Raw genomic sequence first — 45,806 nt, 5'->3', positions numbered from 1 at the left:
AGCGCTCCGAGAAACTCGGAGCGCTTTGCTCTTGGCGCCCTTCGCAGCCGTTTTGACACGGACTGTCAGGGCGCCTTTTCTTGTTTCTGGGTGGCCACCGCCAGCAGTTGCTCGATCACCCGGGCCGCCTCATGCCGCGCTGCCTCCGTCCCCTGCTCGGCGCTCCAGCGCGCCAGCTGATTCATCGCGCCATTGAGCGCCGCCGCCAGCGCGTCGGACTGCAGCAGGCCGGTCGCCGTATGCGCCTGACGCATCTCGCGCAGCCCCTGCTGCAGCGCCGCATAGCCATGGCGCGCATCCAGCGCTTCCCACTGCGCCTCGCCCAGCACCGCCGGCGCATCGATCAGCAGCACCCGGCAGCGCCCCGGTTCGCCAACGGCGGCCATCCAAGCCAGTGAGCCCAGGCGCAGGCTGTCGTCGGTCACATCGGCCGTTGCCGCCTCGATGGCCTGGGCCAGTTCGCCATGCATCTGCTCACAGACCGCCTGAAACAAATCCTTCTTGTCGCGGAAGTGGTGATAGAGCGCGCCGCGCGTCAGCCCGGTGGCGGCCAGCAGGGTCTCGGTCGAGGTCGCGGAATAGCCCTGGGTCTGGAACAGCGCACGCGCCTGCGCAATCAGGCGCGCGCGCGAATCGGCCGCCTGCTGGGCCTTTTTGCCCAAGGGAGCGGCTGGCGCGGCTGGCTCCGGGGTCGGAGCGGAGGTGGTGTTTTTCTTTGGCATCACCGTTGACATACAGACTGTCTGTATTTTAAAGTCAATTTACATACAGACAGTATGCATTTGAAAACAGGTGAAAGTCATGCAGATTCTGGATCACTACCCCCTCGTCACGACCAGCCAGCCGCAGGCCTGCGCCGAGTTCTATCAGCGCTACTTCGGCTTCGAGACGGTGTTCTCGTCGAGCTGGTTCGTGATGGTGCAGCGCCCCGCTGAAACGGGCCACGCCATCACGCTGGCCTTCATGAGCGCCGACCATCCGTCGATGCCGCCCGGGCCGGAACTGTTCAGCGGTCGGGGCCTGCTGTTGACGCTGCAGGTGGCCGATGCCATGGCGGCCCAGGCCGAGTTGCGCGCGGCCGGCGTCACGATCAGCTACGAGGCACGGCGCGAACCCTGGGGCCAGATCCGTTTCCAATGCCTGGACCCTGCCGGCCTGGCGCTGGACATCTGCGAGCAGGTCGAGCCTGCCGCCGGTTTCTGGGACCCGTTCATGCAATGAGACGCCGGCTGAAGCCCATATCCGGCCCTGCTGACCGAGAGCCCGGCGGCCTTGCGTTAAATTCGGGGCATGGGTTTCAGATCATTTGCCGTCGCTCGCCTGCCCGCTGCCCTCACCGGCTTGTCAGGCCTACGCCCCGCCCCCGAGCCGACCGAGGCCGAGGCGGCGTCGTTCGACGCGCTGGTGCATCGCCTCGCCTACTTGCCGAAATCGGACATCAAGCGCATCCGCGAGGCCTATAAGTTCGCCGACGAGGCCCATCTGGGCCAGTTCCGGGCCAGCGGCGAGCCCTACATCACCCATCCGATCGCGGTGGCCGGCATCTGCGCCGAATGGCGGCTCGATGCCCAGGCCATCATGGCCGCGCTGATGCACGACGCGATGGAGGATTGCGGCATCACCAAGACCGAGCTGATCGAGCGCTTCGAGGCACCGACCGCCGAGCTGGTCGATGGCTTGACCAAGCTGGACAAGCTGCAGTTCTCGACCAAGGAAGAGTCGCAGGCCGAGAGCTTTCGCAAGATGCTGCTGGCGATGGCGCGCGATGTGCGGGTCATCCTGATCAAGCTGGCCGATCGTCTGCACAATATGCGCACGATGCAGGCGATGGCGCCCGACAAGCGCCGCCGCATCGCCCGCGAGACGCTGGACATCTATGCCCCGATCGCCCATCGCCTGGGTCTGAACCAGATCTACCGCGAGCTGCAGGAGCTGTCCTTCAGCTTCATCAACCCCTGGCGCCATGCCGCACTGTCCAAGGCCATCGGCAAGGCGCGCGGCAATCGACGCGATCTGGTCTCGCGCATCGAGCGCGATGTCGTCAAGTCCTTCGCCGAGGCCGGCATCAAGGTCGAAATCCAAGGCCGCGAGAAGACCCTGTTCTCGATCTACAAGAAGATGAAGGACAAGCACCTCAGCTTTGCTCAGGTCAGCGACATCTTCGGTTTCCGCATCGTCGTCGACGAGCTGCCGACCTGCTACCTCAGCCTGGGCGTGCTGCACCAGCTCTACAAGCCGCAGCCCGGCCGCTTCAAGGACTACATCGCGATCCCCAAACCCAATGGCTACCAGTCGCTGCACACCACGCTGGTGAGCCCGCTGGGTACGCCGGTGGAGTTCCAGGTGCGCACCGAGGCCATGCATCTGGTCGCCGAGAAGGGCGTGGCCGCGCACTGGATGTACAAGAGCCGCAGCGATGCCCAGGCCGCCCAGCAACTGGGCGCGCACTGGCTGCAGTCGCTGATCGACATCCAGGACGAGACGCGCGACGCCAACGAGTTTCTCGAACACGTCAAGATCGACCTGTTCCCCGACGCCGTCTACGTCTTCACGCCCAAGTCCAAGATCATGGCCCTGCCCAAGGGCGCGACGCCGGTGGACTTCGCCTACGCGATCCACTCCGATGTCGGCGACCACTGCGTGGCCGCCCAGATCAACGGCGAGCCGGTGCCGCTGCGCACCGAGCTGCGCAGCGGCGATGTGATCGAGATCGTCACCGCCGCCGGTGCTCGCCCCAACCCGGCCTGGCTCAGCTTTGTGCGCACCGGCCGGGCGCGCTCGAAGATCCGCCATTTCCTGAAGAATCTGGAGCAGGACGAGTCCCGCGAGCTGGGCGAGAAGATGCTGGCTCAGGCTCTGCGCGCCGAGGGCCTGGCGCTGCCCAGCCTGGACGACGACGACAACGAGGCCGCCCAGCTCTGGCAGCAACTGGCCCGCTGGGCCGGCAACCGCCATGTCGACGAGCTGCTGGTCGAGGTCGGCCTGGGCCGCAAGATCGCCACCATCGTGGCCAAGAAGCTGGCCCGAATGCTGGCCGAACAGGGCCAGCGCCCCGATGCGGTGATGCTATCGATGGGCCGCTTTGCCAACGATGATGCGCCGGCCCAGGGTCAGGTCACGCTGGACGGCAGCGAAGGCGCCTCGGTGCGCCTGGCCCCCTGCTGTCGCCCGATCCCGGGTGACGAAATCAAGGGCTATCTGGGCCGTGGCGAGGGCCTGATGGTGCACACGGCCGAATGCCAGGTCGGTCGCCGTCTGTTCCAGCGCGATGCCGAACACTGGATCGCGGTCAACTGGGCCGACGAGCTGACCCGCTCCTTCGAGGCCGGTGTGGCCGTGCTGCTGAACAATGGCAAGGGCGTGCTGGCCCAGGTGGCCCAGGCCGTCAGCAGCGCCGAGGCCGACATCACCCACATCTCGATGAGCGACGAGTCACAGGCGCGCGAGACTGCCGAGATGAGCTTGCTGCTGAGCGTGCGTGACCGCCTGCATCTGGCCGATGTGCTGCGCACCCTGAAGCGCTCGCCCTCGGTGCTGCGGGCCTGGCGAATCAAGCCCTGATCAGCTTGCCGGCGCGGGGTAGCTGACCTCCAGCACCTCCAGCCGCTCGACACCGCCGGGTGTCATCAGCTGCACCTCGTCGCCCTCGCGGGCCTTCAGCAGCGCGCGCGCGATCGGCGAGATCCACGACACCTCGCCGGCCAGGCTGTCGCTCTCGTCGATGCCCTTGATCGTGATCGTGCGCTCCTCGCCTTTGGCATTGGCATAGGTCACGGTGGCGCCGAAGAAGATCTGGTCGCTGCCATGGTGGGCGCTGGGATCGGCCACCTCGGCAATGTCCAGGCGCTTGGTCAGAAAGCGCAGGCGCCGGTCGATCTCGCGCAGCCGCTTCTTACCGTAGAGGTAGTCGCCGTTCTCGGAGCGGTCGCCATTCTTGGCCGCCCAGGAGACGATCTCGACGATCTTGGGCCGCTCCACGTCCAGCAACGCCATGAACTCGGCGCGCAGCCGCGCATAGCCGGCCGGCGTCATGTAGTTGCGCGTGCCCTGCGGCAGCGACGGCAGGGCCAACTCCTCGTCGTCCTCGTCCTGCGTGCTTTCCTTGGTGAATGCCTTGCTCATGGCGTGTATTGTGTCGCCAGTGCAAAAGAACATCAGGAGACAGCATGAGCCAGGGGCCACTGAGCGGCTTGCGTGTGATCGAGTTCGCCGGCATCGGCCCCGGCCCCTTTGCCGGCATGCTGCTGGCCGATATGGGCGCCGAGGTGATTGTTATCGAGCGGCCGGTGGCGCTGCGCACCCTGGGCGCCGGCGAGGCGATGAACCGCGGCAAGCGTTCGATCTGTCTCGACCTGAAGAATCCGCTGGGGCTGCAGGCGGTGCAGGCCCTGGTCAACAGCGCCGATGCGCTGATCGAGGGCTATCGGCCCGGCGTGATGGAGCGCCTGGGCCTGGGCCCGGCGACTTTCGAGCACAGCAACCCGCGCCTGGTCTATGGCCGTGTCACCGGCTGGGGCCAGACCGGTCCGCTGGCCCAGTCCGCCGGGCATGACATCAACTATGTGGCGCTGACCGGTGCGCTGTCGGTCGCGACGCGCGCCGGCGTGCCACCCAGCCTGCCCGCCACCTTGCTGGGCGATATGGCAGGCGGGGCGATGTTCCTGGCCTTCGGCCTGGTCTGCGCGCTGCTGGAGGCCAGGGCCTCGGGGCGCGGCCAGGTGGTCGATGCCGCGATGGTCGATGGCGTCGGCACCTTGACCGCGCTGATTCATTCGCTGCGCGGCAGCGGCCTGTGGAGCGAGCGGCCGGCCGAGAATTTCTTCCTGCACAGCTCGCCCTTCTACGACAGCTTCGAATGCGCCGATGGGCAATACCTGACCCTGGGCGCAATCGAGCCGCCGTTCTATCGCGAGCTGCTGCAACGCCTGGACTTGGCCGATGTCGACCCCGCGCAGCAGTACGACATACGCCAATGGCCGGCGCTGCGCGAGCGTGTCGCCGAGCGTATCAGGAGCAAGACAAGGGACCAATGGGCGACGCTGCTGGAAGGCAGCGATGCCTGCGCGGCACCGGTGCTGAGCCTGGCCGAGGCCGCCGAGCATCCGCACAACCGGGCTCGCGGCAACTTTGCCGAGATCAACGGGCAGCTGCAACCGGCCGCATCGCCGCGCTTCTCGCGCACGCCGGGCCGCACGCCGCAGGCCGGCCCCACACCCGGCGCGCATACGCGCGAGCTGCTGCTGGAACTGGGGCTGACGCCCGAACAGATCGAGTTGCTGACACGCTAGCTGGCGAGCTCGGACGTGTCGGTACGCGAATCGATATCAATCGATGTCGATCTATGCCCTTCTTGATCGTCGTACCGATGCAAGCACCTCGACTTCATCACGGACAGGATTCCCGATCCCGGAGATCTCCGGTCACACCAATGAAGCAGGCCTCATTCGTCACCATGGTTGAAGGAAACCTCCTCATGCGCCTTTCTTTGAAGACCCCTGCCGGCCTTGTCTGGCTGCTCGTCTGCATCGCCTGCATTGCCGCAGCGGCATTCGCGCCCATCCACGCCCAAGCGACGCCGGTCGCGCACGCCAGCAAGCGCCAGATCGCCAACAGCGGTCACCTCGCGGTCAACGGTCTCAACTACTACTACGAAATACACGGCAAGGGCGAGCCCCTGCTGCTGTTGCACGGCGGCCTGGGTTCGATCGAGATGTTCGGGCCGGTGCTGCCGATGCTGGCCAAGTCGCGGCGCGTCATCGCGGTGGACTTGCACGGCCACGGCCGTACCGCCCTGGGCGAACGAAAGATCGACCTGCCCGATATGGGCAACGACATGGCGGGCCTGATCAGCGCGCTGGGGCACAAGCAGGTGGATGTGCTCGGCTATTCGCTCGGCGCCGGCGTGGCCTTGCGGCTGGGAGCCCAGCACCCGACGATGGTGCGCCGCCTCGTCCTGGTCTCGGGCGGCTATGCGCAGGACGGCTTCTATCCCGAGATGCTGCCTATGCAGGCGCAGGTGGGTGCCGCGATGGCCGAGGCGATGAAGGGGACGCCGATGTACCAGTCCTATGCCAAGCTTGCGCCGCGGCCCGAGGACTTTCCGAAACTGCTCGACCAGATGGGCGAGTGGATGCGCAAGCCTTACGACTGGTCCGATGATGTGAAGAAGCTGGCCATGCCGGTGATGCTGGTCTACGGCGACAGCGATATGTTCCGCCCCGAGCACATCGTTCGCTTCTACCAGTTGCTCGGTGGCGGGCTCAAGGACGCCGGCTGGGGGCGCGAGCATATGTCACGCAACCGGCTGGCGATTCTGCCGGACCTGACGCATTACGAGATCTTCTTCGCGCCGGAGATGGCCCGCACCGTGCTGCCCTTCCTCGAAGGCAAGAGCGGATCGAAGTCGTGGTCGCAGCAGGTCCAGAAAGCCCGCTGAGCCTGCACAAGCGATAGCCGCCTCCCGGCGGCTGTATTCCCAGCAAAGAAAAACGGCCTAGAGGTTTGAGCCTCTAGGCCGTCGATTTGCTTCTTGTTTTTTTGGTGCGGCTGGCAGGATTCGAACCCACGACCCCTTGGTTCGTAGCCAAGTACTCTATCCAACTGAGCTACAGCCGCACGACGTTCTTTCTTCTTCTGACTCGACCCTACCCGTCGTGGGATGGCAGGATCCGATGTTTTTTGGTGCGGCTGGCAGGATTCGAACCCACGACCCCTTGGTTCGTAGCCAAGTACTCTATCCAACTGAGCTACAGCCGCACGACGTTCTTTCTTCTTCTGACTCGACCCTACCCGTCGTGGGATGGCAGGATCCGATGTTTTTTGGTGCGGCTGGCAGGATTCGAACCCACGACCCCTTGGTTCGTAGCCAAGTACTCTATCCAACTGAGCTACAGCCGCACGACGTTCTTTCTTCTTCTGACTCGACCCTACCCGTCGTGGGATGGCAGGATCCGATGTTTTTTGGTGCGGCTGGCAGGATTCGAACCCACGACCCCTTGGTTCGTAGCCAAGTACTCTATCCAACTGAGCTACAGCCGCTCCAAGCCCGCTACTATAGCACGGTATTTATAGCGTGGGCAAATGTTTGCCACTTGGCTGTCATCTTTCTCATTGAGCGGTGGCGGCCGCTTCGAAGCAGCGGGCGCGGCGCTCCATATCGCCGTCGTGGGTCGCCAGCGCCGCCAGGGTCAGCCAGCTGCGGCGGCGTGCGGCCACCGGCAGGCTGCGGTCTTCGGCGGCCTGCTCCAGCATCAAGCGGGCCTTGCCCCAGAGCTGGCGCTCGGCCAGCGCATGGCCCAGCGCATAGGCCAGATGCCTGTCGCGCGGGAAGCGCTGCACCGCCGACTCCAGCCGCTGCAACCACTCCGGACCCAGGCCCGGCACCGCCAGCACCAGGGCCTCGGACAGCACGACGCGCTCGTCATTGCCCAACTCGTCGAGCTGCTCCCAGAACGGCCGCAGCCAGCCACGCCCGTCCTCCGGCGCACCAAGCCCGGCCGCGCATTGGGCGGCACGCGCGGCGACGAACACATCGCGGCGATCGGTGCCGTCGAGCTGCAGCCAGACCTGACGCAGCTGATCGACGTCTCGTGCGGCCTCCAGCGCCTCGAAGGCCAGCGAGCGCAGCAGCCCCTGGGCGGCGACCTTGGAAAAGCCTTGATGCTTGGCCAGCAGTCGGGCGGTGCGCAGCGCCTCCAGTGGCTGCTTGGCCAGACGCGAGGCCTGCAGCTTCAGCCGCAGGGCCTGGGTGCGGCGTGCCACACCAGGCCCCAGCTCGGCCAGCAGATCCAGCGCCCGGCTCGCGTCGCGATCATCAAGCGCCCATTCGGCCGCCAGCAGCCGCGCGCCCTCTTCCGAGGCCTTGGCCTGCGGCACGCGCTGGGCCAGATCCAGCGCCTGCTGCAACTGCTCATCGCGGCGACGCCGGTCCTGCAGCCGATGCGCGCTGTGCGCGGCCAGCAGATGGCTCAGGGCCATGAAAGCACCGTCCTGAGGCAGTTCGGCCGTTTGCGCCTGTATCGTCAGCGCGCGTTGCGCCGCCTTCTGGGCACGGCCATAGCGGCCACCGAAGAACTCGGACAGCGCCTCGCGCAGCGCCAGCTGCGCGGTACGCTCGCGCTGCGCCAGCCGCCACTCGCGGGCGCGCTGGGGCAGGCTGGTCAAGGCATTCAGCGTATGGATCAGCGTGACCAGCGCGAAGCAGCTGCCCACCAGCACCAGCAGGAACAGGTTCAGCGAGACATCGAGCCGCCAGCCATTCCAGTAGAAACTCACCAGGCCGTCATTGCTGCCCAAGGTCAGCGCGGCCACCACCGCCACCGCGAACAGCAGCACCAACCAGATCATCGTGCGCATAGGAAAGCGTCGCCTTTCGCGTCAACGGCCACCGGCGGCCAGCAGGGCCGCCAGCGTGTCGTCGGGACGCGGCACATTGACCTGGCGCGCCTGGCCGGCCACCTGGCGCAGCAGCTCGGAGGCGGACACCACCTTGCGCGAGCGAGCGTCGAAATAGCGGTCCAGCAGCGACTGGGTATCGCGCAGGTCGGCCTGGGCGGTGTCGAACTGCCGGCTCAGCAGCGCCAGACGCGCGTTCAACAGTCGCAGCTTCAGGTTCTCGCGCAGGAAAAAGGCTTGTTCAGGGGCCAGCAACATGGCCTCGGGGTGATCGATACGGGTCACCCGGAGCAAGGACTTGGCCTCCAGCCAGACATGGCCGGCCAGGTCGCGCCAGCGCTCCTCGGCGACTCGCATCCAATGCGAGAGCAGGCCATCGTCGGCCGGTGCCGAGGCCGCAGAAGCCGTCTTGGCAGGCTTGGCTGCGGCCCGCTCGACGCGAGCCTGGCGAACCGCCATCGCTTCGCTGGTCTTGTCCGCAGCCGACAACATCGGCAGCTCGTCGAGCAGGCGCACCACCTCGTCCAGCTTGATCGCCAAGGTCGAGACATCGACCACGCTGACCGCCTTGACGCGATCCAGATCACGCGCCACCGCGCGCCGCACGCCTTCCAGGCGCGGCTGCTTGTGACGGGCCAGGCGCTCATCGGCCTGGCGCAGCGCCGCCACCAGCGGCTCGGCACTGCCGGTGATGCCGGCCTGCTGCAAGGCGACGCGCAAGGCGGACTCGATATCGACGATGACGTTCTCGTCGCGCGAGCGCGACATCGACTGGATCAGCTCCTCCAACTGGCCGCGCTGCAGCGCCACCTCGGCCAGCCGCGCCTCCAGCAATGCCACCTTGGCGGCGGTATCGCGGGTCAGGTCTTGCGACTGGCGTGCCAGCGTGCGGGCCTCACTGGCCTCGCCCTGGCTCAAGCCCTGGCGCCGCACCAGCTCCTGCTCCAGCTCCTTGAGCCGTGTCTGACCCTGCCAGGCCAGGCCCAGCGCAGCCACCGACAGCACGGTCAGGCCGGCAGCCAGCGCCGGCACCCAAGGAGGCGCCTTCGCACCGGCCGCTGCTGCGGGCGCTGTGGCGGGAATGGGAGGCGCCGCCGCAGGGGCAGTCGCCTCGGGCATAGAGGAGGGGGAGGAGATGTTGTCGCTCACGGTCAAAACGATTGTAGGGGGCGCTCTTGCAGGGCCAGCAAGGCCCGGGCCACCGCCGCCGCATCGGGTCGCGCCAAAACCACATGGACCAGGCCCAGACGACGCGCGCGCTCGGCGATGCGCTGGTGGGTGGCGATGGCGCTTGCCCGCGACCAGTCGATGCCGGCGCCGGCCAGGGTTTGCAGATGGTCAAGCGCTTCGGCGCTGCTGAACAGCCAGACATGCTGCTCAGGGGCCGCCAGTGCGGCATCCAGCGTGGTTCGCTCGGCCTCATCAAGGGTGGGGCAGCGGCGCCTGTAGACCCCGTACTCGGCCACCCGCGCACCCCGTTCGCGCAAGCGCTGGGCCAGCCAGTCGCGTCCGCCGTCGCCGCGCAGCATCAGGGCCAAGCGCCCATGCCAGTCCTGCTCGGCCAGCAGCGGCCACAGATGTTCCGAGTCCAGGCTGGCGGCATCGGCCGGCGGCTGGACGATGTGCGTCTCGGGCACACCGGCCTCCCGCAGGGCCTGAGCACTGCCCGGCCCCACGGTGGCCGCCAGGGCGCCCTCGGGCCAGACCTGGCCGGCCGGCCGCGCCGCGAAGAAATGTGTCACCGCATTCGGGCTGACGAACATCGCCAGCCGCGCCTGCGGCAGCTCACGCCAGGCCTGCTCGGCGGGCCTACGGTCGGCAGCGGCGGCAATCTCGATCAGCGGCAGCGTCCGCACCGTCACGCCGAGGGCGGCCAGGCGCGCTTGCCAGGCACCGGCCTGCTCGCGCGGCCGGGTCAGCAGCAGCGTCAGTGGCTCGGGCACGGCGCCGGCAGGTAGTCGCGCGCGCCGCGCTCGCGCAGCAGCTGGGCGGCCTGCTCGCCGAGTTGGCGGGCTTCGGCCTCGGTTTGCGGCGAGCCCGTCAGCTCGACCTTCAGCAGCGGCAACTCATGCTGCTCGGCATGGCCCAGCGCGGCGGTCAGCGTCAGCCTATCGCCCTGCCATTGCGCGTGAGCCGCCAGCGGCATACTGCAGCTGCCGCCCAGCGCCCGCGACACCGCTCGCTCGGCCTGTGTGGCCAGCCAGGTCGGCATGTGCGAGAGCGCGTTCAGACTGTTCTTCAGCGCCGCCGCGTCGGCGCGCACCTCCAGGCCCAGCGCGCCCTGGCCGGCGCAGGGGATCATCTGCTCGACGCTGAAGACGCTGCGGATGCGCGCGGCCAGGCCCAGGCGCTTGAGTCCGGCGGCCGCCAGCACGATGGCGTCGAAGCCGCCTTCGTCGAGCTTGCGCAGCCGGGTGTCAAGATTGCCACGCAGCGGCTCGATGCGCAGATCGGGGCGCTGCGCCTTCAGCTGCACGACCCGGCGCAGGCTGGAGGTGCCGACCACACCGCCCTGCGGCAGCTCGGCCAGGCTGTCGTAGCGGTTCGACACCCAGGCATCGCGCGGATCCTCGCGCTCCATGATGGCCACCAGATCGAAGCCCGCCGGCAGGTCCATCGGCACATCCTTCAGCGAATGCACGGCCAGATGGGCCCGGCCCTCTTCCAGCGCGGTCTCCAGCTCCTTGACGAAGAGGCCCTTGCCGCCGATCTTGGACAGCGCGCGGTCCAGGATCTGGTCGCCCTTGGTCGTCATGCCCAGCAGCTCGACGGCCAGGCCCAGATCCTGCTCCAGCCGCGCCTTGACATGCTCGGCCTGCCACAGGGCGAGGCGGCTTTCCCGGGTCGCGATGATCACCGGCTTGACTATGTTTGATGCGCTCATGGCCGGCATGCTAGCGCAGCAGGAAAACGATGAAGAAACTGTTAAAGTCAGATTGAAGTAACTCGGTTACATCACCCCACCCGCTTTTTCGCATCAACCCACGACGAGCCCTGCCATGCCCGCAAGACCCGCCTCCCGCCCCGCGAAGACCCTCAAGCCCTCCCCCGCTGCCGACAAGAACCAACCGCTGATGGAGGACATCCGGCTGCTGGGCCGCATCCTCGGCGAGGTGATACGCGAGCAGGAGGGCCGCGAGGCCTATGAGCTGGTCGAGCGGGTGCGCAAGCTCTCGGTGGCCTTCCGCCTGAAGCGCGACGCCCAGGCCGGCAAGATCTTTGACAAGCTGCTGAAAAGCCTGTCGGGCGACCAGACCGTCAGCGTGATCCGCGCCTTCAGCTACTTCTCGCATCTCGCCAATATCGCCGAGGACCGCCACCATGTGCGCCGCCGCGAGATCCACGACCGCGCCGGCAGCCTGGCCGAGGGCTCGCTGGCCTTTGCGCTGGAGCGCCTGCACCAGGCCGGTGTGCGCCCGAGCGAGATCGCCAAGACCTTGCAGCACGGCTTCATCTCGCCGGTGCTGACCGCCCACCCCACCGAGGTGCAGCGCAAGAGCATTCTGGATGCCGAGCGCGCGGTGGCCGAGTTGGTCGGCGCCCGCGACGGCCTGCACACCGAGCGCGAGAAGCGCGACAACGAGGTCTTGATACGCGCCCGCGTGACCCAGCTCTGGCAGACCCGCATGCTGCGCTACTCCAAGCTGACGGTGGCGGACGAGATCGAGAACGCGCTGTCCTATTACCACTCGACCTTTCTGCGCCAGATCCCCAAGCTCTATGCCGAGCTGGAAGAGGCCCTGCCCGGCCACCAGTTCAACAGCTTTCTGCGCATGGGCCACTGGATAGGCGGCGACCGCGATGGCAACCCCAATGTCACCGCCACCACCTTGCGCCACGCCTTGAAGCGCCAGAGCGAGGTGGCGCTGCGCCACTACCTGACCGAGATCCACGAGCTCGGCGCCGAGCTGTCGATCTCGGCGATGCTGGCCACCATCAGCCCGCAGATGCAGGCCCTGGCCGAGCGCAGCCCGGACCGCAACGAACATCGTCTGGACGAGCCCTACCGCCGCGCGCTGACCGGCATGTACGCCCGCACGGCCGCCACCCTGCACGAGCTGACCGGCACCGAGGCGCTGCGCCACGCGGTCGCGCCGCAGGACCCTTACCGCTCGCCCGACGAGCTGCTGGCCGATCTGCGCGTGATCGAGCACTCGCTGCGCAGCCACCATGCCGAAGCCCTGATCGCGCCGCGCCTGCAGCCGCTGATACGCGCGGTCCAGGTCTTCGGCTTCCATCTGGCCACGCTGGACCTGCGCCAGAGCTCGGACCAGCACGAGGCGGTGATCGCCGAGCTGCTGGCCACCGCCCGCATCGCGCCCGACTACAGCGCGCTCGACGAGGCCCAGCGCCGCACGCTGCTGCTTCAGCTGCTCGGCGACGCCCGGCCGCTGCGCGTGATCGGCGCGGCCTACAGCGACAAGACCGTCGGCGAGCTGGCCATCTTCGAGGCCGCCCGCGAGGCCTTGCAGCGCTATGGCCGCGAGTCGCTGCGCCACTACATCATCTCGCACACCGAGTCGGTCAGCGACCTGCTGGAGGTGCTGCTGCTCTTGAAGGAAGTCGGCCTGGTGCGCGGCACGCTGGATGGCGAAGCCATCAGCGACCTGATCGTCTCGCCGCTGTTCGAGACCATCGGCGATCTGCGCGAGGCGCCCGGCATCATGGCCGAGTTCTATGCGCTGCCGGGCATCGCCGCGCTGATCCAGCGCAGCGGCGCCGAGCAGGACATCATGCTGGGCTACTCCGACTCCAACAAGGACGGCGGCATGTTCACCAGCTCCTGGGAGCTGTACCGCGCCGAGATCGCGCTGGTCGAGCTGTTCGACGAGCTGCGCAAGAAGAACCCGCTGACCCTGCGCCTGTTCCACGGCCGCGGCGGCACCGTCGGCCGCGGCGGCGGCCCCAGCTACCAAGCCATCCTGGCCCAGCCCCCGGGCACGGTCAACGGCCAGATCCGGCTGACCGAGCAGGGCGAGGTGATCGCCTCCAAGTACGCCAACCCCGAGATCGGGCGGCGCAATCTGGAGACCCTGGTGGCCGCCACGTTGGAAGCCACCCTGCTGCACCCGACCAAGAGCGCGCCCAAGAGCTTTCTGGACGCCGCCCAGGCCCTGTCCGATGCCAGCTTCAAGGCCTATCGCGGCCTGGTCTACGACACGCCGGGCTTTGCCGAGTACTTCTTCGCGGCCACGCCGATCCGCGAGATCGCCGAGCTGAATATCGGCTCGCGCCCGGCCTCGCGCAAGGCCACCCGCGCGATCGAAGACCTGCGCGCCATCCCCTGGGGCTTCAGCTGGGGCCAGTCGCGCGTCGCGCTGCCGGGCTGGTGCGGCTTCGGCTCCGGTGTACTGGCCTTCCTCGGCGACGGGGAAGCGCGCACGCAAAACCTGACCCTGCTGCGCCGCATGGTCAAGCAGTGGCCCTTCTTCCGCACCCTGCTGTCCAATTTGGACATGGTGCTGGCCAAGACCGATCTGGACATCGCCGCGCGCTATCTGGAGCTGGTCGAGGACCGGCGCCTGGGCAAGAAGATCTTCGCGGCCATTCAGGCCGAGTTCGCCCGCACCCAGGAGGCCCTGACCCTGATCACCGGCGAGAAGCAGCGCCTGGCCGCCAATCCGGCGCTGGCCCGCTCGATCGAGCACCGCTTCCCCTATATCGACCCGCTGAACCATCTGCAAGTCGAGCTGATGCGGCGTTACCGCGCGGTCGCGCCCGACAAGCGCGCCGAGGACCCGACGATGGAGCGGGTGCAGCGCGGCATCCATCTGTCGATTAACGGCATTGCGGCGGGGCTGCGCAACACCGGTTGAGGCCTCGTATAGTGGGTCGATCGAGAGACTTGGGGAGTTCGCGTTGACGCGCCATCTGTTGATCATCGACCCGCAGAACGATTTCTGCGACATCCATGGCGCCAGCCTGCCGGTGGCCGGTGCCGATGCCGATCTGCACCGGGTCGCCGCGCTGATACGCGCCGAATCGGCCGGCCTGGACGCCATCACCGTCACGCTGGACACGCATCGCCGGCTCGACATCGCCCATCCGGGCTTCTGGTTCAGGGCCGATGGCGCGGCGGTGCCGCCCTTCACCCAGATCACCGCGGCCCAGCTGCGCGCCGGCGAATTCAGGCCGCGCGATGCCTCGGCCCTGCCCCGCGCCCAGGCTTATCTGGACGCGCTGGAGGCGCGCGGCCGCTACACCTTGATGGTCTGGCCCGTGCATTGCGAGCTGGGCAGTTGGGGCCACAACATCCATGCCGAAGTCCAGGCCGCCGTCGTGGCTTGGCAGTTGCAGCGCCAGCGCCATGTCCAGTTCGTGCTCAAGGGCATGAACCCCTGGACCGAGCATTACAGCGCGCTGCAGGCCGAGGTGCCCGACCCGACCGATCCCGGCACCCAGCTCAACCAGGGCCTGGTCGAGCGCCTGGATGCCTGCGATGAGCTGTGGATCGCCGGCGAGGCCAGCAGCCACTGCGTCAAGGCCACGGTGGAGGATCTGGTGTCTCATCTGCCCAGCGGCCACATGAACAAGCTGGTGCTGATCGAGGACGGCATGAGCCCGGTGGGCGGCTTCGAGGCCCAGGCGGCCGAGTTCCTCGCGCGGATGCGCGGCCAAGGCCTGCGCATCGCCCGCAGCAGCGAGCTGAGCACATGAGCGGCGAGCGCAGACCCGTCATCTCCAGCCTGCTGGAGACCGACCTCTACAAGTTCACGATGTGGCAGGCCATGCTGCATAGGCACCCGCAGACCCAGGCCGAGTACAGCTTTGTCTGCCGCAACGCGCCGGCCTACCCGCTGGCCGAGCTGCTGGACGATGTCAATCGCGAGCTCGATCACTTGTGCGCGCTGAGCTTCGCGGCCGACGAGCTGGCCTATCTGGGCGGGCTGCGCTTCATCAAGTCCGACTTCGTCGACTTCCTGCGCATCTTCCGCTTCCAGCGCGACTTCATCCGGGCCCGCGCCGACGGCCCGCATCTGGAAATCATCGCGCGCGGCCCGCAGGTCCATGTGATGGGCTTCGAGATCTATGTGCTGGCCATCGTCAACCAGCTCTACTTCCGCCGCTTTGACCGCACCGAGGCGCTGCGGACCGGCCGCGAGCGGCTGCAGGCCAAGCTGGCCCAGCTGCGCGACTTTGCCGCCGAGCCGGCGCGCGGCCACCCTTTCGAGTTCTTCGACTTCGGCCTGCGCCGGCGCTTCTCGGGCGACTGGCATCGCGAGGTGATCGCGACGCTGGCCGCCGAGCTGCCGCAGTATTTCAAGGGCACCTCGAACGTGCTGCTGGCCCGCGACCTGGGCCTGGTGCCGATAGGCACGATGGCACACGAGTATCTGCAGACCTTCCAGGCCCTGGATGTGCGCCTGCGCGACCACCAGAAGGCGGCGTTGGAGGCCTGGGTGCAGGAGTACCGCGGCGATCTCGGCGTGGCGCTGACCGATGTGGTGGGCATGGATGCCTTCCTGGCCGATTTCGATCTCTATTTCGCCAAGCTCTTCGACGGCCTGCGGCATGACTCGGGCGATCCGGTCTGGTGGGGCGAGAAGGCGCTGGCCCATTACGCCAAGCTGCGCATCGATGCACACACCAAACGCCTGGTGTTCTCCGACAGCCTCAACATCACCAAGGCGCTGGAGCTGTACCGGCATTTCGCCGACCGCACCCAGCTGGGCTTCGGCATTGGCACCTCGCTGTCCAACGATATGGGCCTGCGCACCCTGCACATCGTGATGAAGCTGACCCAGGCCAATGGCCAGCCGGTGGCCAAGCTGTCCGACAGCCCCGGCAAGACCATGTGTGACGACCAGACCTTTCTGGCCTATCTGCGCCAGGTCTTCGGCATTCCCGCCCCTCAAGTTGCCGGGCCAGCGGCCGATAAACAGGGCTCGGAGGCGCCATGGACATCAACACCACATCCCTGATCAACAATCTGCATAGCTCGCAGGCCGGCTCGGTGCAAGCCAGCGCCCAGCTGCTGGTGCTGAAGCAGGCGATGAACCTGCAAGGCCAGGGCGCGATGGCGCTGCTGGCCTCGGTGCAGCCGCCGCTGGCCACCAGCGGCAATCTGGGCACCCAGCTGAACGTCTACGCCTGAGTGGGCCGCGGGCGCCGGGCTCAGTCCCTGTGCCCCGCCAGCGCCTCGCGCACCGCCGCCACCTGGCGCCGCGAGACGGCCAGCCACTCGTTGACATGGGCGATGCGCACCGCCCAGCCCTCGGCCCCTTCGCCGCCATCCGCCGAGCCGCCATCGAGCTCGCCGAAATCGGTCGCCGCATGGCGCTCCAGTTCACGCACCGCCGCCTTGGCCACCAGCGCATTGCGATGCACGCGCAAAAAGCGCTCACCCAGGCGCTGCTCCAGCTCCGAGAGACTGCCGTCCATCACCAGGCTCTGACTGGCGGTGCGCAGGGTCAGATACTTCATCTCGGCCTTCAGGTACAGCACCTCGGACAGCGGGATGCGCAGCAGGCGGCCGCGGTCATTGATCGAGATCACCTCGGCCTCAGCCGCCTTTTCGCCGGGCTCGCGGCGCGCCGCCGCCCGCTCGGCCAGGCGCTGCGCCACCCGTGCCAGCGCGGCCTGCAGGCGGTCGCGCCGCACCGGCTTGGTCAGGTAGTCGATCGCATCGAGCTCGAAGGCCCGCAGGGCATGCTCGGCATAGGCGGTGACGAACACCACCGCCGGCCGCAGCGGCAGCTCGCGCAAGGCCTCGGCCAGCTGCAGGCCGTCCGGGCCGGGCATTTGCACATCAAGAAGCACCAGATCGCAGCCATGGTCTTTCAACCAGGCCTGGGCTTGGGAGGCGGTGCCGGCCTCGGCCACCACCTCGGCGCGCGGCTCGTCGCAGGCCTCCAGCAGGCCGCGCAGGCGCATCCGCGCCAGCGGCTCGTCATCAACCAACAGGACTTTCAAAGCGGGCTGTGTATGCATGGCAATGGGCTCAGCGCGGCAGCAGGATGCGCACCGTGAAACGCTGGGCCTCCTGGCTCACCTCAAATCGGGCGGCCACATCATGCATCAGACGCAGACGCTGGCGCACATTGCGCAGCGCCAGGCCGTGGCCGGCCTGCTTGGCCTTGGCGCCGACCGTGTTGACCACCAGGATCTCGACCTCGGCGCCGCGCGCGCGCGTGCTCACCTGCACATCGCCGCCGCCGTCATTGGGTTCGACCCCATGGCGCACCGCGTTCTCGACCAACGGCTGCAGCAGCAGCGGCGGCACCCGGGCGCCGGCGGCCGCCGGGTCGAGCTGCCACTGCACCCGCAGGCGCTCGCCGTAACGGATCTGCTCGATGTCCAGATAGCGCCGCGCGAGCTCGACCTCGGCCTCCAGGCTGACCACGGTATCGGCCTCGGCCAGCGCCACGCGAAACAGCTCGCTGAGGTCCTCCAGCACCCCCTCGGCGCGCTGCGGGTCGACACGCACCAAGGCCATCGCGGTGTTCAGCGTGTTGAACAGGAAGTGCGGCCGGATGCGCGACTGCAGCTCGACCAGACGGGCCAGCGCATCGGCCGGGCGCTGCGTGCGCTCGCGCAGCTTCAGCCAGTACAGCAGCATCGCGGCGGTGGCGCCTCCGGCCAGCGCCACGCTGAGCAGGCGAAACCAGCCACTGGCCTCGTCGCTGGCCAGGTTCAGCAGCTGCCAGCCCCCCAGCGCGCACAGCGCCCCCAGGCTCAGCACCACCAGCCACTGCCAGGGCTCGCGCCAGCGCGCCAGCAGGCGCCGCAGGCCACAGACCAGCAGCAGCCACAGCAGCACGCCGCTGAGCGTCACCACGGTGCCGCTGCTCATCCACAGCGCCCATTGGGAAAAATCGCGGGCCCCCAGCGCCAGCCCCAGCGCCAGCAGCAGCTGCACGCCCAGCACGGCACGCAGCACCAGGCCGACATGGCAGACATCGAAGACCCGCTGGGCGTCGAACAACGGTGAGAACCGCTGGGCCTCGGTCGGCTGCGGCGCCAGGCCCAGCACGCTGGTCAGGTTGCGACTGTCGGACCAGTCATGCTCATGTCGTCCCGCCATCGTCTGCCAGCCCCTCGATAGAATCGCGTTTTCCCTATTTTGCTCCAGGCCGATCTCGCGTCGATGCGGGCCGGCCCTGCCGCCATCCCACCATGTCCCAGCCCGCAGACAACCAACTCGCCAACAAAGCCCAAGCCTGGTCCGCCCTGTTCTCCGAGCCGATGAGCGAGCTGGTCAAGCGCTACACCGCCAGCGTGTTCTTTGACAAGCGCCTGTGGGCTGCCGACATCCAGGGCAGCCTGGCCCACGCCGAGATGCTGAAAGCCCAGGGCATCTTGTCGGCCGAGGACCACGGCGCGATCGAGCGGGGCATGGCCCAGATCCGCGGTGAGATCGAGGCCGGCAGCTTCGAGTGGAAACTGGACCTCGAGGATGTGCATCTGAATATCGAGGCCCGCCTGACCGAGCTGGTGGGCATTCCGGCCAAGCGCCTGCACACCGGGCGCAGCCGCAATGACCAGGTCGCCACCGATGTGCGGCTGTGGCTGCGCGGCGAGATCGATGAGCTGAACGCGCTGCTGAGCGCGCTGCAGCTGGCCCTGGTCGAGGTGGCCGAGAAGAATGCAGAGGTCATCCTGCCCGGCTTCACCCATCTGCAGGTGGCCCAGCCGGTGGCCTTCGGCCATCATCTGCTGGCCTACGTCGAGATGTTCGCCCGCGATGCCGAGCGCCTGGCCGACACGCGCCGCCGCGTCAACCGCCTGCCGCTGGGCGCGGCCGCGCTGGCCGGCACCAGCTACCCGCTGGATCGCCAGCGCGTGGCCAAGACCCTGGGCATGGAAGAGGTCTGCCAAAACAGCCTGGACGCCGTATCGGATCGCGACTTCGCGATCGAGTTCACGGCCGCCGCCTCCTTGATCATGGTGCACATCTCGCGCCTGTCGGAGGAGCTGATCCTGTGGATGAGTCAGAGCTTCGGTTTCATCGACCTGGCCGACCGCTTCTGCACCGGCTCGTCCATCATGCCGCAGAAGAAGAACCCCGATGTGCCAGAACTGGCGCGCGGCAAGACCGGCCGCGTGGTCGGTCATCTGATGGGCCTGATCACCTTGATGAAGGGCCAGCCCCTGGCCTACAACAAGGACAATCAGGAGGACAAGGAGCCGCTGTTCGACACCGTCGACACGCTCAAGGACACCTTGCGCATCTTTGCCGAGATGGCCGGCGGCATCACGGTCAAGCCCGAGGCGATGGAGCGCGCCGCGCTGAAGGGCTATGCCACCGCGACCGATCTGGCCGACTACCTGGTCAAGAAGGGCCTGGCCTTCCGCGACGCGCACGAGATCGTCGCCCATGCGGTCAAGACGGCCATCGGCATGGGGGTCGATCTGTCGGCGCTGCCGCTGGCCGAGCTGCAGAAGTTCGATGCCCGCATAGCCTCCGATGTGTTCGAGGTGCTGTCGCTGCGCGGCTCGCTGAACGCCCGCAACATCCTCGGCGGCACCGCGCCGGCCCAGGTGCGCGCCCAGGTGGCGCGGCATCGCGCCCGGCTCGGCGCCTGATCTTGAGCCAGCGCAAGCCCGACCCGACAGGGTCGGGCTAGGCTGGCGGCCATGAACAGTCTGACTTGGAGCGACGACCTCGCTCTCGACCACCCCCAGCTGGATCGAACCCATGAGGAGTTCGTCGAACTGCTGAACGCGCTGGCCGCCCTGCTTGCCCAGGGGGCTGCCGATCCCCTGCCCCTGTATGCCCAGCTGCTGGCCCATACCGAGGCCCACTTCGCGATGGAAGAGGGCTGGATGGCAGCCACCGGCTTCGCGCCCGACAACTGCCATGCCCGCCAGCACGCGATGGTGCTGGACCTGATGCGCCAGGTGCAGATCCATGCCCATGCGCAGCAAGACCTGGAACCGCTGCGTCGGCTGCTGCCGGAGCTGATCGGCTGGTTTCCCGCCCATGCCGAGATGATGGATGCGGCCCTGGTCTATCACATGGGCCAGCTGGGCTTCGACACCGGCACCGGCCGGATGAGTCGACCGCCGCTCCAGTCCACCCCGGCCATCAGCTCTTGCGGCAACAACAGCTGCGCGTAGACGCTTGGCAAGCCGGGCCTGGCTTCGTATACTGTATGCATCAACAGTATTCGAGGGGTCCATCATGCGTTCCTGCTATCGCCAGACCTACAGCCCGGCTCCCGTGCTGCGTGTTCCTCGCTGGCTGCGCAGCCTCTGGGTCTGGTTGTGAGCCGCGCCTGCTGCTGACTTCGCGTTGTCAGCAGGGCCGCCTGACAATCGCCGCATGGCCCGCCCACCGGATTCCGCTGCCCTCCCCGACCGCCTGATCGCGCATCTGGACATGGATGCCTTCTACGCGTCGGTGGAGCTGCTGCGCTATCCCGAGCTGAAGGGCCAGGCCGTCGTGATCGGAGGCCGCCGTGCCCATGAGCCCAAGACCTTGGCCGACGGCACCCGCCGCTACGCCCGGCTGCGCGACTACACCGGTCGCGGCGTCGTCACCACCTCGACCTATGCGGCGCGCGATCTGGGTGTGTTCTCCGCGATGGGCCTGATGAAGGCGGCGTTGCGCGCGCCCGATGCCATCCTGCTGCCCACCGACTTCGACGCCTATCGCAAATACTCCCGGCTGTTCAAGGCGGCCGTGGCCGAGATCGCGCCGGTGATCGAGGATCGCGGCATCGACGAGATCTATATCGACCTCAGCGAGGTCGCCGGCATCCGCGAGCCGGTCGGGCACGACCCGCTGGGCGGCGTGCGCGCGGTGGCGCGCGATATCAAGAACTCGGTGCAGCGAGCCACCGGCCTGAGCTGCTCGATCGGCATCACCCCCAACAAGCTGCTGTCCAAGATCGCCTCGGAGCTGGACAAGCCCGACGGGCTGACGATACTGCTGGCCAGCGAGATCCCGACCCGCATCTGGCCGCTGGCGGCGCGCAAGATCAATGGCATCGGCCCGAAGGCCGCCGCCAAGCTCGCCACCCTGGGCCTGGAGACCGTCGGCCAGATCGCCGCCGCCGATCCGGCGATGCTGATCAGCCAGTTCGGCACAAGCTACGGCAGCTGGCTGCACGAGGCCGCCCATGGCCGCGACCAGCGGCCGGTGGTGACTTATAGCGAACCGGTCTCGATCAGCCGCGAAACCACCTTCGAGCGCGATCTGCATGCGGTGCATGACCGCGCCGAGCTCTCCGCCATCTTCAGCCGGCTGTGCGAACAGCTGGCCGGCGATCTGGAACGCAAGGGCTACCAGGGCCGGACGGTAGGCATCAAGCTGCGCTTCGAGGGTTTTGTCACCGTGACCCGCGACCTGACCCTGGATGCGCCGATCGCCGACTTCGCAGCGCTTCGTCATGCGGCCGGCAGCTGTCTGAAACGGGTCGATCTGAGCCGGCGGCTGCGGCTGCTGGGCGTTCGGATCGGCGGCTTGTCGCGGCCGGGCGACGCCCAGTCGGTACCCAGGCCGCTTCGAAAGGCCGCCGCGCCCCGGCTGGAAAGCCAGGACTTGTTCTAAGGCCGGCGTCGCAACAGCAGCTCGTACAAGGCCCGGGCCGCCGTGCTCAACTCCCGGTCACGCCGCCGCACCAGAAACAGCTGCCGGTCCGCCAGCCCTCGCCAGCGCAGCTCACGGGTGGCCAGCTCCGGCTGCCTGAAATGAAACAGGCTGAAGGCCGGCACCACCGACAGGCCCAGCCCGGCGCGCACCATGCCCATCACGGTGGCCAGTTGCTCGACCTCCATCAGGGTCTGCAGCCGCAAGGGATGGACGGCCGCGTCCAGCAGCTGGCGCACGCTGCTGTGGCGGGCCAGGTGGATGAAGGGAAAGGGCAGCAGATCGCGCGGCTTCAGGCTGGGCCGCGACAGCAGCTCATGGCCCTGCGGACAGACCAGGTGGAAGCGGTCGCTGGCAAATGGCTCGGCGCGCAGCTCGGGCGTATCGGCCCGCACCGCGGCAATCGCGAAATCGGCCTGGCCCTCGCGCACCCGCTGCAGACAGGGCTCGCTGAGCACATCGGCCACCTGCAGCGCGATGCCCGGATGAGCGCTGCGGAACTCGCTGAGCAGGCCCGGCAACCAGCCCGCCGCCAGCGAGGGCAGCAAGGCCAGCGAGACCTGGCCGCGACGCAGCTGGGCATGGTCGCGCACCTCGGCCAGGGCCTGGCCCAGCTGGGCCAACAGCGGCGCGGCGCTGCGCTCGAACACCTGGCCCTCCACCGTCAACGCGACATGGCGGGTACTGCGCTCGAACAGGCGTGCGCCGACCGCCGTCTCGAGGCCCTGGATCAGCGCGCTGAAGGCAGGCTGCGACAGATGGCAGTGCACGGCGGCCTGGGTGAAGCTGCGCAGCCGCGCCAGCGCAACAAAAGCCTGCAGCTGGCGGCTGGAGATGCTGGCCGAGGAAGCGGGATCGTCATTCATCTGAATTTCAGAATAACCGATCTGAACAATCGAATTCACAGCTCAGACATCCGAGCCTAGAGTCGCTGCCATGGATGCGATAAGACCTGCTGTGTTGCGTGTCGCCTCGGCCGCCGGCTTTTCCGGCGACCGCAGCGATGCCGCCTTGCCTCTGGTGTGCGAGCTGCAAGCCTGCGGCGGGCCGGGCGTGCTGATCTTCGAGACCCTGGCCGAGCGCACGCTGGCGCTGGCCCAGCTGGCGCGCCGCGCCGACCCCGAGGGCGGTTATGAGCCGATGCTCGACGAGCTGCTGCGCCCGGTGCTGGCCGACTGCCTGGCCAGCGGCATCGCCATCGTCAGCAATTTCGGCGCCGCCAATCCGCGCGGCGCGGCACGGCGCATCCGCGCGCTGGCCGCCGAGCTGGGCCTGGCGCCGCCGCGCATCGCCATCGTGCTCGGTGATGACCTGAGCGGCCCGGCCCAGCGCCCCCTGCTTGAGAAAGCGCTGGGCGTGGCCGACAGCTCGGCCTGGGTCTCGGCCAACGCCTACCAGGGCGCGGCACCGATCGCCGAGGCGCTGCGCTCCGGCGCGCAGATCGTCGTCTGCGGCCGGGTCGCCGACCCGGCGCTGGTGCTGGGCCCGGCGATGGCCCACTTCGGCTGGGCAGCGGACGACTGGGACCGGCTGGCGCGCGGCACGATGGCCGGCCATCTGCTGGAATGCGGCGCCCAGGTCAGCGGCGGCTACTACGCCGACCCGGGCTACAAGGAGGTGCCAGGTCTTGCCCAGCTGGGCTACCCGATTGCCGAGATCGATGCCGACGGCGGCTGCCTCATCACCAAGCCGCCCGGCAGCGGCGGCCGCATCGACCGCCATACCGTCACCGAGCAGCTGCTCTACGAGCTGCACGACCCGGCCGCCTATCTGACCCCCGATGTGATCGCCGATGTCAGCGCGGCCGAGCTGCACGAGGAAGGGCCGGACCGCGTGCGACTGACGGGCGTGCGTGGCCATCCGCGGCCGGACACTCTCAAGGTCAATGTCTGCCAGCCCAGCGGCTGGCTGGCCGAGGGCGAGATCTCCTACGCTGGCCCGCGCGCCGAGGGCCGCGCACGGCTGGCGGCCCAGGTGCTGCGCGAGCGCCTGCCCGAGCTGGCCCTGCGGGTCGATCTGATCGGCGTGGCCAGCCTGCTGGGCGATGACGCCGGCCTGTGGCTGGACGCACAGCCGACGGGTGCGGCGCGCGATGTGCGCCTGCGCATCGCGGCCCAGCATGCCGACAAGGCCACGGCCGAGCGCCTGTGCCGCGAGCTCAATGCCCTCTACACCTGCGGCCCGGCGGGCGGCGGCGGCGTGCGCACCGCGCTGCGTCAACGCCTCGCGCTTGCCTCTTGCCTGCTGCCGCGCGAGGCCGCGCCGGCCTGGTTTGAGTTCCTGGAATGAGGGAGGTGAAGCGATGAGCCATGAACTGAAAGTCCCGCTCTACCGCCTGGCCCACAGCCGCAGCGGCGACAAGGGCAACCGCAGCAATATCAGCGTGACCGCCTGGCATGCCGCGCTGTGGCCGCTGCTGGTCGAGCAGCTGACGCCCGAGGCGGTGGCCGCGCATTTCGCGCACCGCCACCCGCAGGGCGTTCAGCGCTATTTGCTGCCCCGGCTCTGGGCCATGAATCTGGTGCTGGACGAGGTGCTGGACGGCGGCGTCAACGGCGCGCTCAACCTCGATGCCCATGGCAAGGCGCTGAGCTACTGGTTGCTGGACATGGAGCTGGCCGTGCCGCCGGCCCTGCAGCCGCTGCTGCTGCCCGAGCCGATGTGAAGAATTTCAACAAGGAGACAAACGAGATGACGATCAAGACTTTCAAGCACCTGGCCCTGATGCTGGCCGCCCTGTCGCTAAGCTCGGTGGCGCTGGCCCAGCCCTACCCGGCCAAGCCACTGACCTTTGTCGTGCCCTTTGCGGCCGGCAGCGCCACCGACCAGTTGGCCCGTGCGCTGGGCCAGAGCCTGGGCGAGCAGAGCAAGCAGACCGTGGTGGTCGACAACAAGGCCGGTGCCAGCGGCATGCTGGCGGCGCAGGCGGTGGCGCGCGCGCCGGCCGACGGCTACACGGTATTGATTACCACCAACACCACCCACGCGGCCAACGAGCATCTGTACAAGAAACTGGGCTACGACCCGGTCAAGGATTTCGCGCCGATCACTGCGCTGGGCAAGGGCGGCCAGGTGCTGGTCGTCAACCTCGCCTCGCCCTACAAGAGCGTGTCCGAGCTGCTGGCCCAGGCCCGCAAGACACCGGGCAAGCTCAGCTTCGGCAGCGGCAGTTCGTCGAGCCGGGTGGCCGGCGAGATGCTGCAGCAGTTGGCCGGCGTGCAGCTGCTGCATGTGCCCTACAAGAGCAATCCGCAGGCCGTTACCGACCTGCTGGGCGGCCAGATCGATCTGATGATCACCGACACCGCCACCGGCCTGCCCCAGATCCGCGGCGGCAAGCTGCGCGGCCTGGCGGTCTCGATCAACAAGCGCATGGCCCTGCTGCCCGAGCTGCCCACCATCGCCGAAGCCGGCGTGCCCGGCTATGACATGGGCTACTGGTTCGCCGCCTATACGCCCGCCGGCACGCCGCCGGCCGTGGTGCAGCGCCTGCAGGAACTGCTGGCCAAGGCGGTGCAGAGTCCGGCCGCCAAGAGCTTCTTTGAGAGCAGCGGCGCCGAGCCCTACACCACCACGCCCGAGGGCCTGGCCCAGTTCCAACGCGAGGAAGCCCTCAAATGGGGCCGCATCATCAAGGCGGCGGGGATAGCGGCCGAGTAGGCAGGGACCACATCCAGGCCGCCACTGCCGCGCAGCAGGCCCCGGGCAACCAGCACCAGGCCAGTGGCAGGGCATAGGCTGCCCACAGCGAGCTCAGCGCCATCATCGCGGTGGCGAACTGCTTGGCCCGCAGTGGGATGGCGCGGGTGGCCCGCCAGTCGCGCACGACAGGGCCCAGGCGCGGATGGTTCAGCAGCCAGTCCTCGCAGCGCCGGCTGCCGCGCGAGAAGCAGAAGGCCGCCAGCAGCACGAAGGGCGTGGTCGGCAGCAGCGGCAGGAAAATGCCGACGATGCCCAGCAGCAAGCACACGCCGCCGGCCAGCAGCCACAGGGCGCGCAGCCAGGTGGGGCGTCGGGACAGGGCCAGCTCGGTCGAGGTCATCGGCCAAATCTTCGCACAGGGCTACAGTGCAGCCATGAATGAGCCCGCCGACCTGCGCTACCCCTCCATCGACGCCCTGCGCGCCTTCGAGGCTGCGGCCCGGCTAGGCAGTCTGGAGCGGGCCGCCGAGGCCTTGTGTATCAGCGCCAGCGCGGTGTCCAAGCGCCTGACGGCGCTGGAAGAGCTGCTGGGCACGGCGCTGCTGATGCGCGCCGGCAAGCAGCTCAGCCCCAGCCCCGCCGGCAAGGAGTATCTGCAGCAGGTGCGAGGCGTGCTGGCCGCGTTGGCCGCCATGCCCTTGCACCAGCGCGCCGCGCAGCGCCAGCAGCGCCTGCGCATCACCGTGCCGCCGACCTTCGCGCGCCAGATCCTGGTGCCCGCCCTGCCCGGCTTCAGCGCCGCCCATCCCGAGCTGGAGCTCGAACTGGTACTGAGCATCCCGTTCCTGGAGGAGACGGCGCCCGAGGCCGATGTCGAGATCCGCAATGCCGAGCTGAGCGAGGGTCAGGTCTTGCTGATGGATCGCGTCACGCCGATGGCCGCCCCCGCCTTGCTGGCGCGCCTGCCGACACTGGCCCAGCCGGCCGACCTCGCGGCCGCGCCGCTGCTGCGCACGCCCTTGCAGCCCTGGGCGCCCTGGCTGCGTGCGGCCGGTCTGGACTGGCCCGAGCCCAGCCAGGGCACACGCTTTGTCGACCTGGGCCTGACCCTGGAAGCCGCCGTCTGCGGCCAGGGCGTGGCACTGGCCCGGCCCAGCCTGGCCCTGCCTTATCTGCGCAGCGGCGCGCTGGTGCGACCGTTCCCGCTGAGCGTGCCGGCCGACAAGCCCTACGGCCTGCTGCAGCACAGCGACAGCGCGGCCGCCGAGGCCTTTGCCGCCTGGCTGCACGCGCACTGCCGACGGCTGGCGGAAGAAATTTCCGCGCTGACCTGAACAAGATTCCGCGGCCGCCAGGGTCGGCTGGTCTAGCATGCGGCAAGCAAACAAGGAGACGCTGCCCATGCCCGTGATCACCTGCATCGAAGACCTGCGCGTGCTGGCCCAGAAACGGGTGCCGCGCATGTTCTACGACTATGCCGATTCGGGCAGCTGGACCGAGAGCACCTACCGCGCCAACAGCGCCGACTTCCAGGCCATCAAGCTGCGCCAGCGCGTGGCGGTGAACATGGAGAACCGCAGCTGCGCCACCACCATGGTGGGCCAGGCCGTCAAGATGCCGGTGGCCATCGCGCCGGTGGGCCTGACCGGCATGCAGCATGCCGATGGCGAGATCCTGGCGGCGCGGGCGGCCGAGAAGTTCGGCGTTCCCTTTACCTTGTCGACGATGAGCATCTGCTCGATCGAGGACATCGCCGAGCACACCAGCGCGCCCTTCTGGTTCCAGCTCTATATGATGCGCGACCGCGAGGCGATGGCCCGCATGATCGAGCGCGCGCGCGCCGCGCGCTGCAGCGCCCTGGTGCTGACGCTGGACCTGCAGGTGATAGGCCAGCGCCACAAGGACCTGAAGAACGGCCTGACCGCACCGCCCAAGCCCACCTTGCGCAATCTGATCAATCTAGCGAGCAAGCCGCGCTGGTGCCTGGGCATGGCCGGCACACGCCGCCACACCTTCCGCAATCTGGTCGGCCATGTGAAGGGCGTCAGCGATATGCGTTCGCTGGCGGCCTGGACCAATGAGCAATTCGACCCGCGCTTGTCCTGGGCCGATGTGGCCTGGGTCAAGGAGCGCTGGGGCGGCAAGCTGATCCTGAAGGGCATCATGGATGTTGAGGACGCCGAGCTGGCTGTGGCCAGCGGCGCCGACGCCATCGTCGTCAGCAACCATGGTGGCCGCCAGCTCGACGGCGCGCCCTCCAGCATCCAGGCGCTGCCAGCCATCGTCGCGGCCGTGGGCTCGCGCATCGAGGTCTGGATGGACGGCGGCATACGCGGCGGCCAGGACGTGCTGAAGGCCTGGGCCCTGGGTGCGCGCGGCACGATGATTGGCCGCGCGATGGTCTACGGCCTGGGTGCGATGGGCGAGGCCGGCGTCACCCGCGCGCTAGAGATCCTGTACAAGGAGCTGGATGTCACGATGGCTTTTTGCGGCCACACGCAGCTCAGCCAGGTTGGCCGCGACATCCTGCTGCCCGGCACTTTTCCCCGAGCCTAGAATCGCCGGATGTCTGAATTCCATCCGCAGACCGCCATCGTCCTGGCGGTCTTTTTCATTGTCTATCTGGGCATGATCCTGGGCGGCCTGCCCCGGCTGCATCTGGACCGCACCGGTGTGGCCCTGCTGGGCGCCATCGCCATCGTCGGCTTCGAGGTGATGACGCCCGAGCAGGCGGCCCAGTCCATCCACCTGCCCACCATCTTGCTGCTGTTCTCCTTCATGGTGATCTCGGCGCAGATGCGGCTGGGCGGCTTCTATGACGCGGTGACGCGCCGCATCGCCGCGCTGCCGCTGGGCTCGATGGGGCTGATGGGCGTGATCATCGCGGTCTCGGCCCTGCTGTCGGCGGTGTTCTCCAACGACATCGTCTGCCTGGCGATGGCGCCGGTGCTGGCCGAGGTCTGCCTGCGCCGCCGGGTCGACCCCATCCCCTTTCTGCTGGGCCTGGCCTGCGCCAGCAATATCGGCTCGGCCGCCACCTTGATAGGCAACCCGCAGAACATGCTGATCGGCGAGGTGCTGCGCCTGCCCTTCGCGGCCTATCTATGGCAGGCCCTGCCGCCGGTGGCGGCCGGCCTGCTGGCGCTGTGGGCGCTGCTGGCCTGGCCGCTGCGTCGCCCGGCCGCGCTGCTCCAAGCCAGCCCGGCCCAGTTGCAGGCGCTGCAGACCGAGGCCACGCCGCTGGACCGCTGGCAGACCGCCAAAGGCCTGATCGTCGCGCTGGCCCTGGTGGCGATCTTTCTGTTCACCGACTGGCCGCGCGATGTGGCCGCCCTGGTCGGCGCCGGCCTGCTGCTGCTGAGCCAGCGATTTCACTCCTCCAAGGTGATGGGCCTGATCGACTGGGAGCTGCTGATCCTGTTCATGGGCCTGTTCGTCGTCAACCATGCGCTGGAGCTGACCGGGTTGACCCAACAGACCGTGGCCTGGCTGGCCACGCAGGGCATCGACCTGAGCCAGCCGCTGGCGCTGTTCATCGCGACGCTGGGCCTGTCCAACCTGGTTTCCAATGTGCCGGCCGTGATGCTGCTGCTGCCGGCTGCCGAGGGTGCACATGCCGGCGCGACGCTGGCCCTGGTCAGCACCATGGCCGGCAATCTGCTGATCGTCGGCTCGATCGCCAACATCATCGTCGTCGATGCCGCGCGGCGCTGCGGCATCGAGATCGACTGGCGCCGCCATGCCCGCACCGGCGTGCCGGTGACGGTGCTGACGCTGGCGATCACCGCGATGTGGGTGGCGCGCCTCTGACGCGCCTCAGCGGGCCCTGCCCCAGAGCAGCGCTTGCAGACGCTCTTCCCACAGCGGGAAACTCGAGTAGCGCCCAGGGTGCGCGGCTGGGTCGGCGCCGCTGCCACCGATCGCATAGGCGATGCCGTGGCCGGTGGCCGGATCCAGCAGCAGGCCGGACTGCAGCCCATAGGCAAAGCCCAGATGACCCCAGGCCTGCTGGCCGCCGGCTTCGACCAGGCGATCCCCGCGCCCGCCCTGGCTGCGATCAATGAAGTGCTGGAGGCCCAGGCCCCAGGCCTGGAACAAGCCGTCCAGCGGGTCGCCGTTGGGCGCCGCCGCCTCATAGCGCCACTGCTCGCTGAACAGGGCCTGCACCGAGGCGGGCTGCAGAAAGCGCCGTCCCTGATGGCGCCCACCGGCGGCCAGCATCGCCGCCACCGTGCCCAGATCGGCCACCCGTGTGCGCAGGCGTCCCTGCGGGCCGAACAGCGAGCCATTGCTGCCGAGCAGATAGCCGTCCAGTCCGCTGGGCGGCGCCGGACGCTGGCTGCGGAAGTCATCGGTCTGCACGACCCAGGGGCCGGCGGTGTGCCAGCGCGCCTCGTCGTCGGTGGCGCGCTTGCGGTACAGGGTGGCGAGATTCGCCAGCTCGGCCGCGCCCAGCTGGCTGGGCTCGAACCCGCCAACCAGGCCCAGCGGCGACATCACCTGCTCGCGCATCAGCACATCGAAGCGCTGGCCGGCGGCGCGCTCCATCACGCTGGCAATCACGCCGTAGTTCAGATTGCTGTACTCGAAATACGCGCCCGGCGCCTGCGCGGGTGGCGACCAGGATTCGCCGCGCCCGAAATCAGCACCACCCGGCAGCAGCTTGGACGCCAACGTCTGCCCCACCGTCAGATAGGCTCCGCCGGCATCGCGCAGCCCGGCGCGGTGGCTCAGCAGCAGGCGCAGGCTCAGGCGCTGCGCCGGGAACGCCGGATGGCGCAGCGCAAAACCCAGGGCCTCGCCGATGTCGGCATCCAGGTCCAGAACGCCGGCCTCGACCAGGCGCAGCACCCCCAGCGCGACGACCAGCTTGCTGACCGAGGCGACGCGGAACAAGGTGTCGCGGGTGACAGGCAAGTCCTGACCCCGATCCTCGCCCGGCGCGATCCAGCGCCGGCCGAACTGGCCCTCGTAGACCGGCTGTCCGGCGCGCATCACCAGCACCGACAGGCTGGCCAGCGGGCACTGCGGGTCGTCGAGCAGCTCTTGCAAGCGGGCCGGCAGCCGCGCATCGCTGCCGCTGTCAGTTGCGCAGCCGGGCATCGCGCAGAGCAACGCACCCGTCTTCAGCAGACGGCGGCGCCGCACATTGGGGGAAGGAGGTTTCGCAGGCATGGCCGCAGTGTGCCCAGCCTCGCGCGCCGGGTGGCTGAGATTCTGTGCTGCGGCCATGCATGGGGGTTATGCGCTGGCCCGCAGCGCGCGCTCAGGCCGCCTGCTTCTTCGCCACCAGGGTCAGAATGTCATAGCTGGCCACCAGCTCGCCGCGCTGGTTCATCACCTGCACGTCCCAGGCGACCACACCTTGCGCCGGTTGATCGGGACGGTTGCCACGATCAATGCGGCGCTTGCAGGTCAGGCGGGCCTGGATGGTGTCGCCAATGGCCACCGGGTTGACGAAGCGCAGCGTGTCCAGGCCGTAATTGGCCAGCACCGGCCCCGGGGCCGGCGAGACGAACAGGCCGGCCGCCGCGCTGAGCACGAAGTAGCCGTGCGCGATGCGCTGGCCGAACTGGGTGTCCTTGGCCGCGATCTCGTCGAAGTGCATATAAAAGAAGTCGCCCGAGATGCCGCCGAAGTTGACGATATCGGCCTCGCTGACGGTGCGCCGGTGCGTCAGCAGCGAGTCACCGATCTGGATTTCCTCGAAGTGCTTGCGGAAAGGATGGATCGCATCCTCCTGCACCTTGGCGCCGCGCTGGTACTCGCCGGTGATGGCGGTCAGCATGGTCGGTGAGCCCTGCACCGCACAGCGCTGCAGATAGTGCTTGACGGCACGGATGCCCCCCAGCTCCTCGCCACCGCCGGCGCGGCCCGGGCCGCCGTGCTTGAGCGCCGGCATCGGCGAGCCGTGGCCGGTGGACTCCTTGGCCGCCTCGCGGTCGAGGATGTGCAGGCGGCCATGGAAGGCGCCGGCGTGATAGACCGCCTCGGCTGCAATCGTCGGGCTCTTGGTGACGACGGAGCCGACCAGGCTGCCACGGCCCTTGGCGGCCAGGGCCAGGGCCTCGTCCAGATCACCATAAGGCATCAGCGTGGAGACGGGGCCGAAGGCCTCAAGCTCATGCACCGCCGGGTTGCTGAAGGCATCGCGGCACAGCAGCAGCGTGGGTGCGAAGAAGGCACCGTCGCCGACGCCCTCACCGATGGGCGCAAAGCCATCGCGCTCGCCGAACACGATCTCGTTGCCGGCGCTCAGCTGGGCCAGGCGCGCGGCCACATCGGCCTGCTGCTCCTTGGAGGCCAGCGCCCCCATGCGCACGCCCTCGATGGCCGGGTCGCCGACCCGGATCTTGGCCAGGCGCTCGCGCAGCATCGCGGCCACCGCGTCGATATGGCGGGCCGGCACGATGGCGCGACGGATGGCCGTGCATTTCTGGCCGGCCTTGGCGCTCATCTCGCGCGCCACTTCCTTGACGAAGAGCTCGAACTCCGGATCTCCGGGCTCCACATCGGGCGCCAAGATGGCGCAGTTCAGGCTGTCGGCCTCGGCATTGAAGGGGATGCTACGGGCCACGATGTTTTTGTTGACCTTGAGCATCGCGGCGGTGTCGGCCGAGCCGGTGAAGGTCACCACGTCGGTCTCGCTCAAGCGGTCCAGCAGATCGCCGGAACTGCCAACGATCAGTTGCAACGCGCCGGCCGGCAGCAGGCCCGACTCATGGATCAGGCGCACGCAGGCCTCGGCCACAAAGCTGGTGGCGGTGGCCGGCTTGACGATGCAAGGCATGCCCGCCAGGAAGCTGGGCGCGAACTTTTCCAGCATGCCCCACATCGGGAAATTGAAGGCATTGATGTGCACGGCCACACCGCGTTTGGGCACCAGCACATGGGAGCCGATGAAGCTGCCCTCGCGGCCGAGTGGCACGGCGGGGCCTTCGTGGACGATATTGCTGGAGGGCAACTCGCGCCGGCCGGTGCTGGCGTAGGCAAACAAGGTGCCGGTGCCGCCCTCGATATCGATCCAGCTGTCGGCGCGGGTGGCACCGGTATGCGCCGAGATTGCGTACAGCTGCTCTTTGCGCTCCACCAGATAGGCGGCCAGGGCCTTCAGGATGGCGGCGCGCTGCTGGAAGTCCAGCTTCAGCAGCGCGGGCAAGGCCTGACCCCGGGCATAGGCCAGCGACTCCGCGAAGTCCAGGCTCTCGGCATGGGTCTGGGCCACGGCGCGGCCATTGATGGCGCTGTGCAGGCTGCGGCCCGGCTCGGCCCCCACCCAGCGGTTGGCGATCAGGCTTTGGAGGATGGGAGTACTCATGACAATCTCAGCAAGTAAAACAGTCTTGACCAGGGTATCGGGCCGGCGAAGGGCGTAAGAAGCGGGCTGAGATCAGCCCGCCTAGCAGTCAGCTGCCGCTGCGATCAGGGTTGATATTTCCAGGCGCCGTTCTCGATCTTGACCATCACGCGGGCGCGCTGATCCAGGCCCAGGTGGTCGGTGGGAGACATATTGAACACGCCGTGCGCACCGGGCAACTCCTTCACGCCTTCCAGCGCGTCGCGCAGCGCGGCGCGAAAGGCCGGCGTGCCCGGCTGGGCGCCGCTCTTCAGCGCGACCGGAACGGCGGCCTGCAGCAGCAGACCGGCATCCCAGGCATGGCCGCCGAAGGTCGAGACGCTGCCCTTGCCGAAGGCTGCTTCGTACTTGGCGATATAGGCCAGCGCGCTCTTCTTCACCGGGTGGCTGGCCGGCAACTGGGCCGCCACCAGCACCGGGCCGGACGGCAGGAAGGTGCCCTCGACGTCCTTGCCGCCGACACGCAGGAAGTCGTTATTGGCCACGCCATGGGTTTGGTAGTACTGGCCCTTGTAGCCGCGCTCCTTCAGCGCCTTCTGCGGCAGCGCGGCCGGCGTACCAGAGCCGCCGATCAGCACCGCATCGGGCTTGGCCGCGACCAGCTTCAGCACCTGGCCGGTCACCGAGGTGTCATTGCGGTTGTAGCGCTCGTTGGCAACAATCTTCAGGCCCTTGATGGCAGCGATCTTGGCGAATTCCTGGTACCAACCTTCGCCGTAGGCATCGGCAAAGCCGATGTAGGCGGCGGTCTTGGCGCCGTTGTCCACCATGTGCTGGACGATGGCCAGGGCCATCATGATGTCATTCTGCGGCGTCTTGAAGACCCATTTCTTCTTAGCGTCCATGGGCTCGACGATACGGGCCGAGGCGGCCATCGAGATCATCGGCGTGCTGGCCTCGGAGACGGCGTCAATCATCGCCAGCGAGTTCGGTGTCACGGTGGAGCCCACCACCACATCGACCTTGTGCTCGGTGATCAGCTTGCGGGTGTTGGAGACCGCCGCCGTGGTGTCGGAAGAGTCGTCCAGCACGATGTAGTTGATCTTCTGGCCCGCGATGGTGGTGGGCATCAGCGTGATGGTGTTCTTCTCCGGGATGCCCAGCGACGCGGCGGCGCCGGTGGCCGACACCGTCACGCCGACATTGATGTCGGCCTGCGCGGCGAAGGCCACGGCGGCAGCGGCCAGGGCCACCAGGTTCTTGATCATGTTGTTGCGCTTCATCGTCATCGTCTCCAAGGGTTTGTTTTGCACTGACTCAACTACTCAACAAGAGCGGCCGGCTTGCTGGCCTGCACCGCGCCCAATCCGCCAAAGAACAGGTCGGCCACCATAGGCGCCACCGATTCGTAACTCAATTCACCATCAGGCCGCAGCCAGGTGAAGGTCCAGTTGATCATGCCAAACAGCAGCATGGTCAAAGGCTTGTGCAGGCGCGCGGCCTGCAGCTCCGGGCGAACTGCGGCCACCGCCTCGGCAAAGGCCGCCACCACCTGACGCTCGACCAGCAGCAGGCGCTCGCGGTCGGCATCGTCGAGGAATTTCACATCCTCAGTCAGCACCCGGTGCTGGTGCTGTGCCTCGCCATATTCCCGCACAAAGCGCGCGATCAGCGCGCGCAGATGCGCCTCGGGGGCCAGGTCTTGCGCGCGCACCTCCTCGACCAGACCGGCCAGGCTCTGCACATGGCTCTCGCAGATCTGCATCAAGAGCTCATGCTTGTCGCGCACATAGTGATACAGCGTCGGCTTGGAGACCTCGCAGGCCTCGGCCACCTCATTCATCGAGGTGCCGGGATAGCCCTTGCGCGCGAACAGTCGTGCGGCGGCGGCGAGGATCTCCTCGCGGGTGGATTCGAAACCTGGGGCGCGTCCTCGGGCCATGTGCGTGTTCGTGTGCTCAGCGTTCGTCGAAGGAAATCACCACGCGCGGCGTCAGCGCATGGGCTTGGCAGCTGAGGATAAAGCCGGCCGCCAGCTCTTTCTTGTCGAGCGCGAAATTCTTGTCCATGCGCACCTCGCCCTCGATCAGCTTGCAGCGGCAGGTCGAGCAGACCCCGCTCTTGCACGAGAACGGCACGTCCATGCCGGCGCGGGCCGCAGCACCCAGGATGCTGGGGTCGGTCTTGCTGAACTCAATTTCGCGGCTGACGCCGTCACGTATCACTGTGACGCGGGCGCTGTCGGCATCGCCCTCGCGCACCTCGTGCGGCGCCGGCTTGCCGGTCTGCATCTCGACCGTGCCAAAGCGCTCGATATGGATGCGCTCCTCGGGCACGCCGCTCGCCAGCAGCGCCGCCTCGACCTCGTCATTCATCTGGAAGGGGCCGCAGACGAAGACCTGGTCGATCCCGGCGGCCGGCACCAGGGTCTGCAGGAACTCGGCGATCTTGGCGCGGTCCATGCGACCGGCCATCAGCGGCGAATCGACCGCCTCGCGCGAGAATACATGGTGTAGCGACAGCCGCGTCAGGTACTGGTTCTTCAGGTCCTCGATCTCTTCCTTGAACATCGTCGAGGCCTGGCGGCGGTTGCCATAGATCAGCGTGAAGCGCGACAGCGGCTCGCGCGCCAGCACCGTCTTCATGATGGACAGGATGGGCGTGATGCCCGAGCCGGCCGCGATGCCAACATAGTGGCGGCGAGCGGCAGCGTCCAGCGGCGCAAAAAAACGACCCTGTGGCGGGAACACCTGGATCTCGTCGCCGGCCTTCAGGGCCTGGTGCACCCAGGACGAGAACACCCCGCCCTCGACCTTGCGAACGCCGACGCGCAGCTCGCCATCATCGACGCCGGCGCAGATCGAGTAGGAGCGGCGCAGGTCCTGGCCGGCCACCTCGTGGCGCAGGGTCAGGTATTGCCCCTGGGTGAAGCGGAAGGTCTCGCTCAGTTCGGCGGGCACCTCGAAACTGACGATCACGGCCTCCTCGGTATCGGGCCGGACCTCGCGCACGCGCAGCGGATGGAAGTGGAGGCTCATAGCGGTTTGAAGTGCTCAAAGGGTTCGCGGCAGGCCATGCAGCGGTACAGCGCCTTGCAGGCGGTGGAGCCGAAGGCCGAGAGTTTTTCGGTCTGCTCGCTGCCGCAGCGTGGGCAGGCCAGCTTGGTCAGCGAGGCGCGGTGCACCAGCCGGATCGGCTGGCCCTGGCCCGCAGCGACCGGCCCCGGCGGGGCAATGCCATAGGCGCGCAGCTTCTCGCGGCCCGCGTCGCTGATCCAGTCGGTGGTCCAGGCCGGGGCGCGCTGCATCGTGATCTCGATCTCGCCGAAGGCGGCCAGCGCGGCACGCACATCGTCCTGAATCAGCTCGGTGGCCGGGCAGCCCGAGTAGGTGGGCGTCAGCACCACCTCCAGGCCACCGGCGGTTTCCTTCAGATCGCGCACGATGCCCAGTTCGCACAGGCTGATCACCGGCACCTCAGGGTCCGGGACCTGGCGCAGCACCTCCCAGGCGGCTTCGAGCCGGCCGCAGGCGGGGCCGTGCGCGCTGGCCTGGTTCATCACCACCGGCCTCCGGGGTAGGCACGCTGCAGATACTGCAGGCTTGCCAGCATATGGCCCATATGCTCGCTATGGATGCCGCGACGGCCTTGGCTCTGATAGGGGCTGTCCTTGGGGCAAGCCAGGCCGGCATCGGCCAGCACCTCGGCCATCTGGGCCTGCCATGCGGGCTTCAGTTCGGACCAGGCGGGACCCAGGCCTTGCGCGGCCGCGGCGGTGTCGACCGCATCGCTGTCGAACAGTTCGTTGAAGTAGGGCCAGAGGCTGGCCAGTGCGGCCTGCATGCGAGCGGCGGACTCCTCGGTGCCGTCGCCCAGGCGCACGACCCAGTCGGCAGCATGCTGCTGGTGATAGGCGGCTTCCTTGACGGCCTTGCCGGCGATCGCCGCCAGCTCGGCATCGCTGGAGCTCTGCAGGCGCTGCCACAGCAGCAGCAGCCAGGTCGCGACCGCGAAATTGCGCAGCTGGGTGTAGGCGAAGTCACCGCGCGGCAGCTCCATCAGCACCGGGTTCAGGTACTGGCGCTCGTCGCGCAGAAAGGCCAGCTGGTCCTCGTCATGGCCCTGGCCGTCGAGCTCGGCGGCATGGGTCAGCAGGCCGCGGGCCTGGCCCAGGAGGTCCAGCGCCATATTCGACAAGGCCAGATCCTCTTCCAGGATGGGCGCGTGGCCGCACCATTCGGAGATGCGCTGGGCCAGCACCAGGCAGCTGTCGCCGAGGCGCAGCAGGTACTGGACTTCGGGGCTCGCGCCCACATTGATTGATGCAGCCATGGTGGACCGATTACATATGGTTCAGGGATTCGGGCAGCTCGTAGAAGGTCGGGTGGCGGTACACCTTGTCCTCCATCGGGTCGAAATACATGCCTTTCTCGCCCGGGTCGCTGGCGACGATCTGGCTGGACAGCACCACCCAGATGCTGGTGCCTTCCTGGCGCCGGGTATAGACATCACGCGCCATCTGCAGCGCCATCTTGGCGTCGGCCGCATGCAGGCTGCCGCAATGCTTGTGGTCCAGGCCCGCCTTGTTGCGCACGAAGACTTCCCACAGCGGCCATTCGGTCTGGGTCGAGGTATTGCTAGTCATGCTGCTTGTTCCTTGGTTGCTTGCTTGCGCGCATGGGCCAGCGCGGCCTCGCGCACCCAGGCGCCGTCGTCCCAGGCCTTGACGCGGGCGCCCAGGCGCTCGCGGTTCATCGGGCCGTCGCCATTGACGACACGCCAGAACTCGGCCCAGTCGATCGCGCCGAAGTCGTGTTCGCCGCGCTCGGCATTCCACTTCAGATCGGGGTCGGGCAGGGTCACGCCGAGGATGTCGGCCTGCGGCACCGTGGCGTCGACAAACTTCTGGCGCAGCTGGTCATTGGTGATGCGCTTGATGCCCCAGCGGATCGACTGCTCGGAGTTCGGCGAGTCCTTGTCGGCCGGGCCGAACATCATCAGCGAGGGCCACCACCAGCGGTTCACCGCGTCCTGCACCATGGCCTTCTGCTCGGCCGTACCCTCGCGCATGATCACCAGCAGGCTCTCATAGCCCTGGCGCTGGTGGAAGCTCTCCTCGCGGCAGACACGGATCATCGCCCGCGCATAGGGCGCATAGGAGCAGCGGCACAGCGGCACCTGGTTCATGATGGCCGCCCCGTCCACCAGCCAGCCGATCACGCCGATATCGGCCCAGGTCACGGTGGGGTAGTTGAAGATCGAGCTGTACTTGGCCTTGCCCGAATGCAGCGCGTCCAGCATCTGGTCGCGGCTGGTGCCCAGCGTCTCGGCGGCCGAGTACAGATACAGGCCGTGGCCGGCCTCGTCCTGCACCTTGGCCAGCAGAATGGCCTTGCGCTTGAGCGTGGGCGCGCGGGTGATCCAGTTGCCCTCGGGCAGCATGCCGACGATCTCGCTGTGCGCATGCTGGCTGATCTGGCGCACCAGGGTCTTGCGGTAGTGATCCGGCATCCAGTCCTTGGCCTCAATGAAGTCGCCGGCTTCAATGCGGGCCTCGAAGGCCGCCTCGCGCTGCATCTCCTCGGCGCTCTTGATCTTGCTGCTGCTCGGCGCGTCCTGCGGACCGACGCTCATGGCTTGGGTGTACATATGAAAGCTCCTTACTTCGGACGCTGGTCGATCACGCGGCGGGCCTTGCCCACCAGCGTGCGTTCGATCGAATCGGGGGCGCCGATATGCACCTTGGTGCTGACGCCGATCAGGGTCTTGATGCGGTGCTGCAGCGATTTGGCAATGGCGCCGACATCGGCCGCGCCGACCGCCGCCTGCTGCAGCTCGCAGCGCACCTCGACCGCATCCAGCAGGCCTTCGCGGCTGACGACGATCTGGTACTGACCGCTCAGCTGCACCTCCTGCAGCACCAGCTCCTCGATCTGGGTCGGGAACAGATTGACGCCGCGGATGATCAGCATATCGTCGCTGCGGCCGACGATCTTGCCCATGCGGCGCATGCTGCGCGAGGTCGGTGGCAGCAGCCGCGTCAGGTCGCGGGTGCGGTAGCGGATGATGGGCAAGGCTTCCTTGGAGAGCGAGGTGAAGACCAGTTCGCCCTCCTCGCCGTCCGCCACCGGTGCGCCGGTCTCGGGGTTGATGATCTCGGGATAGAAATGGTCTTCCCAGATCACCGGGCCGTCCTTGGACTCGATGCACTCGTTGGCAACACCTGGCCCCATCACCTCGGACAGGCCGTAGATGTCGACCGCGTCGATGCCGGCCTTAGCCTCGATCTCGCGGCGCATCGCCTCGGTCCAGGGCTCGGCGCCGAAGATGCCGACCTTCAGCGAGGACTCGCGCGCATCGAGGCCCTGGCGATTGAACTCCTCGATGATCACCTGCATATAGCTGGGCGTGACCATGATGATGTCGGGCTGGAAGTCCTGGATCAGCTGCACCTGCTTCTCGGTCTGGCCGCCGGACATCGGGATCACGGTGCAGCCGGCGCGCTCGGCGCCGTAGTGCGCACCCAGGCCGCCGGTGAATAGGCCATAGCCGTAGGCGATATGAATGATGTCGCCGGGCCGCCCGCCGGAGGCGCGGATCGAGCGGGCCACCAGATTCGCCCAGGTGTCGATGTCTTTGGCGGTGTAGCCGACCACGGTGGGCTTGCCGGTCGTGCCCGATGAGGCATGGATGCGCGAGACCTGCTGGCGCGGCACCGCGAACATGCCGAAGGGGTAGTTGTCGCGCAGGTCCTTCTTGGTCGTGAACGGAAACTTGGCGATATCGGCCAGGCTCTTCAGATCCGAGGGGTGCACGCCATGGGCATCGAAGGCGGCCTTGTAGTGCGGTACGTTCTCATAGGCATGCTGCAGGCTCCACTTCAGGCGCTGCAGCTGCAGGGCCTGCAGCTCATCCAGGCTGGCGCGCTCGATAGGCTCCAGATCGCCAGGGGCGGGCGTTTTGACGGTCATTCAGAGACTCCTTGAACGATGGGCTTGCCCTTGATCCGGTAGGACTTGCCGCGAAACACGGCCACCAGTTCCTCGCGCTGGTTGCGCACGGTGATGTCGTAGACACCGGTGCGCCCGGCCAGATGCACTTCCTCGCCGACGGCGGTCAGCCGGTCGCCCAGCTTGCCGGGCGCGACGATGTCGACGCTAAATCCCGAGGCCACGGTGAGCTCGTTGTGCGAGTTGCAGGCGAAGGCAAAGGTCGAGTCGGCCAAGGTGGTGATCAGGCCGCCGTGGCAGATCTCAAAGCCGTTGAGCATGTCCTCACGCACCGTCATGGCCAGCGTGGCGCGACCCGGAGCGATGGACAGGATCTCCATCCCGAGCGCCTTGCTGGCGCGGTCGTTCGCGAACATCGCATCGCGGACGGCTTCGGCAATTTGTTGGGCATCCATGGGCTGTCAGCGGTCCGTGAACGTGGGCTTGCGCTTTTGCAGGAAGGCGGCCGTGCCTTCCAGATAGTCGGGGCTGAAGCCCAGCCGGCTCTGCAGCTGCGACTCGTTCTTCAAGGCCGACTCGTAGTCCATCAGCAGGCTGTCGTCCAGGGCCCGGCGCGTCGCGGCCAGGGCCTTGACCGGCATCTGCGCCAGCTTCTGCGCCAGCGCCTGCGTCGTGGCGGCCAGCTCGGCATCAGGCACGGCACGGTAGATCAGCCCCATGGCCTGCGCCTCGGCGGCCGGCAGCTTGTCGCCCAGTAGGGCCAGCTCCAACGCCTTGGCGCGGCCGACCAGGCGCGGCAGCAGCCAGGTGCCGCCGCAGTCGGGCACCAGGCCAATCTTCGAGAAGGCCTGGATGAAGCTCGCGCCCTCGGCCGCCAGCACCAGATCGCAACTCAGCGCCAGGCTGGCGCCGGCGCCGGCCGCCACGCCGTTGACCGCAGCGATCACCGGAATCGGCATGCTGCGCAGGCGCAGCGCCAGCGGGATGTAGTAGTTGTCGAGCAGATGGCCGATGTCCTTGGGCGTCTCTCCGGGCTCCAGCGGCGGCTTGATCAGCGGGTCGGACAGATCCTGGCCGGCGCTGAAACCGCGCCCCTCACCGGTGATCACGACACAGCGCACCGTGCCGTCCTCGGCGGCGGCTTCCAGGGCCTGGCGCAGCTGCACCAGCAGCGCAGTGGTGAACGCATTCAGCGCCGCAGGGCGATTCAGCGTCAGGGTGCGCACGGCGCCCTCTTGGCTGATCAGCAGCAAGGCCTCGGTGGTGGCTGTCATCGTGTTTGTCTCACTCCATCGCTGCCGGCCAAACACTCTTGACCGACCGGTCGGTAGATATTAACGGCCAGCTTGACCCAGCGCAAGCCCGCAGGGCTACGGGACTACCCGGAGTTCAGGCGGCGGCCAGCTGCAGACGGTTGCGTCCGGCCCGCTTGGCCTCGTAAAGCGCGGCGTCGGCCGCCGCCAGCAGTTGCGCCGCGTCCGGCCCATGGCCGGGATAGGCCGCCAGGCCGAAGGAGGCGGTCACCTGCAACTGCTGAGCACCTACCAGCAGCGGGAGCGCCGCGATCGCGGCCCGCAAAGCCTCGGCACGCGCCGCTGCCGAGGCCAGATCGGCGCGCGGCAACACGACGACGAACTCCTCGCCGCCATAGCGGCAGGCCAGGTCCTCCTGCCGGGTCTGGGCGCTCAGACAACGCCCGACCGCCGCCAGCACCTGATCGCCCGCCTCGTGGCCATGCTGATCGTTGAAGCGCTTGAAGTGATCGACATCGATCAGCATCAGCGCCAGGCTGCCGCCCTCGCGCCGCGCCCGCGCCAGCTCGCGCGGCAGGCTTTCGTCAAGAAAACGCCGGTTGCGCAGCCCGGTCAGCTTGTCGCGCAGGGCCTGATCCCGCAGGCGTTCGCGCATGCGCAGATTCACCAGCGTCACCGCCACCTGTTCGGCCGCCGCCACGGCCACCAAACGCAGCGGCGCGTCGGGTCCGAGCAATTCGTCGCCGGCCTCCAGGCAGAGCAGCCCGACCAGCTCGTTCATCGCCAGCAGCGGCAAACACAGCGTCCCGGTGCCACCAGCCCCGTGATGGGTGCAGCGCAAGGCCAGGCCCTCGGCCGCATAGGGCTTGGAGCGTCGCAGCCCCCAGCAGTCGTGGGGCGCGAACTGATCGACCGAGGCCCGCCCCTGCTCACCCCAATGCCGGCGCAGCTGCAGGCAGCCGCTCACCGGGTCCAGCAGGTAGAAGGCGCCGCCGCAGCCCGGCTCCAGCGCCGGGAAACCGCGCGCCACCACCTCGGCCACCTCGTCCGCGTCATGGCAGGACTGCAGCGTGGAGCTCATCGTGCCCAGCAATTCGACCAGGCGTTTCTGGGCGCTGACTTGCTGCATCCCTTGCTGCAACTCCTCGTTGGCGCGTTCGGTCGCCAGACGCTGCGCCTGCAAGCGCTCGGCGGCGGCGCGCTGTTCGGTCAGCTCCTCGATGACCCAGATCGAGCCCCGCCGCTCGTCGCCGGGCAGCAGCTTGCCGTGCATCGCGCACCAGACCTGCCGGCCATCCTTGGCCCGCAGCGCCAGCTCGAAGTCCAGCGGCTGCCCGCTGTGCCGGCGTTCGCGCACCTGTGTCTCAATCTGCTGATAAGCCTCGGCCGAGGGGTAGAGCTGGCTGGCCGGCAGCCCTGCCAGCGCCTCGATCTCATAGCCGAGGATGTCGGCGAAGCGCCGGTTGCAGCGATACAGCCGCGCACCCCGGACATGGACGATGCCGGTCAGCGCATTGTCGAACACCGCCATCTGCTCGGCCGACAAGGCACCGAGACTCAGCGCGGTGCGGCGCTGGCGTGCCCAGGCGCGCGCCAGCGACACGGTCAGCACCGTGATCGTCAGCCCGCCCAGGCCGACCAGGGCCAGCGCCAGCATGCCGGCCCCGCCGCCGACATTCTTGGGGACCAGATAGACATGCCAGGTGCGGCCGCCCACCTCCAGCACCCGGCGCAGGCTCTCGGGGCGCGCGATCGCTTGCGCGCTATCGCCCAGAGCGCTGTCGCTGTCATACATCAGGTTCGCCGGCGTCGGCGACCATTCCTCGACCGGCCCGTCATCCAGACCGGCGTCGTGAATGACGATGCGAAGCCGGGCGGTGACGCTGTCATCGAGCAGCCCGTCGAGCAGATTGCCCACCCGATACACCACGGCCACAAAGCCGCGCAAGGCCTCGCGTCGCTGCTGGGTGTCGGCCGGCTCGCTGCCACTGCGGTAGATCGGCAGGCGCAGCACAAAGGCGGCGGCCCCGCTGGGATCCTGGATCAGCCGGACCCGCTCGGTGGCCACCAACCGGCCACTGTCGCGCCCCTGCTCCAGCGCGCGCTTGTGCGAGGGCAGATTCGCCAGATCGAAGCCGAGCGCACGCTCATTGCCTGCCACCGGCTCGGTGTAGTCGATCAGGTAGTGCACCGGTTCATCGGCTGCCGGGCGAAGCCTCAGGTCCTGGCGCAAGGCCGCAGGCAGCAGCGGATCGCTGCGCAGGCCGCGCTCGAAGTCCGCCAATTCCGCCTGTGTCACCAGACGCACAAATTGCACCGCCTGCACGGCGGGCAGGCGCACATGCGGCCGCCAGCGCTCGACATAGCTGCGAAACGCCGCCCGGTCGATCAGGCTGGTCCGGGTATTGAACAAGCCGGCCAGGCCGTGCAACACCTCGGCATGGGCGTTCAGACGGCGCTGGATGCCATTGCTGATCTCGCCGGCGCTGAGTTGGGCCTCGGTCTCGACGCGTTGGCGCTCGGAGGCATGCAACCGGAGCACCACGACCCCGGTCAGCAGCAGACCGAGCAGCACGATGGCGGCGACCATGGCCGTTTCCGAGCTCTTGTTCCGCATCGGCTCCTCCCAAGCACGATCCCGATCAGCCATGCTAGCGGTGCGCGGTGCCGTGCGAAGAGGGTGTTGACCCGAGGTCGCTCGCTATGATTGCCCGACCTCGAATTCCTCCCACCGCCATGCCCTGCTATGCCATCGACGGCGTCACCCCGGTCGTCCATCCCAGTGCCCATGTCCATCCGACGGCCGTGCTGATCGGCGATGTGATCGTCGGACCCGGCTGCTATATCGGCCCGTGCGCCTCGCTGCGCGGCGACTTCGGCCGCATCGTGCTGATGGAGGGCGCCAATGTTCAGGACACTTGCGTGATCCATGGCTTTCCGAAGTCGGAGACCGTCGTCGAGGCCAACGGCCATATCGGCCATGGCGCGGTGCTGCATGGCTGCGTGGTGCGGCATGACGCGCTGGTCGGCATGAACGCGGTGGTGATGGACGAGGCCGAGGTCGGGGCCTGGAGCATCGTCGCGGCCTGCGCTTTCGTGCGCGCCGGACTCAAACTGCCGGAGAAATCGCTGATCGCCGGACTGCCGGCCAAGGTGATGCGGCCGCTGAGCGAGGACGAGATGCGCTGGAAGCTGGAGGGCACCCAGACCTACCAGCAGCTGACCCGGCGCTGCCAGGCCAGCCTGGTCGAGGTGCCTCCGCTGGCGGCCGAAGAAGCCAACCGGCCGCGCCTGCCGGATTCGAACTACGGCACGCTGCAGGCGCTCAAGGGCGGCGCATCGGCTTGATGCGCCGCGCCGGCGTGGGCTGAGCTTCCACCATGGCCTCGCTGCGCGCCTGCGCCGCCGCAGACAGCGGTGCGATCAGCGCCGCCTCGGGCAGGTTCTTCCAGTAGCGGCGCGGCATCTCCTTGGTCATCATCGCGAGCTTGAGTCGGGCCGGGTTGAAGATGTTCTCGTAATAGGTCAGCCACAGCCCGGCGCCCGGATCGGCCGGCGGCAGGCCGCTGCGGTCCACGCCGGGGCCGGTGTGCAGGCGCTCGCCGTCCCATTCGATCGAGCAGCCAGGCGTGAAGATGGCCCAGCGCATCTGCGCGAAGCGGCGCACGAAGAACGGGGCATTGGCCTCGACCACATGGTGCTCGGGCTCGAACCAGGCGATATGGCGCAGCGCCTCGCCCTCGCCATGGGGGAAGAAGCGCACAAAGGCGCGCATCTTGTGGATCTCGCGGCCCACCTCGCGCGCCAGCTGGGCGGCGGCACGGCGATCCGGGTCGAGCTCGTCCCGCCGCAAGACCTCGTCGCACTCGCTCACGAGCCGCCAGAGCAGCCTGTAGAGCAGATGAAAGCGGTCCGGGTCGCGATGCAGCAGCGCGGACTCGCACAGCGGCGCCATCCAGGCCGGCACGCTGAAAGGCTTCGCGGGAGCGTCGTCGATGACGACCGCATCATCCGCCCACAGCCCTTGTGTGCCGCTCTCGGTCCGCCAGACCAGCTGATCAGGGGCGATGCCCCGCGTCAACAGCTGGCGCGCCGCGCGCCTGAAACCGTCGATATCGATCGGCCCCTGAAGGCTGACGATCATGCGAACAAGGTCTGCTGGCGCGGAGCCGGCCGCGCCGGCGTGCCGGGTTTGTGGCCGTCCACGCAGACAAAGGGCAGGACCTTGCCCGGCGAGACCCGCAGCGCCCTCAGATCCTCGACGCGCAAGCGCCGCACGCGGCGCGCCTGCAGAAGTTTGTCCACCGAGCCGACGCCCAGGCCCGGCACGCGCAGCAACAGCTCGCGCGGTGCGGCATTCAGATCGACCGGGAAGCGCTCCGGATGCGCCTGCGCCCAAGCCAGCTTGGGATCGACGTCCAGGCGCAGCAGCCCGTCATCGGCCGCGATGATCTCGCGGTGATCGAAGCCGTAAAAGCGCATCAGCCAGTCGGCCTGGTAGAGCCGGTGCTCGCGCATCAGCGGCGGCGCGATCAGCGGCAAGGCCCGCGATGCATCGGGAATCGGGCTGAAGGCCGAGTAATAGACGCGCCGCATCCGGTACTGGCCGTACAGCGCGGCGCTGCTGGCCAGGATGCTGCGGTCGTCGCTGGCATCGGCGCCGACAATCATCTGCGTGCTCTGGCCGGCCGGCGCAAAGCGCGGCGGGGTGGCCGCGCGCGGCGCGGCGCCCGGCA

The 45,806-nt window shown here is 68.1% G+C and carries 42 protein-coding genes, 4 tRNA genes and 1 pseudogene; 18 read left to right on the top strand and 29 right to left on the bottom strand.

Annotated features, from left to right (window positions below; translation table 11 throughout):
* Window positions 1–65 precede the first annotated feature (65 nt).
* The gene (locus PO768_RS11275; protein ID WP_272646139.1) at window positions 66–662 is read right to left on the bottom strand and encodes a TetR/AcrR family transcriptional regulator; all 597 of its coding nucleotides are present in this window, start codon (window positions 660–662) and stop codon (window positions 66–68) included.
* A gap of 139 nt (window positions 663–801) precedes the next feature.
* On the opposite strand from PO768_RS11275, the gene PO768_RS11270 reads away from it, so the two are divergent.
* Both PO768_RS11270 and PO768_RS11265 read left to right on the top strand, forming a co-directional pair.
* Window positions 802–1,221, top strand: a complete 420-nt coding sequence (locus tag PO768_RS11270; protein WP_272646138.1) for a VOC family protein — start codon at window positions 802–804, stop codon at window positions 1,219–1,221.
* Between the two features lie 69 nt (window positions 1,222–1,290).
* Window positions 1,291–3,561, top strand: coding sequence for a RelA/SpoT family protein (locus PO768_RS11265; RefSeq protein ID WP_272646137.1), 2,271 nt, complete (start codon window positions 1,291–1,293; stop codon window positions 3,559–3,561).
* Here PO768_RS11265 and greB read toward each other — a convergent pair whose 3' ends face one another.
* Window positions 3,562–4,122, bottom strand: coding sequence for a transcription elongation factor GreB (gene greB, locus PO768_RS11260; RefSeq protein WP_262970409.1), 561 nt, complete (start codon window positions 4,120–4,122; stop codon window positions 3,562–3,564).
* Between the two features lie 44 nt (window positions 4,123–4,166).
* On the opposite strand from greB, the gene PO768_RS11255 reads away from it, so the two are divergent.
* Window positions 4,167–5,288, top strand: a complete 1,122-nt coding sequence (locus PO768_RS11255) for a CaiB/BaiF CoA transferase family protein (protein WP_272646136.1) — start codon at window positions 4,167–4,169, stop codon at window positions 5,286–5,288.
* 53 nt (window positions 5,289–5,341) lie between these two features.
* Complete coding sequence (locus PO768_RS11250) at window positions 5,342–6,436, top strand: alpha/beta fold hydrolase (protein ID WP_272646135.1); 1,095 nt, start codon at window positions 5,342–5,344, stop codon at window positions 6,434–6,436.
* Window positions 6,437–6,538: 102 nt separating this feature from the next.
* Here the strand turns inward: PO768_RS11250 and PO768_RS11245 are convergent.
* From PO768_RS11245 to hemC, 8 genes are all read right to left on the bottom strand, one after another.
* Window positions 6,539–6,615: transfer RNA gene (locus PO768_RS11245), tRNA-Arg, on the bottom strand.
* Window positions 6,616–6,679: 64 nt separating this feature from the next.
* Window positions 6,680–6,756, bottom strand: a tRNA-Arg gene (locus tag PO768_RS11240).
* 64 nt (window positions 6,757–6,820) lie between these two features.
* Window positions 6,821–6,897, bottom strand: a tRNA-Arg gene (locus PO768_RS11235).
* Between the two features lie 64 nt (window positions 6,898–6,961).
* A tRNA-Arg gene (locus PO768_RS11230) sits at window positions 6,962–7,038 on the bottom strand.
* A gap of 69 nt (window positions 7,039–7,107) precedes the next feature.
* Window positions 7,108–8,355 carry a heme biosynthesis HemY N-terminal domain-containing protein gene (locus PO768_RS11225; protein WP_137944418.1) on the bottom strand — a complete coding sequence of 416 codons (1,248 nt, stop codon included), beginning with the start codon at window positions 8,353–8,355 and terminating at the stop codon, window positions 7,108–7,110.
* Between the two features lie 21 nt (window positions 8,356–8,376).
* Complete coding sequence (locus PO768_RS11220; RefSeq protein ID WP_336297762.1) at window positions 8,377–9,426, bottom strand: uroporphyrinogen-III C-methyltransferase; 1,050 nt, start codon at window positions 9,424–9,426, stop codon at window positions 8,377–8,379.
* 119 nt (window positions 9,427–9,545) lie between these two features.
* A complete protein-coding gene (locus tag PO768_RS11215; RefSeq protein WP_272646133.1) occupies window positions 9,546–10,337 on the bottom strand; it encodes a uroporphyrinogen-III synthase in 792 nt (263 codons plus the stop codon).
* On the bottom strand, window positions 10,322–11,278 hold the full coding sequence (gene hemC, locus PO768_RS11210) for a hydroxymethylbilane synthase (protein ID WP_272646132.1): 957 nt from the start codon (window positions 11,276–11,278) through the stop codon (window positions 10,322–10,324). The genes PO768_RS11215 and hemC overlap by 16 nt, the downstream gene beginning before the upstream one ends.
* Window positions 11,279–11,393: 115 nt before the next feature.
* Between hemC and ppc the strand changes: the two genes are divergently transcribed.
* The 4 genes from ppc to PO768_RS11190 are packed head-to-tail and all read left to right on the top strand — an operon-like array spanning window position 11,394 to window position 16,489.
* Window positions 11,394–14,210, top strand: a complete 2,817-nt coding sequence (gene ppc, locus PO768_RS11205; RefSeq protein ID WP_272646131.1) for a phosphoenolpyruvate carboxylase — start codon at window positions 11,394–11,396, stop codon at window positions 14,208–14,210.
* 43 nt (window positions 14,211–14,253) lie between these two features.
* Window positions 14,254–15,051 (top strand): isochorismatase family protein, encoded by a 798-nt coding sequence (locus PO768_RS11200; RefSeq protein WP_272646130.1) that lies wholly within the window; start codon window positions 14,254–14,256, stop codon window positions 15,049–15,051.
* Entirely contained in the window at window positions 15,048–16,316 is a 1,269-nt protein-coding gene (gene pncB, locus PO768_RS11195) for a nicotinate phosphoribosyltransferase (RefSeq protein ID WP_272646129.1), read from the top strand. The genes PO768_RS11200 and pncB overlap by 4 nt, the downstream gene beginning before the upstream one ends.
* A complete protein-coding gene (locus PO768_RS11190) occupies window positions 16,292–16,489 on the top strand; it encodes a putative motility protein (protein ID WP_137944497.1) in 198 nt (65 codons plus the stop codon). The genes pncB and PO768_RS11190 overlap by 25 nt, the downstream gene beginning before the upstream one ends.
* 20 nt (window positions 16,490–16,509) lie before the next feature.
* Here PO768_RS11190 and PO768_RS11185 read toward each other — a convergent pair whose 3' ends face one another.
* Together PO768_RS11185 and PO768_RS11180 are read right to left on the bottom strand one after the other, a co-directional pair.
* The gene (locus PO768_RS11185) at window positions 16,510–17,325 is read right to left on the bottom strand and encodes a LytR/AlgR family response regulator transcription factor (protein WP_272646128.1); all 816 of its coding nucleotides are present in this window, start codon (window positions 17,323–17,325) and stop codon (window positions 16,510–16,512) included.
* 10 nt (window positions 17,326–17,335) lie between these two features.
* Window positions 17,336–18,418: a sensor histidine kinase gene (locus PO768_RS11180; protein WP_269840454.1), complete on the bottom strand. Its 1,083-nt coding sequence runs from the start codon at window positions 18,416–18,418 to the stop codon at window positions 17,336–17,338.
* 92 nt (window positions 18,419–18,510) lie between these two features.
* On the opposite strand from PO768_RS11180, the gene argH reads away from it, so the two are divergent.
* From argH to PO768_RS11165, 3 genes are all read left to right on the top strand, one after another.
* Window positions 18,511–19,920, top strand: a complete 1,410-nt coding sequence (argH, locus tag PO768_RS11175) for an argininosuccinate lyase (protein ID WP_269840455.1) — start codon at window positions 18,511–18,513, stop codon at window positions 19,918–19,920.
* Window positions 19,921–19,971: 51 nt separating this feature from the next.
* Window positions 19,972–20,454 carry a hemerythrin domain-containing protein gene (locus PO768_RS11170; protein ID WP_272646127.1) on the top strand — a complete coding sequence of 161 codons (483 nt, stop codon included), beginning with the start codon at window positions 19,972–19,974 and terminating at the stop codon, window positions 20,452–20,454.
* A gap of 205 nt (window positions 20,455–20,659) precedes the next feature.
* Window positions 20,660–21,889 carry a DNA polymerase Y family protein gene (locus PO768_RS11165; RefSeq protein WP_272646126.1) on the top strand — a complete coding sequence of 410 codons (1,230 nt, stop codon included), beginning with the start codon at window positions 20,660–20,662 and terminating at the stop codon, window positions 21,887–21,889.
* Here the strand turns inward: PO768_RS11165 and PO768_RS11160 are convergent.
* Entirely contained in the window at window positions 21,886–22,794 is a 909-nt protein-coding gene (locus PO768_RS11160) for a LysR family transcriptional regulator (RefSeq protein WP_272646125.1), read from the bottom strand. The genes PO768_RS11165 and PO768_RS11160 overlap by 4 nt on opposite strands.
* Window positions 22,795–22,864: 70 nt before the next feature.
* On the opposite strand from PO768_RS11160, the gene PO768_RS11155 reads away from it, so the two are divergent.
* From PO768_RS11155 to PO768_RS11145, 3 genes are read left to right on the top strand one after another with little or no spacing between them, the layout of a single operon-like run.
* Entirely contained in the window at window positions 22,865–24,217 is a 1,353-nt protein-coding gene (locus PO768_RS11155) for an acyclic terpene utilization AtuA family protein (protein WP_272646124.1), read from the top strand.
* Between the two features lie 13 nt (window positions 24,218–24,230).
* The gene (locus PO768_RS11150) at window positions 24,231–24,593 is read left to right on the top strand and encodes an AtuA-related protein (RefSeq protein WP_442953215.1); all 363 of its coding nucleotides are present in this window, start codon (window positions 24,231–24,233) and stop codon (window positions 24,591–24,593) included.
* A 26-nt stretch (window positions 24,594–24,619) separates the two neighbouring features.
* Complete coding sequence (locus PO768_RS11145) at window positions 24,620–25,588, top strand: Bug family tripartite tricarboxylate transporter substrate binding protein (RefSeq protein WP_442953214.1); 969 nt, start codon at window positions 24,620–24,622, stop codon at window positions 25,586–25,588.
* Here the strand turns inward: PO768_RS11145 and PO768_RS11140 are convergent.
* Window positions 25,560–25,970, bottom strand: coding sequence for a YbaN family protein (locus PO768_RS11140; protein WP_272646123.1), 411 nt, complete (start codon window positions 25,968–25,970; stop codon window positions 25,560–25,562). The genes PO768_RS11145 and PO768_RS11140 overlap by 29 nt on opposite strands.
* Before the next feature lie 34 nt (window positions 25,971–26,004).
* On the opposite strand from PO768_RS11140, the gene PO768_RS11135 reads away from it, so the two are divergent.
* The 3 genes from PO768_RS11135 (at window position 26,005) to PO768_RS11125 (ending at window position 29,380) form a co-directional block, all read left to right on the top strand.
* Window positions 26,005–26,904: a LysR substrate-binding domain-containing protein gene (locus PO768_RS11135; RefSeq protein WP_272646122.1), complete on the top strand. Its 900-nt coding sequence runs from the start codon at window positions 26,005–26,007 to the stop codon at window positions 26,902–26,904.
* A 67-nt stretch (window positions 26,905–26,971) separates the two neighbouring features.
* A complete protein-coding gene (locus tag PO768_RS11130; RefSeq protein WP_272646121.1) occupies window positions 26,972–28,126 on the top strand; it encodes an alpha-hydroxy acid oxidase in 1,155 nt (384 codons plus the stop codon).
* 9 nt (window positions 28,127–28,135) lie between these two features.
* Window positions 28,136–29,380, top strand: coding sequence for an anion transporter (locus PO768_RS11125; protein ID WP_272646120.1), 1,245 nt, complete (start codon window positions 28,136–28,138; stop codon window positions 29,378–29,380).
* A 6-nt stretch (window positions 29,381–29,386) separates the two neighbouring features.
* Here PO768_RS11125 and PO768_RS11120 read toward each other — a convergent pair whose 3' ends face one another.
* From PO768_RS11120 to PO768_RS11060, 13 genes are all read right to left on the bottom strand, one after another.
* Window positions 29,387–30,745 (bottom strand): serine hydrolase domain-containing protein, encoded by a 1,359-nt coding sequence (locus PO768_RS11120; protein WP_272646119.1) that lies wholly within the window; start codon window positions 30,743–30,745, stop codon window positions 29,387–29,389.
* Between the two features lie 91 nt (window positions 30,746–30,836).
* Complete coding sequence (gene paaZ / locus PO768_RS11115) at window positions 30,837–32,888, bottom strand: phenylacetic acid degradation bifunctional protein PaaZ (protein WP_272646118.1); 2,052 nt, start codon at window positions 32,886–32,888, stop codon at window positions 30,837–30,839.
* 104 nt (window positions 32,889–32,992) lie between these two features.
* Entirely contained in the window at window positions 32,993–34,150 is a 1,158-nt protein-coding gene (locus PO768_RS11110; RefSeq protein ID WP_272646117.1) for an ABC transporter substrate-binding protein, read from the bottom strand.
* Window positions 34,151–34,188: 38 nt separating this feature from the next.
* Entirely contained in the window at window positions 34,189–34,809 is a 621-nt protein-coding gene (locus tag PO768_RS11105) for a TetR/AcrR family transcriptional regulator (protein WP_272646116.1), read from the bottom strand.
* 16 nt (window positions 34,810–34,825) lie between these two features.
* The gene (paaE, locus tag PO768_RS11100) at window positions 34,826–35,905 is read right to left on the bottom strand and encodes a 1,2-phenylacetyl-CoA epoxidase subunit PaaE (RefSeq protein WP_272646115.1); all 1,080 of its coding nucleotides are present in this window, start codon (window positions 35,903–35,905) and stop codon (window positions 34,826–34,828) included.
* Complete coding sequence (paaD, locus tag PO768_RS11095; RefSeq protein WP_137941896.1) at window positions 35,902–36,426, bottom strand: 1,2-phenylacetyl-CoA epoxidase subunit PaaD; 525 nt, start codon at window positions 36,424–36,426, stop codon at window positions 35,902–35,904. The genes paaE and paaD overlap by 4 nt, the downstream gene beginning before the upstream one ends.
* Window positions 36,426–37,199, bottom strand: a complete 774-nt coding sequence (gene paaC, locus PO768_RS11090) for a 1,2-phenylacetyl-CoA epoxidase subunit PaaC (RefSeq protein ID WP_272646114.1) — start codon at window positions 37,197–37,199, stop codon at window positions 36,426–36,428. The genes paaD and paaC overlap by 1 nt, the downstream gene beginning before the upstream one ends.
* 10 nt (window positions 37,200–37,209) lie before the next feature.
* The gene (gene paaB / locus PO768_RS11085; RefSeq protein ID WP_137941894.1) at window positions 37,210–37,512 is read right to left on the bottom strand and encodes a 1,2-phenylacetyl-CoA epoxidase subunit PaaB; all 303 of its coding nucleotides are present in this window, start codon (window positions 37,510–37,512) and stop codon (window positions 37,210–37,212) included.
* Window positions 37,509–38,516, bottom strand: coding sequence for a 1,2-phenylacetyl-CoA epoxidase subunit PaaA (gene paaA / locus PO768_RS11080; RefSeq protein ID WP_272646113.1), 1,008 nt, complete (start codon window positions 38,514–38,516; stop codon window positions 37,509–37,511). Before paaA ends, paaB begins: the two co-directional genes overlap by 4 nt.
* 11 nt (window positions 38,517–38,527) lie before the next feature.
* The gene (gene paaK / locus PO768_RS11075) at window positions 38,528–39,838 is read right to left on the bottom strand and encodes a phenylacetate--CoA ligase PaaK (RefSeq protein ID WP_272646112.1); all 1,311 of its coding nucleotides are present in this window, start codon (window positions 39,836–39,838) and stop codon (window positions 38,528–38,530) included.
* On the bottom strand, window positions 39,835–40,272 hold the full coding sequence (paaI, locus tag PO768_RS11070; protein ID WP_137941891.1) for a hydroxyphenylacetyl-CoA thioesterase PaaI: 438 nt from the start codon (window positions 40,270–40,272) through the stop codon (window positions 39,835–39,837). Before paaI ends, paaK begins: the two co-directional genes overlap by 4 nt.
* Before the next feature lie 6 nt (window positions 40,273–40,278).
* Entirely contained in the window at window positions 40,279–41,091 is an 813-nt protein-coding gene (locus tag PO768_RS11065) for an enoyl-CoA hydratase-related protein (RefSeq protein WP_272646111.1), read from the bottom strand.
* 115 nt (window positions 41,092–41,206) lie between these two features.
* The gene (locus tag PO768_RS11060) at window positions 41,207–43,687 is read right to left on the bottom strand and encodes a sensor domain-containing diguanylate cyclase (protein ID WP_272646110.1); all 2,481 of its coding nucleotides are present in this window, start codon (window positions 43,685–43,687) and stop codon (window positions 41,207–41,209) included.
* A 119-nt stretch (window positions 43,688–43,806) separates the two neighbouring features.
* Here PO768_RS11060 and PO768_RS11055 point away from each other — a divergent pair, with 119 nt between their 5' ends.
* Window positions 43,807–44,418, top strand: coding sequence for a phenylacetic acid degradation protein PaaY (locus PO768_RS11055; protein ID WP_272646109.1), 612 nt, complete (start codon window positions 43,807–43,809; stop codon window positions 44,416–44,418).
* Here the strand turns inward: PO768_RS11055 and PO768_RS11050 are convergent.
* Together PO768_RS11050 and PO768_RS11045 are read right to left on the bottom strand one after the other, a co-directional pair.
* Window positions 44,396–45,214 (bottom strand): TIGR03915 family putative DNA repair protein, encoded by an 819-nt coding sequence (locus tag PO768_RS11050; protein WP_272646108.1) that lies wholly within the window; start codon window positions 45,212–45,214, stop codon window positions 44,396–44,398. The genes PO768_RS11055 and PO768_RS11050 overlap by 23 nt on opposite strands.
* Window positions 45,211–45,806 (bottom strand): annotated as a pseudogene (locus tag PO768_RS11045) (putative DNA modification/repair radical SAM protein); the annotation flags it as partial. The pseudogene PO768_RS11045 and the gene PO768_RS11050, both read right to left, overlap by 4 nt.

Origin of the sequence: Paucibacter sp. XJ19-41, from assembly GCF_028462495.1 — a bacterium.
Taxonomy (GTDB): Bacteria; Pseudomonadota; Gammaproteobacteria; order Burkholderiales; family Burkholderiaceae_C; genus Roseateles_E.
Note: the sequence above shows the minus strand (reverse complement) of the source record. Positions and strands in the feature narration are given on the sequence as shown.

What these genes read in the sequence shown, in the direction of transcription:
- PO768_RS11270 (WP_272646138.1), top strand. Translation starts at nt 802, where the DNA reads ATGCAGATTCTGGATCACTACCCCCTCGTCACGACCAGCCAGCCGCAG.
- PO768_RS11265 (WP_272646137.1), top strand. Translation starts at nt 1,291, where the DNA reads ATGGGTTTCAGATCATTTGCCGTCGCTCGCCTGCCCGCTGCCCTCACC.
- greB (WP_262970409.1), bottom strand. Translation starts at nt 4,122, where the DNA reads ATGAGCAAGGCATTCACCAAGGAAAGCACGCAGGACGAGGACGACGAG.
- PO768_RS11255 (WP_272646136.1), top strand. Translation starts at nt 4,167, where the DNA reads ATGAGCCAGGGGCCACTGAGCGGCTTGCGTGTGATCGAGTTCGCCGGC.
- PO768_RS11250 (WP_272646135.1), top strand. Translation starts at nt 5,342, where the DNA reads ATGCCCTTCTTGATCGTCGTACCGATGCAAGCACCTCGACTTCATCAC.
- PO768_RS11225 (WP_137944418.1), bottom strand. Translation starts at nt 8,355, where the DNA reads ATGCGCACGATGATCTGGTTGGTGCTGCTGTTCGCGGTGGCGGTGGTG.
- hemC (WP_272646132.1), bottom strand. Translation starts at nt 11,278, where the DNA reads ATGAGCGCATCAAACATAGTCAAGCCGGTGATCATCGCGACCCGGGAA.
- ppc (WP_272646131.1), top strand. Translation starts at nt 11,394, where the DNA reads ATGCCCGCAAGACCCGCCTCCCGCCCCGCGAAGACCCTCAAGCCCTCC.
- pncB (WP_272646129.1), top strand. Translation starts at nt 15,048, where the DNA reads ATGAGCGGCGAGCGCAGACCCGTCATCTCCAGCCTGCTGGAGACCGAC.
- PO768_RS11190 (WP_137944497.1), top strand. Translation starts at nt 16,292, where the DNA reads ATGGACATCAACACCACATCCCTGATCAACAATCTGCATAGCTCGCAG.
- PO768_RS11185 (WP_272646128.1), bottom strand. Translation starts at nt 17,325, where the DNA reads ATGCATACACAGCCCGCTTTGAAAGTCCTGTTGGTTGATGACGAGCCG.
- PO768_RS11180 (WP_269840454.1), bottom strand. Translation starts at nt 18,418, where the DNA reads ATGGCGGGACGACATGAGCATGACTGGTCCGACAGTCGCAACCTGACC.
- argH (WP_269840455.1), top strand. Translation starts at nt 18,511, where the DNA reads ATGTCCCAGCCCGCAGACAACCAACTCGCCAACAAAGCCCAAGCCTGG.
- PO768_RS11170 (WP_272646127.1), top strand. Translation starts at nt 19,972, where the DNA reads ATGAACAGTCTGACTTGGAGCGACGACCTCGCTCTCGACCACCCCCAG.
- PO768_RS11165 (WP_272646126.1), top strand. Translation starts at nt 20,660, where the DNA reads ATGGCCCGCCCACCGGATTCCGCTGCCCTCCCCGACCGCCTGATCGCG.
- PO768_RS11160 (WP_272646125.1), bottom strand. Translation starts at nt 22,794, where the DNA reads ATGAATGACGATCCCGCTTCCTCGGCCAGCATCTCCAGCCGCCAGCTG.
- PO768_RS11155 (WP_272646124.1), top strand. Translation starts at nt 22,865, where the DNA reads ATGGATGCGATAAGACCTGCTGTGTTGCGTGTCGCCTCGGCCGCCGGC.
- PO768_RS11150 (WP_442953215.1), top strand. Translation starts at nt 24,231, where the DNA reads ATGAGCCATGAACTGAAAGTCCCGCTCTACCGCCTGGCCCACAGCCGC.
- PO768_RS11145 (WP_442953214.1), top strand. Translation starts at nt 24,620, where the DNA reads ATGACGATCAAGACTTTCAAGCACCTGGCCCTGATGCTGGCCGCCCTG.
- PO768_RS11140 (WP_272646123.1), bottom strand. Translation starts at nt 25,970, where the DNA reads ATGACCTCGACCGAGCTGGCCCTGTCCCGACGCCCCACCTGGCTGCGC.
- PO768_RS11135 (WP_272646122.1), top strand. Translation starts at nt 26,005, where the DNA reads ATGAATGAGCCCGCCGACCTGCGCTACCCCTCCATCGACGCCCTGCGC.
- PO768_RS11130 (WP_272646121.1), top strand. Translation starts at nt 26,972, where the DNA reads ATGCCCGTGATCACCTGCATCGAAGACCTGCGCGTGCTGGCCCAGAAA.
- PO768_RS11125 (WP_272646120.1), top strand. Translation starts at nt 28,136, where the DNA reads ATGTCTGAATTCCATCCGCAGACCGCCATCGTCCTGGCGGTCTTTTTC.
- PO768_RS11120 (WP_272646119.1), bottom strand. Translation starts at nt 30,745, where the DNA reads ATGCCTGCGAAACCTCCTTCCCCCAATGTGCGGCGCCGCCGTCTGCTG.
- paaZ (WP_272646118.1), bottom strand. Translation starts at nt 32,888, where the DNA reads ATGAGTACTCCCATCCTCCAAAGCCTGATCGCCAACCGCTGGGTGGGG.
- PO768_RS11110 (WP_272646117.1), bottom strand. Translation starts at nt 34,150, where the DNA reads ATGAAGCGCAACAACATGATCAAGAACCTGGTGGCCCTGGCCGCTGCC.
- PO768_RS11105 (WP_272646116.1), bottom strand. Translation starts at nt 34,809, where the DNA reads ATGGCCCGAGGACGCGCCCCAGGTTTCGAATCCACCCGCGAGGAGATC.
- paaE (WP_272646115.1), bottom strand. Translation starts at nt 35,905, where the DNA reads ATGAGCCTCCACTTCCATCCGCTGCGCGTGCGCGAGGTCCGGCCCGAT.
- paaD (WP_137941896.1), bottom strand. Translation starts at nt 36,426, where the DNA reads ATGAACCAGGCCAGCGCGCACGGCCCCGCCTGCGGCCGGCTCGAAGCC.
- paaC (WP_272646114.1), bottom strand. Translation starts at nt 37,199, where the DNA reads ATGGCTGCATCAATCAATGTGGGCGCGAGCCCCGAAGTCCAGTACCTG.
- paaB (WP_137941894.1), bottom strand. Translation starts at nt 37,512, where the DNA reads ATGACTAGCAATACCTCGACCCAGACCGAATGGCCGCTGTGGGAAGTC.
- paaA (WP_272646113.1), bottom strand. Translation starts at nt 38,516, where the DNA reads ATGTACACCCAAGCCATGAGCGTCGGTCCGCAGGACGCGCCGAGCAGC.
- paaK (WP_272646112.1), bottom strand. Translation starts at nt 39,838, where the DNA reads ATGACCGTCAAAACGCCCGCCCCTGGCGATCTGGAGCCTATCGAGCGC.
- paaI (WP_137941891.1), bottom strand. Translation starts at nt 40,272, where the DNA reads ATGGATGCCCAACAAATTGCCGAAGCCGTCCGCGATGCGATGTTCGCG.
- PO768_RS11065 (WP_272646111.1), bottom strand. Translation starts at nt 41,091, where the DNA reads ATGACAGCCACCACCGAGGCCTTGCTGCTGATCAGCCAAGAGGGCGCC.
- PO768_RS11060 (WP_272646110.1), bottom strand. Translation starts at nt 43,687, where the DNA reads ATGCGGAACAAGAGCTCGGAAACGGCCATGGTCGCCGCCATCGTGCTG.
- PO768_RS11055 (WP_272646109.1), top strand. Translation starts at nt 43,807, where the DNA reads ATGCCCTGCTATGCCATCGACGGCGTCACCCCGGTCGTCCATCCCAGT.
- PO768_RS11050 (WP_272646108.1), bottom strand. Translation starts at nt 45,214, where the DNA reads ATGATCGTCAGCCTTCAGGGGCCGATCGATATCGACGGTTTCAGGCGC.